Raw genomic sequence first — 54,663 nt, 5'->3', positions numbered from 1 at the left:
TCTCGCCGCGGTCAGCTTGCTGCGAATACCACTGACCAGTCCCTCAATCAGGTTGCGACCGAAATCGGTAAAATTGGCGGGTAACTCAATAGTGAAATAGCGCATGACCCCCGCGAACGCCTTATAGAACAGTCCCACCGGCGACCAGTTGATAATCAGCGCCGCGACGCCACCGATGCCGCCGGAAAACGCCTGTTTGATATCCGCACAGCGGGCTTTGAACCAGGCGCTAATGGGCCCCCAGTAGCGGTAAATCAGGAAAGCGCCGACAGCAATACCGGTGATCAGCAGCCCAATGGGATTAAGCATCAGTGCCCGGCCAATAAACAGCACGGCACGTCCCGCTATCATCAGGCCACGCACCAGTCCGCCGCCGAGCACTGCCCCCAGACGCAACGCGCCGCGTGAAAGTCTGCCCATAAGTCCGGCCAGACGGCGAAGGCTACCACCCCGGCTAAAAGCGGCAGACATCAGTAACCCGCCGCTGCGAACTGTCTGAAAGCCTTTCCAAAGCGAGATAAATGGGGTGGCAACCAGGTTTAACACCATTCGCACACCCAATAGCCCGATTTTAAAGGCCAGCAATCCCCCAACCACACCGGCAATGCTTTGCACAAGTTGAGGGTTAGCCTGAACCCAGCAGTTGATCTGCGTTATCAAGGGCACAACCGTATCGACAAATCCGACGACTTGCGGTGTGAGCTGCTCCCCTATACTGATCCCCAAATCACTGCTGGCGATCATCAATTGCTTCATTTTCTCAATCGGCGATGCCAGTCGCTTGGAATAGTCCTCTGCCTGCACGTCGGTGTTGGCGGTGCTCAAGGATTCAGCACGGATAGTGCGGTACTTCTCCATATTGGCCAGCATCGGACGGACAAAAGCCATCACCTGCATATCGGCGAACAGCTCACCCAGCCCAAAATTTTGCTGAAGTGCCAATAACGCCTTATCGCGTGCCTTATCGTCTTGCAGTGCCATCGCCGATTTAAATTGTGCCAGGGCTTGCGGACTTTTTCGCGCCAGATAGGTTTGCAGGGTATTCATCATCCCTTCAATCGGCGAAATGCCATACGCTTTTTGCTGCATTAACGACTTTTCAATATCGATATGCACATCGGCAAAGCGTTTTCTTGTTTCTGGGGCATACAGTTTTTCGAGAAAATTATTAAAATTGTTCGCTGCTTTATCTGAACTGCCCGCCCCAATTTTTGCCACCTGTAAGGCGGCCACCATCTCCGCAACGGCTTCCTTACCCTGCGCTACACTCGCCATTTGTGGGGCTAGCTCGGGTAACCACTTCACCTGATCAGCAATTTCAAACGATCCTGCTTTACCCCCATAGGTCATGATGTTCTGTACGGCAGCAAAATCTTTGGCTGCGATGCCTAATGATTGTTTGGTGGTAAAAGCGGCTTGCGCCCACAGTTCTGCCGGGGTTTTTGTGGCCGTCGCCGCGCGGGCAATACTTGGCAGGTAGGCGCGCAGATCATCCAGATTATCGATATTATTGCCAATCAGTGAACTGCTTGCTGCCTGTAAATCATCCTGAGTCTGGTTGTACTTCAGGCTCCAGGCACGAATATCCTTGCCCAGTGCGTCGCGGGTTTTCGTGTTAAAGCCCGCCGTGATCGCCATATCGATCATGTTGTCCTGAAAGGACATGTACTTTTTTACTGACGGCTGAACGGCACCATAGGCCGCCCGAGCCATGCCGTAGCTCTCCAGTCCCTGACCGTAGATCTTCATGCGATTATCACGCAAGGCGGTCGAGGTGGCGGTGGCGCGAGTCAGGCGTGCCTGCTGGCTTTCCAGTCGGGACAGGGTATGGCCAACGCGGGTCAGTTCACCGTTCAGGCGGCGGGCTGCATCTCCGCCAATGTCGCCGTATCGGCTAACCGCCCGGGTCAGCGATGCCTGACGCTGCTGTAGTTGGCTGGTCGCAGAACTCAGCCGTTCCAGTGCCCGTTGGGAATTCCCCATAACAGCCCGGAACGTGCCGTGCAGGGCGGCGGAGACGACAACACCAATTGAAAAACCACTCGCCATAAGGGTAAACTCACTAATAATGAATAAGGAGAGCAACCATGGAAACGCGTCTTAACCTCTATAACGGGCTGATCGGTATGGTGCTGGCGGCATGTTACTGTTATGGCCTGTACTGGGTAATAGAGCCCATGGTGGCCAGAAGCGAGTCATGGATAACCATTTTTATGATGTCCGGCATCGCTACAGCGGTGATTGGCCTGGGTTTAGCCCTTCTTGCGTTCTGTTTTGGCCCCTTTATCGCACTGGCTTTTTTCGCCGCTGAAGGTTTTTTTCGCTTTCTTTTTTGGACTATTCGCCGTATTCGCGCTTTATCTGCTCGCCCGCTTCCTTAAGGTAGCCCTCAAATTCTTCCACCGGCAGTCCGTCAATCTCACTGGGCTGCCAGCGAAACCACCTCGCCAGTAACGCCTCCGCCTTACGCAGTTGTCCCGGATTACTGTATCCAGCCCCGCAAAGCCGCGAAATCGGCCATGCAATGCCTGGTAATCCGCCAAATCCATCTTGTCCAAATCTTCCGGTAACAGCCCGGTCATGCTGGCAACCAGCAATTCATCTAAATCAGACGGATCCTGACTTTGCTTGCGTACCTGCTTCATGTCGCGCACGGTCAAACGACGCACGGTGACCTGCGTCAGCATCTCGCCATTGGCCAGCGGATAGGGAAAACGCAGAGGGTAAGTGTCGTGCATAATAAGCTCCTGGGTTGAGGGGATTTCTTGACCCTGGCAGTCTGGCATTCGGGTGGGTCAGGGGCTTTTAAATGCCATTAAGAAGACAGGGACGATAACGCCCCCTTGAAAACGGATGGCGCGCTAACCACCAATATTGGCCCGGTAGTCTGCCAGCATATCCACCCCGCCCACGCGAAAAATATTCGCCATGTAGTCCAGCTCCAGTAATTCTTCGCCATCCAGTACCTGCTTGATATAGGTGCAGGTAAAGGCGCTGCTTAAATCCGGATCCTCATGCTGCCTGAAGGTGCCCAGCGGGTTCTTTTTGAACATCACCGTCATATAGGTCACCATTGGCACTTCATTGAACCGACCCTGGCTGGCAAACTGCTGAACACTGCAGCGGCACTGCAGCTGATAGGTGCTAAACGGGTTGGCGACCAGCCGGGCGACATCGGCGTAGAAACTGTTCCACTTGATTTCTCCCTCCAGTTTGTCAAAACTGTAAGGCAACTCTATCCTGCCCACCAGGCCGAGCGCCTTGCGCTCCTGCATGATGGCCTGTATCTCCGGGCATTTCACCTCTTCGGCTCGCCCCAGCAGATTATTGCCATTAACGTAAATATTGGCATTGCTGATGGCGTTAAGCTGAATTTTACCGGTCATATTTCACCTCCTTCCAAGGTATCAACACCGATTGCCGTCAATGTCAGGTATCCCATTGACCCGGTAATCAACCCCTTCTCAATAAGATAATGCACACCGAAGTCCGGACCTGCCCCAAACCGTTGCGCCAGATCGGCGATAAACAGTCCTTCCCCTCGCGGGCGCGCCTTCCTTTCACGATAGAGTTCGCTCAGCAACAGACAACGACGCATCTTGTTCTCTTCTACCCTTATCATGACGCGCTTCCTTTCAGGTTAGCCAGAAACTCGGCGGTAATTTCGGTTTCATAGGTCAGGCGCTCCATCGGCGGGGGCGGAGTATAGGCATAGTTCAGCAACAGATGCCCGGCAGACAGCTCCTCTTCTTCATTACGCGCCTTGTCATACCAGCAGCGAAAGCCAAGCAGCGCACCATCGCCTGTCAGCTTGCGCCCGTAGGCATTGACCGACTCGCACAGGGCATCAATCAATGCCTGATTGATGGGCCTGTCCATATACTGCAGACTGAAAAAGCGCAGCGCCTCGTCGAGCATATCGCCGGTACGCCGCACGTTTTCAAAGTTCTTCATATGGGTGACGGCCGGAAACGCCGCCGTGCGGTTGCCCCACAGGCGCAGGCCGGTACCAAAACCGTTAAATACCGTGGTGATGCCGTTTTCATTAAGCTGGTTAACTTCACTTTGGGCATCCCCGAGCTTCGCCGACAGCGCCCGCTCCATGCCGACAATCCCGGCAATCTCCTGATTGGAGGACGACCACCAGAACCCTTTTTCCAGGTCGACTTTCGCCCGCAATCCCGCTGCACGTTGCGAGAGCGGCTCCAGGCGATTTTTGTTGCTGGCCTTGTCATACCAGGGCATGCGGATAGCACAGGCGCACCCGTTCGGAGGCAGTGTTGAAGTTGATGGTGCCAGACGATCCACGACCGGCGATAGCCTGCGCAAAGGTGGTGCCAATCGGCGCATCCACATAGGCGATGGCCTTGAGCTTGTCGGCATAGGCCGCCAGCTCGGCAGTGACCGAGGTCTGGGTACAATAGACTGGCGCAATCAAAATTTTGGCGTCATAGCCCAGCAGATTATAAACATCGTCGAGCACCTTGATGCCGCTCCGTCGTCCGGCGGTATCGATACTGCCCAGAATATCTGCCGCCGTGACCTGACCGGTATCCAGATGATCGTAGCTGGCGATACAGGCTTCGCCTGCCGGGATAGCGCCTTTGGCTTGCCGCGTTAACGTCCCGCTCACCGGCTCAAGCTGATAATCCGTCTCTCGCCGATACGTGGTTTTGCTGTCGGCGCTTTTCAATACCAGTGCGCTCACGTACCCATAGCGAAGGCGGGCACGTTGATGCTGTGCATCAAATTTCAGGTCGCTTTCATCCACATGCTGGGTGTGTCGTGTTGGATCCAGTACGTTGATAACCACCACGGTACCGGCCCCATGATCGTAAATCGCCCGCAGCGCCTGCGGTAGGGTAAAACCGGCGATTTCCGGGCCAAACTGGGCGGCGTCCTTTTCTGACAGGCATTGTATCGGTTGATTCACCGCGCCGGTTGGGGCAGTGCCTATCAGTCCTATCACCGATGATTTGACGGCGCGTACCGGACGGGGGCCGCGCTCGACCTCAATGGTCTCCGGGCCGTGTAAATAGTTAGCACTCATGTTTTTTCTCCCTCCGTGCCCGGGCTGTCTGTTTTCTGCTTGCCCGCCTTCTCTGTCGGCGAGGGGGTGGCGGCAGGCCGGGATTTCACAGGACGCGCCGCCGGTTCAAGGTAGACCGGTTGCGCATCCAGGCGCGTCAGATAGCCGAGACACACCAGTGTCTGGGTGTACTCATGATCTTCCGGCATTTTCACTTCCCTCCCCGGCCAGAGCAGGACTTCCTGCAGCACCTCGCCGGTACGCAGGGTGACGCCACTGGGTGGGCCGTCATAACGAAACAGGGCCATCTTTATTGCTCCTCAGGGTTTATCTGGGTTAACGGGGGGATGGTCTTCGGGGCTGTCGTTCTGGATAAAAACCGTCACGGTCTCAATGGTGAGCGCGTACTGCCACAGCCCCTCGCGCTGCCCCAAAAAGACCTCCTCGACCAGCCAGATATCACGCTGGCAGTCGGGTGGCCGCCAGCCGCCCAGACACTGGCGCACCTGGTCAAGCACCGCCACCGCGCCGTCTTTGCCGTTAAGCTGTCTCACCACCACCGTGGCGGTCAGTCTGACGGTCTGCGGCTGAATAACCACCCCGATATCCTGCGTCTGGCCAAAATTTGATTTGCCGTAGCTGACCAGCACCGCCCCGCGCGGATGATTCAGGCGAAACTGCTCAGGCCGTTCAGGGAAGAAATCCACATGCAGCCCTGGCAGCTGAAGGCGCAAGCGTTCAACCACCGCGCTCAGTAGGGTGCAGGTATCCATCAGTAGCGCTCCAGCAGGCCATCAGGGCCACCGAACTGCCGTTCCCGGCTGCGGACACGGTATTCCCCCGGCTCGGGCATATCCCGTTGCGTTGCCTGAATGCCCAGCGTCAGCTTGCCGTCGCGCAACGCCACCAGGGTTTTCTCTGTGGCGCGATAGCTTTCCTTCACCGCGTCCGGCAGGTCACCTTCAGGGCGGCGGCGATAGAGGGCATGGCACACCAGATTCAGCGCCAAATCCCTGAGGACAGTGGGTACCTGGGTCAGCGGCAGGGTATAGCGCCCGCGCAGATGGGCATCAATCAGCTCGACCGCATACCGGATGGCGTCATTCACCACAGTTTCATTAACGACATCCGGCAGCGCCTGGTCAATCGCCATGGTCATCCCGTCCTGCGTCAGCTCAATCAGCGTCTGACGGGGAATAACCGCCGCCACATCATCAGGTGTGCAGTAATCCATCAGATACCTCGCACCATGCGGATAAGCTGGCCTTCGGCAGTGGCGCTATCGAGCGCGACACCGACCGTGGAGGCCGGTAATGCGCCTTTTTCCAGAGCAGACTCCGGCATAACCCGACCCTGATCATCGGATTTCAGTAATTCGCCGACACTGATGGCACTACCGGCCTCGACCGCCATAATGCCCAGGACATTGACCGGCACGACATCGCCTTTTTTGCCCGCGATGTCAGCCACACCGAGTTCGGTACCGCTGCCTTTAAAAACCTTGCCGGAGATGCCGACCAGTCGGTGCTGGATTAACGTCTCGACGGCCACTATTGTGGTGGTCAGTACCACCTGTTGGGTCACCATGACTCAGGCTCCTTTGACGTTGGTGATAAGATAACCGGCATCACTGCCTACCACCGCCACCTTGTAGATATCGGTGTAACGCACGTTCACCACCTTGCCCCCGGCACTGTCAAACTTATCGGCCATCGGCATGCCCTGACGGCGGAAGGTGTAACCAAATGACGGCTCGTGCTCATCGGCGCTATCGCTACCGGCCTGCGGCCCGGACACGTAATGCAGCATCACGTTGTCCGCCCACAAATCAGAGACCGTCTTGCCATCCTGGGAGAGGGCACGCGGCTGGCCAATCAGCACGCTGTCGACCTGGAACAGGTCTTTAAGCATCTCTTCTGTGATTCGTTTACGTTCATTAGCCCCGATAGCGGCCTGCAGCGCGGGATGAAAGCGCAGCAGCGCCATCACCGACGCGCCGAGCGTTATCACATTCGGTCGCAGACCAATGTTGTTGCGCACCACCTCCATACCGGCCTCAATATCCTTGAGGGGATTACTGTCCTTGGCACCCCAGCCTGTGGCGGCGGTGAGTTTTTTGACGGCTTCTTTCGGATAAATTTTGCTGTCCTGCGCCAGCTCGGCCACATACCGCTCACGGCGCAGGGCAATCCCCTGTGTGGCACGTTTCGCCGCCTTGGCTTCTTCATTGAACATCGACTCGGCCTGTTCGCGGTAATCCACCGGTGCCGCCAAATCATGTTCATCCAGCACGATGTCCATCGCGTCCTGCTTTTCGCGGATCATGATATTGCTGTCGGCACCGACGGCGCGTTGCGTCTCATACACCGCAAACAGACCCTTGCCGAAGGTGGGTACTTTCGCCCCTTCCTTTTCCATCATCACCATCGGGAACAGCTGCTCACCGATAAACGCGGCATTTTTATAGCCACGGGCGACGGTGGTCAGTACCGGGTCAGCGATGCGCTTCCCCTTGAGATAATCAGACATACTCTCTCCTTACAGGCAGCGCTTGACCGCCGCTTCATAGCTGATGTTTTCAGACGTCGCCAGGGCCTGCGCTTTCTGGTGCAGGGCCAGCGCGACCGGGTCAGCATCGGCAAACTCCACCGACTGCCCTGACGGGGTACCGCGTGCCTTGGTCGCCACCTCGCTGAAACAAACCAGCGGCGGGGAGGTTTTCAGCACGTGTCGGAACGCCTCGCCCAGCGGCTGGGTAAGACTGCCCTCGCTGAAGGCCACTGGCTGGTCGCCGCGTTCAACCGCATCCAGCAGCGCCGCCACCACGTTTTTGGCGGCAGGGGCCAGACGCCCTTCGCTGACCAGACCGTCGGCAAAGGCGGCATTCATTTCATGACGCTGACGTTGTTCGGCCTGACTGTCGGCCTGGCGACGCGCCTCAAGCTGACGCTTCAGGTCAGCATTCTCCTGCGCCAGGCGCAGCGTTTCTTTCTCATCCACAGTGTTGTCCTCAGTGGTGGGGGGAATTGATGGTGTAGGGGATGCCGGGGCGGTAGTGGTGCTTTCAGTGAAAGCCGGACGCACGCTGTCGCTTTCCTGGCCTGCGTCGCGCAGCGCGTCGATTTGCCACGCAGGGAGCGCCGCATCGGTCGCTTCACGGCCAAATTTCTCAATCAAAAAGTCACGCAGCCGGGCGAACAGTGACGCACTGGTTGTACTGCTCCAGTCGGCAAACTCGACCACGCCTTCTTCCGCTTCACTGAACGCGGCAGGCTTGAGGCCCTTAATCGCGGGCGGCTGTGCGCCGAGAAAACCGATATGGCGCAAATACCAGTTACCGGGCTTCGGGTTGCCGGGCGCATCGGGGGAGTAGAAACAGGCAGAAATGTTCTTGTAGCGTTTTTGCGCCACCAGTTCGGCAAAGGCCGGGTCGACGTCCTGGGGTTCAGCCAGCACATCAGTACCCTGTGCCACCAAGCTTTTTACCCAGCCGTAGGCAGGGGCGTCGAGCGCAGGATGCCCGACCACGATAGGCGCATCGTACAGCGCCGGATCGTAAGCCTGCACCATCGCCGCGACCGCCGCTTCGCTAAACTGGATCCGGTTGCCGTGCATATCGGTATGCGTACCGGTTTTGAAAATATGGAGTGTGCTCATGTCCCCTCCGGTCAATAGACAGGGGGACAGTGTGGCGTGTGAAAACGGGGCAGGCTTTTAAAGGGGTTTAAGAATGTACGGATAACGGCGGGTCACCCACATCATGCCGTTAAAAGGCGACGACCGTCAACGCAGGTGATAAAAAGGGCGCAGGAAAGCCTTTATAAAGGTTTATAAAGGCCGTCAGGGCGTTCAGGGGTAAACTGACCCGCCTGAACGCCGTAAAACGCGCCACGGGCGTTAGCGGCGGGTGGCCCTTTCCAGATAGCGCAGCACCGACGCCAGCAGTTTTTGTTCGATACCGGGCTGAAGCGCGCCCTGCTCATCAACAGGCAGATACGGTCGCGCGGGCAGGGTGACGCGGCGTTGGCGTCCGGCCTTGCCGCCCAGTTGATGAATACGCGCATAATCGAGGTGGCTGCCCACCGTGGCATGATGGCGACTGTAGTCGGTGGTGACACTGCCGCGTAGCTGGCCGCTGGCCGACAAGGTCATGCCCTCTCTGGCCAGGGCGGCCACGGAAGGCTGCCAGGCCGGGTGCCCCTCATCCTCGAAGTTCAGGTCGGTTTCGGTCTTGAGGGTTTCTGCCAGGGCGCGCATCAGCGGCGTCATGTCCTGCCCGGCGAGGCTCAGGTCGCGTAGCGCCTTTGCCAGTTCGCGGGCATCAATCTGAATGTGCATCAGGTCTTTCATGATGGTCCTCGCCACTGTTGACGCGCCAGTGCAGCCAGCGGGCCGCCGTAGCGCGCGAAGTCAGGCTCGTAAGCACGACCGGGTGTACAGGAAAAGCCGACATCCGGGCTGAGGGTTTTACCGGACGGTAAATGAAAGGTGGTCACCGGCTTCATTTCCCCGGTTTTTTCAGAGACCAGTCTGAGCGCCGTCTCCAGTCGACCGGCTGCCGTCCTCACCGCCAGCCCGCGCTGACGCACGTCGTCGGCAGAGAGCGCAATGACGCTGCAGCGACAGCGCCAGCCGTTAGGGGGATAGAAGGTCTGCCAGAACGGATCCTCCGCCGGAAAAACCAAACCATGCAGCGCCAGATGGCTTTTGCGCGTGCGGTTATCGCGGATGGCCACGTACATCCAGTAAGGCCGATCATCGATATTGGCCTGCTGCTCGGCCCAGCGTCCTGCGCTGTAGAGCATAGAGAGATTGGTACGGTAAATCGTCTCCAGCCGCCATGCACTGCCCTGCTGAACGGTGACCGGCTCGCCCGTGACGGGGTCGGTGGTATCGGTTTTCCCCCACCATCCCCTGGCCTGCAGTATGGGGGTCAGTTCCTTTTTAAACCACGGCAGGGTCTTGCCTTCCGCCAGGGCGTTTTCCAGTGCCTGGCGGATATCCTCCAGAATATCGAGGCGCATCACTTTCGCCACGGTAAAGGCGTGTGCATGCGCTTCCTGCCACATCTCCTCCCAGTCCCAGGTGATGCGGTAGCCCTTGGCGCGGAGGTAGGCAATGGCGCGTGCAGGCGGCAGGCCAAAACAGACGGCAATGTCGTTACTGTTGAGCACTGAGCCTCCCGGCGATGTTCGCCACAAATAAAATCCGCGCCAGGTGCGCCTGCAGACGGTCAGCCGCCATACGCGGATACATTTCTGCCAGCATGCCCATTAATGCCTGGGGAGACTGGCCCTGCTCGACGGCGGCAAACAGCGGAGACAGTATCGGCTCCATGGCCTTATCCCGTTGCCCGCTGGTTATCAGACTCTCCAGCGCGTGCTCCAGTTCATCCTCTGCCAGCCCGGCGGCGTCGGACTGCGTTTCGGCAAAGGCCGCGTTCGTCAGGGGCGTCATGACCGCAGACTCGCGCAGGTCGCCCGGCTGCAGGTTGTACTCACGCATAAAGTATTGCGGGGTAAACAGCGTGGCGGCCTGCGACAGGCTCAAATCGCGTTTGGCCTGGGTCTCGTCAATGGTCTCTTGCGCCCACAGCTCCCATGAAGGCATTGGCACCTCACCGAAATTAAGCTCCACCATAAACCGCAGTACCTGATTGATGGCACTCATCACCATGGACGCATCGCCATCGCGGATATCGGCGGCGACTTCCAGTCCGGCCTGTGCCGAGGCGTGCGTGGTCTCTGCTTCGGTGGTCTGGTTTTGTCCCAGCAGGGCAATGACGATTTCAGAGCGGGCCAGTTCAATCAGATGGCGATAGATGTCGCTGGAGGCCCCCTTGCCCGCGGATTCAATAATTTCCACCGTGGAATCATTGGGGATCACCGCCACCGCGTCTTCTACCATCTTGTCGAGCGAATCGAGCAGCAGGTCGATTTCCGCATCGGCGGTGCCGCGTGGGTGTTTGCCAACCAGCCAGGGGCTGCCGTACTTCTCGGTAAAGCGCATCCAGAACGACCAGCCGGCTTTCTTGAACGTCACCGGCCAGAAGCACATTGACAGGTCGGGAAAGCCGTAGGGGTTATCAAAGGTGGCGTCTTGCGTCGCCACCACAAATTTGCGCGGCGGTAATAACTCGCCCGCCAGGCCGGACTGCGGGGCCTGAAAGCGCAGGCGATTCTCCGTATCAAAGGTAAACAACTCAGGCGGCTTGCCCACCACATCGGTCATCACCAGATGGCGCCCGTCTTTTGCCCAGCTCAGTTCGGCGGGTTGATAGCCAAAAAGGCCGCCTCCAGCAGTTCGCCGATGAGGCGGTTTATGTCCCACTGCGCCAGGGTCTGTTCAATAAAGCGCACCACAGGCGCAGGTGCCTGCCCCGGCTCCAGTCCGCGCTCCAGGCATTTGACCGCCGATTTACGCCGCCGGATACTGCTACCCACCAACGGCTCAGCGCGTAACTGGCGGTAGACGCTAATCGCCTGGCCTCTGGCGCGTAATATCGGGTCGGGATTGGGTAAATGGCCGAACAGTTGTCCCAGGCCCGCCGGACTGCGGGCGCGGGTAGCAATGTCACTGAACAACGCTTTTTATCGATAATCATCAATATCCCTCCAGCAACAATGAGGCCTGACGCGGGCAACAGGAGTAAGCGCGCACCGGGCCGTGGGGCTGGTCGGCGGCGCTGAGCGCTAAAAACAGCGCCCAGGCACGGTCAGCGTGCCCGGCGGCATCGCTCTCGGCCACAAAACGCGGTGCACCGGTCGGACTCATCACTTTTTTCAGTTTATGCAAATCGGCGCGTAACGCGCCATCGCCCTGTGGCAGTCGCAAGCGGCGGTCTTCAAATACCTCTTTACCGCGCGTGGCCAGCGTGAGTTTATTGCTGGCGGTAAACAGCACCCCCTCGACGCGATGGGTACCATGACGGCGTCTGGCATCCTCCACGGGCTTTTCGCCGAGACCAGTCTGGTCGATGCAGCAGCGCAGTACCCGGTAGTGGGCAAAGACCGCATCGAGCAGCGCATCCTGCTCGGCAAACGGGGCACGCTTGCGGGTAATGATGTCGCGTGTCCAGACCACATCGCCCACCTGTTCAATCACCCATATCACAAACAGGTCATGGCGCAGACCGATATCGACCCCGACAAAACAGGGACCGCCGTTATAGTGCTCAGGCTTGCCGGCCTGCGGGTGCTCTACGCCATCAATCAGGTCATAGGAAAGCCAGGCGGCGGCTTCATCCAGCCAGTGCAGTTCAAATTCCTGCGCCCAGGCGTCTTCATCATTGAGCGCCTGTTTGAGGGCGGCTACATCCCGTGGCAGGCCGTCTTTGACCGCCTGGTAAATGTCGACCCGATGGCGTGACCAGACGCTGTCCAGCGACGGGTCGGTCATCAGCTCATAAAACTTGTTGCCCTTGCCATTGGGGGTGGAGGTGACGCGCAGCCTGTAGCCGTTCGATATCACCGGAAACAGCGCGGCCCAGATTTTGCGGCTGTCAGCATGAAAGGCAAATTCATCGAGAAACACATTGGCGGCAAAGCCGCGCGCCGTATCGGGGTTGGCGGGAAGTGCGGTAATGCGTGAGCCGCCGGGCAGCACTGCCTCCAGCAGGGTGTAACGCTCGCTGCCCGAGCCTTTCACGCTGCCTTCGATTTCACGGATGGCCAGACCGTACGCCTGACAATGCTTTCTGACCCCTTCTTCCATCGCCTCTTTGGCCTGGCGTTCCCCGCGCGAGAGAATGACCCAGCGGGTGCGACCGCCACGGGCCTCGGTCTCAAAACAGTCATCAACCAGCTCCAGCGTGGTGGTAAAGGTTTTGCCGGTCTGGCGCGCAAACTGGCCGATTTTAAAGCGCGGCCGGTCAAGCAGCCAGCGCTGCTGGTAAGGGTAAAGCTCCAGTGCCGCGCTCACTGGATGATCCCGTAAATCTGTTGACGGACACGCTGCACGGTTTCCAGGCTGACGTGGCCGTCGTTGTTTTTGACTTCCAGCTCCAGCACATCCAGCTGGGCGGCAATTTTATCGCGCACCTCTGCCTGATAGCGTTTGAGACTGACCGACGAGCGGGTCAGGGTGGCAATGCTTTTGCCCACCCTGGCCAGGAGCGACGCACGCTCTGCGGGCGCCATCTCTTCATCACTGGCCTCACGCACGTCGATGAGCGCCGTCAGAATATCGGCCTGAATGGTGGCGATAATCGCCTCCGAGCGCTTGTCCTGGTCGTCTTCCGCCCCTTCGGTAATGACGCGTGCCATCTCGGTGGCTTCACGAATGGCGGCAAAGCGGCGCTGCACCTTCTGACCGTAGCGGGAAATCTGCGCCCGACCGATGCTGTACCCTTTATCCCGCAGCAGGGTCTCCAGCTCCCGGTAGCCACTGAAATTGCGCTCCGTCAGCGCCCGGTCGAGCCATTCACGCACCGATGGAGGCAATACATCGATATGACTGCGCGGTGCCATCGTCACTCTCTCCAGTATCTGGCGGGGCGGGCAATGCCGGGGATATCGTCGGTGACGTATTCCACCTGGTTCACCCCTTCCAGGGTCAGCGTCACCCACTGCTGGGTATCGAGCGGAGCCTGCTTATCGCTCGCGGCAGACGGAAAGGTTTTATCGGTCAGTTGCTGGCTTAACTGTTGCAACTGCTTCTCTTTTTCGGCCACCAGTTGCTGGCTGCGCTTGAGCGCCGCTTCATCTTTACGCAATGTTGCCCGCAATTCCCGTACCGACATGCGGTCAACCTCATCGAGCGTCAGGCCCGCGATGGTGCCGCCTTCGGCCAGTTCGGCGAGGTCTTCGTCGTCTTCGGTCATCAGTTCAAAGAGCTTAGCTTTACCTAAACTCGCTAACGTTAGCGAGTTTTTCTGTAACAATGGTGATGTATATTTCAAAGCTGCTTTCATTATCGAATTTGCAGTTCTATGAGCCATTCCTAGTTTTTCAGTAACTATCTTAGTAAACTCCCCATGCGGCTCATTCTCTTTAAGAATAATCAGTCGCTTCCCCGCCTCCAGCATGGCTTCGGCACTCTGTGCCATATAGAAGCGCGCCTCATGCACAATACGTTCTCTTTCATAGGGTAAGCCATCTCCGAAACGCGCCATCACCTCCTGTTGGGCGCTGTTTTCTGCCTTTTTTTCAGGGTATGCAATTGCCCCCCCCGCAATCGTGATATTGTCCGCCGTAGTTACAGACAGGCTGGTTGCCGCTTTTTTCTTTGCCATACAGGTCTCCTTCTAGGCCGATAACAGCCAGTGATTTTTAATGGTGATAAGAGATATACAAAAACAGACAAAAAAAGACTTTACATTATTTCGCATGTATTGGTATGTTTATTTTTAACTTTTTATGACGGAGGCAAAACAATGTCACTACAACACCCCGCCGACTTTAAGCGAAATTTTTATGACCGCGTCTATCAGGACTATCCGACGGTGGCGGCATGGGCACGCCAATCCGGCTTTAAACCTTATCAGGTATACATGCTGCTTGATGGCTCCTGCCAGGGCTGGCGCGGGGAAGCGCGCAAAATTAAACAGGCTATTGAACAGATAATGGGAAAACCCATGCCATCAGGTAAAAAGCGCTATAAAAAATAACATTCGCCCGTTTCACTGACGGTAACATAATTTCCATTAATGAAAAAGAGGCTCTCCGATGAAAAACACCTTATCGCTCCATGCTTCTTCACGCACACGGCGGGCGCTGCGTATTTTGAAAGCCATGAAGGGGCATTACCGCGAGGGTCTGTCCAATAAAGCCCTGGCGACGCTTATCAATGACTCACCCGCCAATATCAGTCGCACCCTGCCGTTTTTAATGGAAGAGGGCATGGTTGAACGGCGCCTCAACGGGAATTACGCCCTGAGTGAAGAACTGATACAGATTGCCCTGGCTTTTTTTGATGAAACCGAACGGGCGCAAATCAGGATGGCAGAACGACGGGGTCGCTGCGTAGCCTCACCGTCAAAACCGTAAGAGGAAAAAATCATGGGTAGAAAAGCGTTACCGATAACGGCTGAAATCACCCCCGAACAGCCCCTGTCGCCGGATTTAATGAACAATCTTAACGCCCTGGCTGAACATCAGCAGGCGATTATGGACAGGTACGGCGAAGGCCTGCCCTATGAAAGAGAACGTATTGTGCATGAGGCGCGCTTCTATATGGCACAGAGTGCCGAAGCCATGCTGGAGGCGGGGAAGCGACTGATTATTCTTAAAGAGAATGAGCCGCATGGGGAGTTTACTAAGATAGTTACTGAAAAACTAGGAATGGCTCATAGAACTGCAAATTCGATAATGAAAGCAGCTTTGAAATATACATCACCATTGTTACAGAAAAACTCGCTAACGTTAGCGAGTTTAGGTAAAGCTAAGCTCTTTGAACTGATGACCGAAGACGACGAAGACCTCGCCGAACTGGCCGAAGGCGGCACCATCGCGGGCCTGACGCTCGATGAGGTTGACCGCATGTCGGTGCGGGAACTTAGGGCAAAACTGCGTGAAACGGAAGAGTCACTTAAAGCCAGCCGCCGCCTGGCCAATGAGAAAGATCAAAAGTTCAATGAACTGAGCGAAAAACGCCTGCTCGATCAGCATCGCCCATTAGGGGAAGAGGGAATACGTCAGCTCCGTGAAGAGATTGGCCTGGTGGGCTTTGATGTTAAAGCCATATTAATGGGCCGCTTTCGGGAAGGGCTGGAAAAACTGAGTAGTCACAGTGGTGATATCACGTCCCACGCCGACTATTTAGCGGGCCTGCTTAATGATATTGAGTTTGAAATCAATGTGTTACGCAGTGATTTTACACTGCCCCATCACGCCCCGTCAGAGACCGTACCTGACTGGGTAAACGCCGATGCAGAGGCAGAAGACGCGGATTTTCAGTTACCTGAACATTTACGCGGTACCGGACAGGATAGCGGCGAGGAGGTGGAGTAATGAACCCCATCCTGACCGAACGCATACTGGCGATTGCCCAGGCTGCCGAAAAAGCCGGGCATGGCGGCAAAGACGCTGTTTATCAGACAGGTTGCCAGGCACTCGGCATTTCCAGAGCCACACTGCTGCGAAAAATTAAACAGGTGAGCTATAAACCGCCGCGCAGGCAGCGGGTGGATTGTGGCACCAGTGCCCTGACCCGTGAGGAAGCCCTGCAGATATCCGGCGTGATGATGGCCTCGCATCGCAAGAACGGCAAACGCCTTTACAGCCTGGAGCAGGCGGTTAATGACCTGCGGGCGAACAACCTGATTCATGCCGGGTATACTGATAACGAGACCGGCGAGTGGTACCCCCTGTCGGTGGATGCCATCAGCCGGGCGCTGTACCGTTACCGCCTGCACCCCAGCCAGTTAGGCGCGCCTGCCCCTTGCGTCCAGCTAAAAACCAACCATCCCAATCATGTCTGGCAACTGGATGCGTCGCTGTGTGTGCTTTATTACCTGAAAAACCCAGGCAAGCGGAGCACGACTCGTGACACCGGCCTGCACATGATGAGTGAGGCGGAATTTAACAAGAACAAGCCAAAAAATCTCGACCGCATTGTTAACGACCGCGTCTGGTCATTTGAGCTGACTGACCATACCAGCGGCTGGATTTACGCCGAGTACCGCTTCGGCGGCGAAACGACACAAAACTTTACCGATGTACTGATTAATGCCATGCAGGAGCGCGGTGGGGCCGACGTCCTGCATGGCGTGCCGCGCATCCTTTATACCGACCCCGGTTGCGCGCTGGTCTCGTCCACCCTGCGCAACCTGTGTCAAACCCTCGGTATTCAGCTTATCGCCCATAAAGCCGGCAATGCCCGCGCCACCGGCTCAGTGGAAAAGGCGCGTGACATTCTCGAGTGCCATTTTGAATCCGGTCTGCGGTTTGTGCAAGTCGATAATATTGATGAACTCAACCGCCTGGTCGGGTTATGGCGTAAAAAATACAACCGTACCGCCATCCACCGACGTACCGGCATGACCCGCACCGACTGCTGGCTGCGTATTACCCCTGGACAGTTAATCAAGGCACCGCCTGTTGACGTCTGCCGCGAACTGGCGGTGAGTCTGCCGGAAAACCGTAAGGTCAGCACTCACCTTCGCGTGTCGTTCAGGGGGAGTGAATACGATGTACGGCAAGTCCCCGGCATTTGCGTGGGCGACACTGTACAGATAGTGCGCAACCCCTGGCGCGACAGTAAAGCGCAGGTGGTCATGATGAATGAGAACGGACTGGAAGTCTTTTGCCGGATGCCGGAAGTGGCGAAAGACGACTACGGCTTTGACCTCAACAGCCCGACACCCGGCGAATCGTTCAGGGCATTACCCCACACCACGGCGCAACACCATCTGGCGGAAGTCGGGCAGACCCTGTATGGCAACCACCACACCGGGGGAAACCGCTGCCGCGCAAAAAGCCAGGGCGCTGCCACTGGGCGGTCGCTTTAACCCTTATCTTGATAATGAACGCGATACCCCACCGATTTACCTCCCCAGACAGGGGCAGGTCTCCACGGTTTGTGCCCCGCGTTTTGAAGAGCGATTAAACCCGGTCGTGGTGGTTCAACAGTTGCGTGCGCGTTTTCAGGCGGCGGGCAAGACCTGGCGCAGTGAATTTTACACCACGCTGACCCAGCGCTTCCCGGACGGCATCCCCGCCGACCAGGTCGACGCGCTGGGTGATGAACTGATGGCCCAGTCCACCGGGGTGGTGGTCCCCCTGGCCAGTCACGGTTAACGGGAGGCCATCATGCTGAAACTGAAAACCCTGTTACAACAACACAATCTGACACAGGCAGCACTGGCCCGGGCGCTTGACCTTTCCGGGGCGACACTGGCGCAGATAGTCAATCACCACCAGTGGCCGAAACAGGACACCGACGCGCTAAAACACCGTATCCGGGCCTGGTTACGTGACCAGGGTATCGCGACGGACGACTGCTTTGACGGGGTTACGTCCGGCGGCAGGGAAAAGCACACACCACCCAGCAACGAGGAGGACACCATGTTACTCAAAAAACAGGTATTACTGCCTGCCACCAAAAAGCATTTTGGGCTGTTTCGCGCCCCGTTTGATGACAACGCGGTACAGGGTCATGAAGATGTGTTTTTAACCCCTGAAAGCCGTTATGTGCGCGAGGCGTTGTACCAGACCGCCCGCTATGGCGGCTTTATCGCGGTTATCGGGGAATCCGGTTCGGGTAAAAGTACCCTGCGTCGTGACCTGACTGACCGCATTTATCGGGAAAACGCCCCGGTGGTGGTGATTGAACCCTACGTGCTGGCGATGGAAGACAACGACCATCAGGGCAAGACCCTCAAAGCCGCCAGTCTCGCCGAGGCTATTGTCCACACCCTGGCCCCACTGGAAAAACTCAAACGCTCACCCGAAGCCCGCTTCCGTCAGTTACACCGACTATTAAAAGAGAGCAGCCGTGCCGGGTACAGCCATGTGCTGGTGACTGAAGAAGCCCATTGCCTGCCCATCCCGACCTTAAAGCACCTCAAACGCTTCTTTGAGCTGGAAGACGGTTTTAAAAAACTGCTGTCCATCGTCCTGCTGGGACAACCCGAGCTGGGCGACAAGTTATCCGAGCGCCTGTTAGCGGTCAGGGAAGTGGTACAGCGCTGCGAGGTCATTGACCTGCCGCCGCTGGATGAACACCTGAGCGACTTTCTTGATTTCAGGTTTAAACGCGTCGGTGGCGACATGAACAACGTTCTCGGCCCGGACGCGATACCGGCACTGCGTCAACGCCTGAGCTGGCTGCGCCCGAAAAAAGACACGCCGGTCAGCCTGCTTTACCCGCTCGCTGTCGGCAATCTGGTGACCGACGCCATGAACCTGGCCGCCGAGAACGCCATCCCGGTTATCGACGCCAATATTATTCACAGTGTGCATTAAAGGAGGCTTTTATGCTGAACCCCGCCGTGACCATTAAAAACCCGTCAGCGATGACCTACCAGGCCATCCAGCAGCAGTTCAGGCAATGCCTGTCGGTGATGGACAAACTCAGCCAGGAGGGCTTTACCGTCAGTCAGTTTACCGTTGATGGCTATAGCCGTCCGACCATTATCCTGCGGCATGACCGACGGTGTGATGCCTTACATCAAAAGGGCCATGCCGTTCGCTATGCCCTGGGTACTGACCGTCAGGGCCGCTGGGAAAAATACCAGTTCCTGCAAGATAACTGCCGAATCACCTGGGAGGTACGTTAATCATGAAAACACGCCCTGTCCGTATTACCGCACGACAATCGGTTTATCTGGCAAAAACCGTGGATATTACCGAACAGGACTATGAAACCTATTTATCGATTTGCGAAAACTGCCGTGATTTTAATGAACAAGACCAGCGTCTTGGTGAAATAGCGGCCCGATACCACATGAATTTATTTGAGCATATTCAACACACTGACGCCCCTGAAGACATTATTTTCGAGCGCGTTTAATTCCCGACGTTGTTAATTAAAAGGTAAAAAAGATGGCAAAGAAAATAACGCGGCTTAAAGCCGCGGCGGGTGCCTGCACCCCGCAAACTCGTGAGCAGGTGATAAGCGATATTAAAAATCTGGGCGATATCCAGCGGGAAATGACCCGACTGGAGACGCAGATTAATGATGAAATTGCACGATTAACGCATCAGCATGCGGCTGATATTGAAGCCATGAAGGCCCGCATCACCCTGTTGCAAAAAGGTATCCAGACCTGGTGCGAGGCCAACCGGGAGGAGCTTACCCAAAACGGCAAAACCAAAACCGCCAACCTGATAACCGGCGAGGTGTCATGGCGTAACCGCCCGCCATCCGTTTCGCTAAAAGGAATGGACGATATCCTGCAGGCGCTGGAAGAAAACGGGCAACACCACTGCATTATTCGCAAGGCACAGGTGGATAAAAATGCCCTGCTAAAAAATCAGGATACCATCAGGCCCCTTAATATTCGCGGCATTACCTTTCATCACCAGCTTGAGGATTTCATTATTACGCCCTTCGGGCAGGAGGTGACCTCATGAGCTATCAGAAAATAAAACCTCTGCGCCGCCAGATTGAAAGGCACATAAACCGCGCCATGCATCACCTGCGGGCAGACCATTCTGCCGCCGCGTATTGTGAATTTCAACATGCCTTCGGGATACTGGCCGGACTCATCGTCGACTCAGATAAGGAAAACCCGTTATGAGCATTACCTGCATCAGCTGCCATCAGGCAACCCGTCACCTGAATCCTGCCCAGGCCCGGATTATCCAGCAACCGGAAAGCGGCGAGTGGGGAATTGACCTGCTGCTGGCCTGCCCACACTGCGGACAGCCTTATAGCGCCTGGATACTTAACTGGGATGTCGTGCCACTAAAAGGTATCACGACAAATTCGCCATCAACGCCACACACTCACAATAAACCCGCCGGTTAACGGGGAGGACATCGCCATGTGGATATTAATTTTGGCCATGTACGCCAGTCCTTATAGCGATAATGTTTTTTCCTCCCTGCATACACAGGATTTTGACACGGCAACCGCCTGTCAGCAGGCCGCCAGACTGTTTGCGAAAAAATTTGAAACCTTCAGGGATATTGATGCCAGGGCGATTTGCGTGAAGAAGTCATAGCGGAAAAGCGGCATGTAAACCATTCAATTGTATAATAACGCCATTCATTTTATAATCCTTCAAACCCCGAAGGATTATTTTTTGCTCACCGCATAAGGAAACCTGACCCCGACCACAACGATAAAGGACGTCACCGATGACCCGACAAAAGTACCTGCAGTTAATCCATATTGCCGCCCACCAGCTCAAACTGGATGACGCGACTTACCGCCAGATGCTGCACAGGCTGACGGGGAAAACATCGGCAAAAGCCCTGAATCCCGGTCAACTGGCGCAGGTGTTAAACGCCCTGAAGACACAAGGCTTCCGTATCCAGCCCCATCAAGCCAATACAAAAAAGCAGACCGACCGTCCGCAACTCCAGAAAATGCAGGCCCTGTGGCAGGCAATGGCCCAGGAGGGCATTGTCCGTGATGCGTCAGCAACAGCCCTGGCCCACTTTGTTAAACGGGAAACCGGCTGTGATTCGCCTTACTGGCTGGACAGCCAACAGGCCAGCCAGGTTATCGAGAAACTCAAGCAGTGGCAAAAGCGCGTGGCGAGGGCAGCATCATGCTAGAGAATACCTTTCGTAGCAAAGGGCCGGAGTTACTGGTTGAGCTGGCCGAACACACCGCCCAGACTGTCAGGCAGATTATCGATGTTGACCCTGCTGTCGCCAGCCAGATAGGTGATGCCGTCGCCAGTCAGATGATGGCGGTCTGGGGCGGGCAAAATGTCTATTTTCCAATGGGGTTGATGTGGAAAATTAATCAGCGTGACCGGGAGATATTTGCTGACTTCAACGGCCATAACCACCACGCGCTGGCGCGTAAATACAAAGTCTCGTTACAGTGGATTTATTCGGTAGTCAAACGGGTTAAAAAAGAAGAACTGGCCCGCATCCAGGGCAATCTGTTTGAAGATGAAGATAAGCCGCCTCGATGACTGTTTCTTGTTTCACACAGTGAAACTTAATTACCGTAACCTGTCCCAGATAGATCCAGTTTGTCCCAGGTAGATCCACATTTATCGCACGTTTCCCTTTTAAATATCTCACGTCCTATCACCAGCAACAGATCGGCATCGTCGTCGTTCTGGCCAATCACGTAGATCGCCTAGCGGCCCGGCAGATTTACGGTAATGATATTCTCTTCGACCGCATCCAGCACTTCGTCGTGCTGCTCCTGAAAGTGGTACAGGGTGTTCATCTTCTCTCCTTAAAAACGGTGCGTTACTGTATAAACTTACGCCTCTTAATATCGACAAGACGCGTCTTAATAACAGGGGGAATAATCTGTTTTTTCTGTCAGCACTGTGACAGTGCTGTGTGACGTTGCCATGAAGGTGGCAGCGGCGCGCACCGCTGCCGGTTAAATCAGAAAAAGCCGAGTGGTTGCGTGCTGTAGCTGACCAGCAAATTTTTGGTCTGCTGATAGTGATCGAGCATCATTTTGTGGGTTTCACGGCCAATACCGGATTTTTTATAGCCACCAAACGCGGCGTGCGCCGGATAGAGGTGATAGCAGTTGGTCCAGACGCGACCGGCTTTAATCGCGCGACCTACGCGGTAAGCACGGTTGATATCACGCGTCCACACGCCCGCACCGAGCCCGTAAATCGAATCGTTGGCGATGGCAATCGCTTCCGCTTCGTCTTTAAAGGTCAGCACGCCGACCACCGGTCCGAAAATCTCCTCCGGGAAGACGCGCATGCTGTTATCACCTTTCAGCAGCGTCGGCTGAATGTAGTAACCGCTGGCAAACGCCTCACCGATTTTCTCCACCCCGCCGCCGTGCAACACCTGCGCGCCCTCCTGCTGAGCAATCTCCAAGTATGAGAGAATTTTGTCGAATTGCTGCTGCGACGCCTGCGCGCCGATCATGGTCGCGGTATCGAGCGGAGCCACGTTTAATCGTCTGGATGCGCTTCATCACCGCCGCCATAAACTGCTCAAAAATCGACTCCTGCACCAGCGCGCGTGACGGACAGGTACAGACTTCGCCCTGATTGAGGAAGCCCAGCACCACACCTTCTGCCGCTTTTTCGATGAAACTCTCCTCCGCCTGCATGATGTCTTCGAAGAAAATGTTGGGCGACTTGCCGCCCAGCTCGACGGTGGACGGGATCAGGCTTTTTGCCGCCAGTTCAAGAATGTGGCCGCCGGTGACGGTCGATCCGGTAAAGGCCATTTTGGCGATACCCGGATGCGAAGCCAGCGCCTCGCCGGCCTCTTTGCCGTAGCCGTGCACCACGTTAATCACGCCCGGAGGCACCAGGTCTTTAATCAGCTCCATCAACAGGGTAATGGAGAGCGGCGTCTGTTCGGCGGGCTTCAGCACCACGCAGTTACCGGCACCGAGCGCCGGCGCCAGTTTCCACGCCGCCATCAGCAGCGGGAAGTTCCACGGAATAATTTGTCCGACGCCCCCAAGCGGTTCATGGAAGTGGTAGGCGGCGGTGAACTCGTCGATCTCTGCAGCGGTGCCTTCCTGGGCGCGCACGCAGCCGGCGAAGTAGCGGAAGTGGTCAACCGCCAGCGGTAAATCAGCAGCCAGGGTTTCACGCACCGGCTTACTGTTATCCTAGGTTTCATTGACCGCGATGGCTTCCAGATTGGCTTCCAGCCGGTCGGCAATTTTCAGCAGCAGCAGTGAACGCGCCTGCGGCGAGGTTTTGCCCCATGCGTCCGCAGCGGCCTGTGCGGCGGCCACGGCGTTGTCGATATCCTGTTTATCCGAGCGCGGGAATTCGCCGATGGTCGAACCGTTGATCGGCGTGGTGTTAACAAAATAGTTACCGTTCACCGGCGGAACAAATTCGCCGTTGATGAAGTTGCCATAACGCGATTGCAGATGGATGAGAGAACCGGTTTCTCCCGGAGCAGCGTAACGCATGGTGTTTCTCCTTGCGGGACAGAGTGGCGATTAACAACATTTAAACTTGTTATTAACATTGAGCGAACAATGCCAGCCTGTCAGATCGCTCAGCGGGAAACTGTGACCGCATCGAAGGAAAATAGGGCATTAAGAAGCTGCCCTGCCGTCACGCCATAACCTGCGCCTGTCGCAGACAGATAATTCCGAGTTTGGCCATAAGCGTGATGAAAAGCGGAACATGTGCGATTTGTGCGGTCAATATGAAGCAGACCCGTGAACAGGAGAACAAGATGCTGGCTTCAGCCCTGATGGTAATGCGCGCCAAAGCGAACTTCGTTCAGCAATTTATCCGCAATCCGCGCAAAATGGGCAGCATCACGCCCTCTTCAGCCGCCCTGTGTCGCGCCATGTGTGAAACGGTCAACTGGGAGCACAGCCTGCGCATTGCCGAGCTGGGTGCCGGCGACGGTGCGCTCGCTCCAGTCGGCGTGATCGGTCACCATCGCCCACGAGCCGCTGAAAATCGCACCGCTGATGCCAGAGAAAGCCGGCAGCATCTTCCCCGAGATGCGGCCGCACAATGACATAATCATCCGGCTGTAGCGCCAAGGCTTCAATAAACCACTGCGGTTGTTCACCAATTTTTGCCACCACCTGCGGCGGCGGCGTTTCGAGTTGAATCAGAGCAAGGGGTAAGGCGCGGATCTGTGTCATGCCGAATACGGTCCTCAAATGATCGTGTTTCGGCCATCCACTCTGACAGTAAATTTGTCCCCTGTCCTGGATTTTTCGGCATAAGCTAATGCCATTACGAAAAAAAGCGTCGCCCGCGTGCGCCAACCGATCGCCTTCGTGCCATCATTAGACGGTGACAACTTCGATAAAACAAAGGACAGCAGCGTGGCGGTGCGGCATTTTTTTCTGGTTCTGATAGTGGTGTGCATCTGGGCTTTTAATAACGTGGCGATAAAGTGGGGATTGCTGGAGCTTCCGCCGCTGTTTCTGACCTGGATGCGCTTTGTGGTGGTGGCTATCGTGCTGGTGCCGTTTTGCCGCATCACGCGCGCCCAGCTGCCGTGGCTGCTGACGCTGGCGTTTACCTTTGGCTTCATGCACTTTTCGCTGCTGTTTGTCGGCATGCGCTATACCGATGCCGGCACCGGCGCCATTGTGGTCCAGCTGGGCACGCCGATTGGCATGCTGCTGGCGATGCTGGTGCTGAAGGAGAAACTGCGGCTGGTGCAGCTGTGCGGTATCGCCATCTCGCTGGCCGGGGTGGTGATGCTCTCCCGCAGCCCGACAATTCCGGCGTGGTGGGTGCTATGTATTCTGCTGTGCAGCGCCACCGGCTGGGCGGTGAGCAATATGATTGTGAAAAAGTCACCGCCGATTAAACCGCTGACGCTCACCGGCTGGATCTCCTTCCTTGCGGTGCCGATTGTCGGCGCGGCCTCATGGCTGACTGAATCGCAGCAGTTTACCGCGCTGAGTCACGCCGGCTGGCGCGCCTAGTTTGGCATCCTGTACAGCGCCCTCGCCTCGTCAATTGTCGCCTACACACTGTGGTATGCGCTGCTGAAAAAATATAACGTCAACCTGATCATGCCCTACTCGCTGCTGACGCCGGTGCTGGCGGTACTGATGGGCGTGCTGGTGCTGGGCGACAGCATGAACAGCTTCAAAATTCTTGGTGCCTCGCTGGTGGTGCTGGGGACGGCAATTGCGGTGATTAACCTGCGTAACCTGCGCATGCATGCCCGCTTTCCGCGCCTGCGCCGCCGTTAGTCCCTTCTGCTATGCTTGAAGCTCGCGAGTTTTCCGGAGGTTTAGCATGGATTCTCAACGCGCTGCCGCATTGTGGCAGCAACTGTGGCAGGGATTGCGGGGTGCGGAACATGCGCCGACGATCGACTTTCTTCAGACCGACAGCTTCCCCTCGGCTTTTGCCGTTAGCGAACTCGCCGCCACCAGCATCGGCCTCGCCAGCCAAGCGCTGAGCGATCTGCTGGGGCGTCCGGCCCCGGTCAGCGTCAACGTCCGCCTAGCCTCGCGCTGGTTTCAGCACAGCCTGACGCCGCTGAACCGTCCGCCAGCCGCCCAGTGGGATGCGCTGGCCGGTGACTATCCCTGCGAGGATGGCTGGATCCGCCTGCACACCAACGCACCGCATCATCGCGCCGCCATGGCACGCGTGCTGGGCGAGCACGCCAATCGGTCATCGCTGGCGGCGGTGGTGGCACGCTGGCAGGGACATGCGCTGGAGCAGGCCGTGGTCGACGCCGGCGGCTGTGCAGCTTGGATGCACAGCGCACAGCAGTGGCAGCAGCACGCGCAGGGGCTGGCACGGGCCGTGGCGCAACCGGCGCGGTTTTGACAGCCTGGTGCAGATGGCCTGCGGCATCGCCGAACAGAGTATGTGCTGGCAGGCAGGCGTTAAACCGACGCCGCTGCCGGTGCAGGCGCTGGATCACGCCACCGGCTATATGATGGCGGCCGCAGTGCTGGAAGGATTGCGCCAGCGCCGCGTTAACGGCACTGACTGGCAGGCGCGTTTGTCGCTGGCGCGCACCGCGCTGTTGCTTCAGCAGCACGGCGCGGCGCCACAAGGCGAACAGCGCGGCATTACGCCGCAGCCACACGATGCGCTGAGCGCGCTGGAGATCAATCGCTGGGGGATTGGCGAGCGCCTGCGCGCCGCGGCTTATCTGCCCGGCACACCGATGCTGTGCGCGGCACCGGCGCAACCGCCCGGCAGCAGCCATCCCTGCTGGTAACGACTCAGGCGTCGTCGCCCTCTTCACGCAGTTCGTCATACATCGCCTGAATTGCCTCACGACTCAGCGCCGCCAGCGTGCGATAAAACGCAGTGGTGGCGTGGGCTTCCACTTTACCGAGGAAGGCGCCGCACCACGGCAGCAGGTAGTCATCGAACAGCGCCAGCTGGGCCGCTGACTCATCTTCCGCAGACTGATCTTCCAACCAGGATGCCGCCAGTAGCAGCACGCCGAAGTGATCGGCCGGCGACTCGCTCAGCGGCATACCGCGCGAGGTTAAAAACGCCCGCACCTCGGCTTCCTGCGGTCCGTTCGGCCACTGTGAGGCGTACGGCGGCACGCTGCAGTCGCTGCCGACGAACAGCGCGTTGTAATCCGCCGCCAGCGCCTGCGGATCGCTATTCTGCTGCAGCCGGGTCAGCAGTTCATCCTGCTCCAGCGGCCACTGATCTTTCAGTTTGCCTTCGCGCAACAGGGTGAACAGCGGCACCAGCAGCGGGTCCTGCGGCTGGCGATTAAACAGCGAGCCGATGACGCGGCAGAGAATGGAAAACTCATTCATGCAACAGAATTCCTTGAGGCAAAAAAGTTAAAAGTCGGCAAATTCCGCAATGTGTTTGCCGGTGCGCTGTTCGAGAAAGTCGAGCAGGCGACGCGGCGTGACATTTAACACGCGATCCTGCGGAAAATCCACTTCGCGCGTAATATGCAGGCAGTGTTCGAAATCGCCGAGGGTAAACGCGGTGTGCGAATCGGAGCCAAACGCCAGCCGGCCACCAGCGTCACGCACCGCTTCCGCAATCGCGCGGCAGTTAGGTTCACTGCCCGGACGCGAATGGGTGAACGACGAGTTGTTGATCTCCAGCGCCACATCGTAGTGCGCGGCGGCTTCCGCGATGGCGCGAATATCCACCGGGAATTTCGGGTTACCCGGATGGCTGATGATGTGCACCAGTCCGCTGGCCATGGTGGCGATCATCGCTTCGGTGTGGTGAGCCTTGTCACGCGGCGCATAGACCGGCTCATGGAAGCCGGCAACGATCAGATCCAGCGCATCCAGCATCGGTCCGCTGCAATCAATCTCACCCTGCTGATTTTTGATGTTGGCTTCAATGCCGCGCAGCACGCCGACGCCGTCAATCACGCGCGGCCAGATGCGCATATTAACAAAATACTAGTAGTGCGGCGCATCGGCCATGTCCGGACCGTGATCGGTAATGGCGAACAGCTTCAGGCCGTTCTGTTTCGCCTGAGCGACGTAATCGTGCAGCGTGCTGTAAGCATGGGTGCTGGCCACGGTGTGCATATGTAAATCGACGGGATACATCCTCTTCTCCTCTGCTGAATTAATAGCCGCGCTGACGATCGACCAGACCGCGCGGCTGTTGGCCCTGCTCCAGTGCCGTGATGGCACCGGCGATATAGTCCATCGCCTCATGCGGCAAGGTGGTGGCGGCATTATGGGGGGTAATAATGACATGCGGATGAGACCACAGCGGACTCGCGGCCGGCAGCGGTTCCACCTTGGAATACATCCAGCGCTGCGGCGGCCAGCTGACCGCTCTCCAGCGCCGCCAGCAGATCGGCCTCCACCACGTGCGCACCGCGCGCGAGGTGGAGGAAACAGGCGCCGCGCGGTAGCGCGCTGAGAAAGGCGCCATCGATCAGATTGCTGGTTTCCGGCGTGGCGGGCAGCAAATCAATTAATACCTGACTGTCAGCGAGAAAATCCGCCAGCTGGTCGCGGCCGTGAAAGGTGGTGACCCCCGCCATCTGCTTCGGCGAGCGGCTCCAGCAGCGCAGCGGGAAGCCCCACTGGCGCAGGCTCTCCAGCACGCTGCGGCCGAGCACGCCCGCCCCCAGCACGCCAATGCTAAAATTAGCACGTTCGCGGTCCGGCAGCGGCTGCCATAGCGCCTGTCGCTGCTGCTGGTGATAGTCGGCGAAGCGGCGGAACCAGCCAAGCACGCACCAGTTCGCATACTCCTGCATCTGGCGTGCCATGCCGGTGTCTTCCAGCCGGTAGAGCGGCACCGCATCAGCCAGCATCTCAGGGTGCGTGCGCAGCTGCCGCAAAATTTCGTCCACGCCGGCCCCCATGGCGAATACGCCACGCAGCGCCCGTCCCGCCAGCATCTCCACCGGCGGCGATCGCACAATGGCGTAGTCGGCGGGCGCACTGTCGCCCGGCTGCCAGTGGCGGATGCGCACCTCCGGCAGTCGCTGGCACATGCCGTCCAGCCACGGCTGCGGATTCAGTGACGAGTGATACCAGATGATCTCCATACTGCTCTCCTTTTTTTCTTTCAGCCTCAGTCAAATAGCGGCGCAGGGCAAGTAAAAACCCGCGCGGCACCGCAATTTTCCGGCAATTAATCGCGAAGGCTTCACATTTCCGCCGCTGCAAAAGGCTAAGCGGCGCGTTAACGTCTAAAGTTGTTCGGGTGGTCAATGCGTTAGCGCACCACCTTTTCGGACAAGGAGAAAAACCGATGATAAAAAATGTAGTGTTTACGCCTGCGCGTCTTACCCTGTTGCTCAGCGCGGCGCTGCTGAGCGCGTCTGCTGTGCATGCTGAGGATAACAGCCGCATGCTCAGCGCCCAACCGCAGCCGCCGGATGTGCGACTCGGCCCGCTATTCAGTGCCGTGCAGCAGGCCAGATTTTATCCGGACCAGAAAACCTTTGCCGATGCGGTCCCCAAATATGACCCGGCGTCGATTCTCGCCGACTGGCAGATGCAGAAAGGTCAGCGTAATTTCGATCTCATGCGCTTCGTGGATACCAACTTCACCCTGCCCAAAGCCCAGGATAAATACGTGCCGCCCGCTGGCCAGAGCCTGCGCGCGCACATCAATGGCCTGTGGCCGGTGCTGACGCGCAGCACGCCAACGGCCAGCCAGTACGATTCGCTGCTGCCACTGCCGAAACCGTACGTGGTGCCAGGCGGGCGTTTCCGCGAAGTCTATTACTGGGACAGCTACTTCACCATGCTCGGGCTGGCAGAGAGCGGCCACTGGGATCGGGTGCAGGATATGGTGGACAACTTCGCCAGCGAGCTGGACAAATACGGCCACATCCCTAACGGTAACCGCAGCTACTATCTCAGCCGCTCGCAGCCGCCGTTCTTCAGCCTGATGGTGGATTTGCTGGCCAGCCACAAGGGAGACGATGTCTACCGCCAGTATCTGCCACAGCTGCAAAAAGAGTATGACTACTGGATGGCGGACAGCGACAAGGTGGCTGCTGGCCAGGCGAGCAAGCGCGTGGTGAAGCTGAGCGACGGCACCCTGCTCAATCGCTACTGGGATGACCATGACGTGCCGCGCACCGAATCCTGGCTGGACGATGTCAACACCGCGAAAAAAGCGCCTGAGCGTAATAAACAGCAGGTGTACCGCGATCTGCGCGCGGGTGCCGCCTCGGGCTGGGACTTCAGCTCACGCTGGTTCACCGATGCGCACAATCTGGCCTCGATTCGCACCACACAGTTGGCCCCGGTTGACCTCAACAGCCTGCTGTTCCACCTGGAGCAAACGCTGGCGAAAACCGCGAAGCTGGCAAAGCAGAATGACAAAGCGCAGCAGTTTGCGGCGGATGCGGAGAAGCGCCAGGCGGCGATCAATCGTTACCTGTGGGATGACAAACAGGGCTGGTATGCCGACTACGATTTTCAGAAAAAGCAGGTGCACAATCAGCTGACCGCCGCCACGCTGTTCCCGCTGTATATGCAGCTGGCGGGCGACAAACAGGCGGAACGCACCGCCGCCGCAGTGGAAAAACAGCTGCTGAAACCGGGCGGGCTGGTCACCACTACGGTAAACAACGGTCAGCAGTGGGATGCGCCTAACGGCTGGGCCCCGCTGCAGTGGGTAGCGGTCGAAGGTCTGGAGCACTATAAGCAGAACCAGCTGGCGCAGCAGATCGGTCAGCGCTTCCTGCAAAATGTGCAGCAAACTTACGATCGCGAGCACAAGCTGGTCGAGAAGTATGTGGTCGACGGCGCCCAGCTGGGCGGTGGTGGCGGCGGCGAGTATCCGCTGCAGGACGGCTTTGGCTGGACCAACGGCGTAACGCTGAAGCTGCTGGATAAGTATTGTCCGAAAAATAAAACCTGTAACAGCACGCGCGACATCCCATCAATGCCGACGCTAAACGCGGCGAAATAACCCTGACGTCAGGTGCGCCGCCGTGCGCACCTGCTTCTCAAGCCCGATGCCACAGCCAGGCGATGACCACGCCCGGCGCTTCGGCATCACCCCTGCGTATCACACTTTTCCATTACTTATCTTTTACATCTTGAAACACCCCTTAATTAAAAGATAATAATTCTCAATATTAAAATGACTCTTTTTCTCACCATAAACCGCCGCGCTGGTGTGGTGCGGCTTTTGTTCTCAGCCAAAGGAATCATTATGACCGCGCTGTTCCCCCTCAACCGTGGCCGGCTGCTTCTGCGCGCTGGCGCTGGCGTTTCCGGCACTCGGCGTTGCCGAACCCTCTCTGGTGGTCACCGCACAGCCGCAGAAGAGCGCCACCTCGCCCACGGCGGGCTATCTCGCCACCCATAGCGGCGCCACGAAAAGCGCTCGTCCACTCGTCACCACGCCGCAGTCCATTTCCGTGGTGACGCGTCAGCAGATTGAAGATCAGGGCGCGCAGGATCTGAACCAGGCGCTGGGCTATACCCCGGGGGTTTTCACCAACTTTGGTGGCGCGGCCACGCGTTACGACACCATCTCGCTGCGCGGTTTCCACGGCGGTGACGTCGACAACACCTTCCTTGACGGTCTGCGCGTGATGAGCGACGGCGGCAGCTTCAACATCCTGCAGGTGGATAACTGGTTCCTTGACCGCATCGACGTAATTAAAGGCCCCTCTTCTGCCCTTTATGGTCAGACGGTGCAGGGCGGGCTGTTGAACATGGTCACGAAGCGGCCGCAGTTTGCTTCACAGGGCCATTTACGCTTCGCTATCGGCAGCAATGCCAGTAACAGCACCGCCTTTGATTACACCGACGCGATTAACGATCAATGGGCGTACCGCCTGACCGGCATCACGCGCAACAGCAATACCCAGTACGACCACACGCGTGAAGAGAAATACGCGCTGTCACCTCAGCTGCTGTGGCAGCCGGATGAAGACACCAGCCTGCTGCTGCGTGCTTATCTGCAAAAAGATCCCTCAGGCGGCTATCACGGCTCGGTGCCGGCGGAAGGCACACTCTACAGCCACAATGGCCGCTGGCTGAGCGACGGCTTCTATGAGGGCGACAGCGCGCTGGATCAGTTCAAACGTCATGAGCAGATTTACGGCTACGACTTTTCGCACCGCTTTGATGAGGTATGGTCGGTGCACAGCACCGGCAGCTACAGCCATTCCAACGTGGCGCTCGACCAAGTGTACCAGATTGGCTGGAACAGCGACAATCCGGACCTGCTCAATCGCTACTACTCCGGTGAGCGCTCTTCGCTCAGCGCATGGGCGACTGATAACCAGCTGCAGGCGGAGTTTGCCAGCGGTGCGCTGCAGCATCGCGTCACGCTCGGCGCGGAGTATCACCGCTACAAAAATGATCTGAGCAACGCCAGCGGCGCGGCCTCACCGCTGAATGCCTAGAGCAGCGAGGCCATCGGCAGCCAGCCGGATTACCTCTGGACAGCGCAGACGCGCCGCTACTATCAGAGCGGCCTCTATCTGCAGGATGAGATGGCGTGACAGCGCTGGCATCTGGATCTGTCTGGTCGCTATGACCGCATCGTGTCAGAGAATGGCAACCGTCGTCGTCAGGACGATCACGTCAGCGGCCGCGCCGCGCTGCTGTACGCCTTTGATAACGGCGTGTCGCCGTACGTCAGCTGGAGCCAGGCGATTACCCCGGCTTCGCTGACCGATCCCGACGGGAATCAGCTGAAACCGACCACTTCGGAACAGTATGAAGCCGGGGTGAAATACCAGCCGAACGGCACGCGCGATCTCTACAGCGTGGCCCTGTACGATCCGATGTGGCCAACCGTAACGTGCAGGACGGCACCTACACGCCGTCCGGCAAAGTGCATGCGCAGGGCATTGAACTGGAGGCGCGCAGCCAGCTGACCGAACGGTTCAGCACCGTCGCCGGTTATACACTTAACCATCTGCGCTTTAAGGATTCCGTGGACGGCAACGATGGCCATACGCCTTACATCACGCCAAATAGCATGGCGTCGCTGTTGGGGCATTATCAGTTTGATTACGGCCTGAGCGCGGGTGCCGGGGTGCGCTACATTGGCCGGCAGTGGGCCGATAACGAAAACACCACCCGTTTGCCGTCGGTGACACTGTTTGACGCCTCGCTGCGCGCCGATCTGGGCGCGTGGCAGTCGAATCTGAAAGGTGCCTGGCTGCAGCTGAATGCCCGCAATCTGACGGATAAAAAGTATCTGGCAGCCTGCTACGGCACCGGTTACTGCTATCGCGGCGCGGAGCGGACGCTGACCGCCACCGTCGGCTACGATTTCTGACGGCATAAAAAAATCCGCAGCCCCGGACGGGACTGCGGATCTTATTGAATCGCGAGGTAGCGTCAGCTACGGACTTTACGGTAGATCCACAGCACCACAATGGCACCGATCACCGCGACCACAAAGCTGCCAAAGTTGAAGCCGTCAACCCGGCCAAAGCCGAACAGGGTACTGATCCAGCCGCCCACCACCGCACCGACAATCCCGAGTACCACGGTCAAAATAAATCCGCCGCCATCTTTACCTAGCATGATCCATTTAGCGATAATCCCGGCAATCAGACCAAAAATAATCCATGAAAGAATACCCATTTGCTGCTCCTTACGTTATGAATCAAGGTGTTCATCGCGCTAAGTATAGCCGGGAATTTTTTCTCTACTACATCAACATCATGATGAATTCGTTCACGCCGGCTAAAGCTTTTACCGCCCCGGTCGATAACCGACGAAGAGCAGTGGCACTCGTAAAATAGCAATCGGACAGGTGGAGCAGGACGTGAAAGACGCCGATAAAGAACAATATCTCAAGCGCGGTACGCTAGCGGTTCTGAACGTGATGAAGGATTTGTTGCGTTATCAAACCCTGCTGATGGTCAATTTCTCCCGTGGTCAGTTCATCAGCCGGCTGCTGGCCGCGGATGAGGATCGGGTGATTTTTGATCTCGGCAGCAACGCGCTGGACAATGATTTGGCATTGCAGGGCGGTGAAGTGAATATTGCAGCCGAAACCCACGGTGCCAAAGTGGAGTTTGGGCTGCAGGGATTAACCCGCATCGATTATGACGGCCTGCCCGCCTTTGCTGCCGCGCTGCCCGACCTGGTGTGGCAGATTCAGCGCCGGGAATTCTTTCGCGTCAACGCGCCGCTCGAACCGGTATTTTACTGCCACAGCCAGTGGCCGGACGGCAGCACAGCGCGCTTTCGCCTGCAGGATCTGTCGCTCGGCGGCGTCGGCGTGCTGCTGGATGAGGCGCTGCCGGAAGGTCTTACCGTGGCGATACCTTCAAAAAGCTGCGCGTTGAGCTGGGCGAATATGGCCAGTTCGAAGTGACCGCACAACTGCTGCACATCGGCAAGCGCAGCACCGTGACCAGCAAGAACGAAACCCGCATCACGCCGCGGCTCAGCTTCCGTTTTACCGCCATCGAACCGGTGCAGGAGCGTCAGCTGCAGCAGGTCATTTTTGCGCTGGAACGGCTGGCGCGCGACAAAGCCAATCGCTTCCAGTAATTCGCCGGCGTCCCGCGCGGCGCCAGCGTAGTCGATGCTTTCTCCTTGCACGTTCTTTTCACCGGCTCCCAGCAAGGAGATTCTCCCCAATGGAAAACTGGCTTTCTGCCCATCGTTTACAACTTATCTTTCTCAATCAAAACTTCTGGATTAATAGCGCCATCATCGTGTTTGGCACGCTGATTGTTTACTGGCTGCTGCGCACCGTCATCCGCTTTGTCTCTAACCGTATCGCCCACTACAGCGAACAGCGCCACGTGCGCTTCACCGGCATTGTGGTGGAAATTCTGCGCAGCACCAGTCAACTGCTGCTGCTGATTTTCTCGCTGCTGATCACGCTGAAATTTGTCGATCTGCCGGAAAGCTGGAGCGTCGCCATCGCCCACGGCTGGTTCCTGGCGCTGATTCTGCAGCTCACGCTGTGGATCGACGGCGGCATTCGCCTGTGACTGCACTCGTTGCTGCACGATCCGCTGCACGTGCGCAATCCGGTCACCACAGTGATCCTCGGTATTCTGCTGCGTGTCGTGGTGTGGGTAATGATGCTGCTGGCGATCCTCTCCAATATGGGGATCAATATCACCGCGCTGGTGGCCAGCCTCGGCGTCGGCGGTATCGCCATCGCGCTGGCGATTCAGACGGTGCTGAGCGATGTGTTCGCTTCGCTGGCGATTGGCTTCGATAAGCCCTTTGAGCACGGCGACTTTATTGTGTTCGGCGACATCGCTGGCTCAATTGAGCACATTGGCCTGAAAACCACCCGGCTGCGCAGTCTCGGCGGCGAACAGATTGTCTGCTCCAACACTATTTTGCTGCAGCAAACCATCCACAATTACAAACGTATGCAGCAGCGGCGCATCGTGTTTAAGTTCGGGATTAATTACGGCACGCCGGCGGAGAAAGTGCGGCAGATTGGCGGCATGGTGCAACGCATCATTGAAAGCGTGCCGGACACGCGTTTCGATCGCGCCCATTTTCTGTCGTTTGACGAATCGCAGCTGACGTTTGAAGTGGTCTATTTCGTGCTGAGCGCCGATTACAACAAATACATGGACATTCAGCAGGAGATTAACCTTCAACTGATGGCGCAGCTGGAGCAGAAACAGATTCGTTTCGCCTTCCCGATGCGCCGCGTGGAGTTCACTGGCGGCGTGCTGCCGCGCATTAATCTCAGCGATGCCTCGAATGAGGCTGCGGCGCAGAGCGCCCAGCGCTGAGCACAGCAGCCCGGGCGGCTCGCACCGTCCGTTGCCTTAGCCGATGGTTGCGATAGGCGGTGGTGACTTTCCACAGGTAGCGCGGCGCCTAGGCGGCCGGATGCTTGTTCTGCACGTGCTGGTAGAACTCATCCGGCGTCATGGCGTTGATCATTGCAATGGCGCGATCGCGGTCGCGCGAGAAGGTGCGCAGCAGCGCACCGGCGCCGTTGGCATAGGAAACAATGGTGGCATAGCGCAGCGTCAGCGGATCGCGAATGCCCGCCAGCGCGGAATCCTGCAGAATCCGGATGTAGGCCGCGCCGATATCAATATTTTTCGCCGGGTCGCGCAGTTCGGAGTTACTCGGCTGGCCGTGGCGTCCCTGTGCGCGATACACCTCACGCCCGGCGGTGGCAGCTTTGATCTGCATCAGCCCGACCGCGTTAGAACGGCTTACCACGGTTGGGTTGCCCCCGGATTCGACACTAATAATAGCGCTGATCAGCTTCTCATCAACGCCATAATGACTGGCGGCATCTTCGGTAAACAGTGACCATGCATCATTCACTTTCGACGGCGGCGCCTAGGTTAATGGCGTATTCTTCTCCGGCGTCACCGGTTTTTCCGGCTCGCTGGCACAGCCAGCAGCAAAGCAGACAACATAAACAGGCGAATTTTCATTGATTTTCGGTTCCGCTATAAGATTGGCGCAAGCTATCATAACCATGACGGTAAAAGGTAAAATTACCGTTTATCCTAAATACGTAAAAAACCTTGTGCTACCGTGACTTCGGTAACGCATTTCGTCATCATCGGCAGGCCAACAGACAGCAGGATGGAAGTTATGCTCGCCCCTCGTTCAATACGCCTCATCGCCCCTTCCGGTTATTGCCACAATCAGGACGCCGTCCGGCGCGCGGTACAGCGCCTGCAGGCGGAGGGACATCAACTGCAAAACCCTGAAGCCATTACGCGCCGCTGGCAGCGTTTTGCCGGCGATGACACGCAGCGCCTGCAGGATGTGAATGCACTGGCGTCGCTGGCGTCCCTGCCGGATATCGTACTGGCGGTGCGCGGCGGCTATGGTGCCTCACGCCTGCTCGATCACCTCGACTATGTGGCGCTGCAGCGTCGCCTGCTTAATCAGCCTGTCGCGCTGTGCGGCCACAGTGATTTCACCGCTATTCAGCTGGCGCTGCTGGCGCAAACCGGGCTGATCACCTTCAGCGGACCGATGCTGGCCGGCAATTTTGGCGCGGAGGCTTTATCTGAATTTACCGTCACCCACTTTTGGCAGGCGCTAACATCTCCTACAGTCAATCTGGCGTGGCACAGCGCCAGTCCGGATCGCGGCCGCTGGCAGGGCACGCTGTGGGGCGGCAATCTGGCGATGATCTGCTCCCTGATTGGCACGCCGTGGCTGCCGCAGATTGAAGACAGCATTCTGGTGATCGAGGATGTGAATGAGCATCCGTTCCGCATTGAGCGTATGCTGATTCAGCTGCAGCAGAGCGGTATTCTGGCGCGCCAGCGAGCCATTGTAACCGGCAGCTTCACCAGCACCGCCCTGTCCGATTACGACAACGGCTTTGATTTCGCCACGGTGTGGCGGCGGTTGCGTGACGAGTACCAGATTGCGGTAATCAGCGATCTGCCGTTTGGCCATGATGCCGATACCGTGACGCTGCCGCTCGGCGCCAGCGCCACGCTTGAGATTGACCAGGGCGCCGCGCGGTTAGCCTTTACCGGCCATCCGACGTTGCGCTGAAGTGTTGCCGCAGGAGACCGCTATTGAAGCCGCTGTACGAAGACTTGTGGATCTCCACGCCGGAATTTCCCGCCGAAGAGACGGCAAATGATTTAATGATGCACGGGTTTATGCTGCGCCATCCGCGCGGCAACCTGTTGATTGGCCGCGTTGAGCAGTTGCTTGATCATGAAGTGCTCGCGGACGCGGGCGGCGTGATTCGCCACTATTTTACCCACTGGCACGAAGCCGCGCCGGGTGCGCGGGCCATTCAGCAGCGCTTCAATAGTGCGCTGTATTGCCACAGCCGCTCGCTCGGCCCGGTGAGCCTGGTGATTGAGCCAGACGAAACCTTCACGCATCAGGACGTGCACTTTGGCGACTTTCACCTGCTGCCCACGCCGGGCCACACGCCGGGCAGCTGCAGCTACCTGTATCACTCACCGCTCGGCCAGACCTACCTGTTTGTCGGCGACACCCTGACGCGGGATTACCATCGCTGGATTAGCGTGCTGGTGCCGGACAGTAATCCTGCGGAGCTGCAGCAGTCGCTGGAGCTGTACCGCTCGCTGCGTCCGGATGTGGTGCTGATGAGCACACCACGCGTGGACATCTCTCTTGGGCGAAGGTCGATTTACAGAGCTGGCTGGCCGCGATTGATGAAGCGGAACAGTCGCCGCTGGATCTGCGCCAGCAGCCACTGCTGTGATTACAGCGTCTTGCTCAGATAGTGACGCTGATGTTCGCGCGGATAGTGATCAAGGCTAAAACGTAGCGTATAGCCAAGCTTTTTATAAAACGGCCGCGCCTAAAAGCTGGCGGTATCCACCTGCGCGTAACGGCAGCCTGAATCAGCTGGCTGCCGGCGCCCTGCCCGCGTAACCCATCGCTGACCCACAGCATATCAATGCGTAACCAGTTGCCATAGGTTGAGCCCGTCAGTCCCGCCAGCTTTTTCCCGGCGCCGTCTTTAATGAACACACCGATGGCTTTCATCTCATTGATGTCAATAAAGCGGCTGTTGAAGGCGTTCAGGCCGAGGCGCATTTCATCCAGATCCTGATGAGTGACGCTATCCGTAACGCTTAATTGCATGGTCTGCTCCTTGTGGCGGTATTATGAAGAGGGGTGCTGGCGGTCGTCGTAGCGCTCCAGCGACAGAATATCGGCATCGCGTTTTTCCGTGCGGTTGCAGGGCAACAGCTTATTGCTGTCGGCGTAGACGAAAAAGGTTTCGCCGCTGTTTTTATTCACGATCATCTGATCGCCATTGCGGAAACGGGTAATGGCGACCTTATCGCCGTCCTGCAGACGCGTGCACTGCTGCCCGGCGGCAATCTGGAAATGCCGGGTTGGCCACATCAGCGTGCTGAGCCCGTAGGCAGCACGCGATACCGTCATGGTGGGGCGGCCCGGGCAGGTAATCTGGAATTCGCTTTCGCTCCACGCGGGGGCAATCTGGCAGACCATCAGGAGCGCGGCAAGGGTTATCGCCTTCATGGGGGGTCTCCACTGAGGTTAGATCATGATTTTACAGGAATTTAATTGGCCAGAGGGTAACATACAACCGCCGCCGGTGCGGTAATCTGCGACCGCAGGTCAGCCACTGCGGGCAGGAAGAAAGCATCCAACTTACTGATTTTTTAGGTTTTTATGCGATCGGGATATCGTTGTAACGAGTTAAGTAAAATGCGCTAAGATCGCGTCAGGAGGATGTTATGCGAGACGAACAGGCATTATTCGCGCGGCTGGCGCAATCGCCGTTTCGCCGCCGCTTCCATTTAGGGGCGAAAGAGCGACAGTACTGTATTGAGAAAGGCCCGGCGGTGATCGACCAACACGCGGCCGATTTTATTCAGCAAAGACTGGCCGCAGCCGAACCAAAGAATGATGGCAAACAGACGCCAATGCGCGGCCATCCGGTATTTATCGCCCAGCACGCCACGGCAACCTGCTGTCGCGGCTGTCTGGCAAAATGGCATGGCATTGCTGCGCATCAGCCGTTAACGGCAGAGCAGCAGCAATATATGGTGCGGGTGATTCACCGCTGGCTGGTGGGTGAAATAAATGGTTAAGACCGGGATGGGATGGGACTACTCTGCCGCGACCTGCGCGGCCACCAGCATCAGCGCCAGTCCGGCATCGTCTGGATCGAAACGCTGCATAACTTCATGAATCGCCGTCACGCAGTTTATCACCTGCTGTTTTTTGTCGGCGTCTAACTTATCAATCGCGTGCTGAAGAATCATTAAACTAGCTTCTTCTTCTCTCATGGATTTACCCTTGTTTTGCTTACCTGGTGCGCAACGCTGGCAAGAATAACGTTTATCTGCTAGCAAAGTCACCCCTTTACATGCTTACCGCTTAACGATTAAACAAATGGCAAATGGGCAGTGGCGTCAGACATGCTATGATCGAATCAGTGGCGCGCATCGTCAGGCCAGCATAAATCAGGGAATGCACCAGGAACAGGACCATGTTAAGACTCAGTTTTCTACTCACACTTATCCTGCTGGCTGGCTGCAGCTACACGCCGAAAGGCGTCGATTGCCCCGGCGAGGTCGCAACGCTCTATGGTCAGTCGCTGGGCCACACCGAAGGGCGCATTTTCGATTTGGTGAATTCGTTTTCGGTGGCGCGCGATGGCGTAACGCTGAGCAGCGGCGCACTGCACTCCACCGACCGTTTCCGCTATGTCCCTTCTGCCGTGACGCCGGAAGGCTTTTATGCACAGCGGCTCAGCGACAAGCAGTTCCGCCTGATCAACCCGGCGCGTAACACCATGATTACCTGGACGTGTCCATAAGCCGTGCGTGGCGCGCGCAGATGGTTTATTGTCAGCGTTTGTCATGCTGCGGACCTGCATTATGGAAAAGAGTCTGGACAATAACGGTTATATCGATTTCCCCTTTCCGGCCACCCGAGACGCGGATGGCTCTGTCAACCCGTGCGGTTTTGACCTGACGCTGGAAACCGATCGCATTGATGAGATCGCCGCCGGTAAACATTCTGAAAATTTGCGTCGTCTGCTGGAAGAGGTCAATCTGCAGGATGGCCTGTTTATGACGCTGGCCTGTGACTGGCAGCAGCGCGCAGACGGCGTGTGCGGCTTTCTCGATGTGGCGTTCCGCCCCACGCTGGCCTGTAGCAGCGAAGAGACACAGAGCCTCGATCAGGTCTTTGAGATGTATCTGCGCCGCCAGGAGCAGCAGCACAGCATGCCGCGCGACGCGCTGGTCAACTATGCGCGCGCGGTGCTGGACTGGAGGTGGTCGCCGCTGCAGCAGCGCCATCGCCGCTATGAGAAGGTCACCATTCGCTATTACTGCCAGCAGGCGGAAGATGCCGAATGGTGTTTTGATCATCTGCGTCACTTCCTGGTGAGCTGGTACCCGGCGTATCGCGGCCAGCAGTGAGGGCGTCCGCGTGACGCCCTGCGCTTACGGCTGTACCAGACGAATCGCGTGCTCGAGCATACGCTGTTCATCGCGTTCGTCCTGGGCGCGATCGTGGCGCGTACGCTGCAGCAAACGGGCAATTTCTTCCCGTTTGGTTTCATGATCGCACTCGGAAAGGACAATCACCGCATCGCCAATCACCCGGCAAACTTCATCGTAATCGTCTTCATTCAGGATATCGCATTTCATTTCTCCTCCGTTCAGTGAGCGCTGCGTGAGGTTCGCGCAGCTTACCGTAGTCCTTACCAAGTAAGGACAGCGATGCCGATTCCTGCAAACCACTGTTACATCCTGAAAAGCCACCAGGTTGCCGGTCTGCACTTCTCTGTCTACGCTGAAAGAGACATTCACCACTCTCAGGGAGTCAATATGACCGATAAAGCGGAAGCAAAATTGAATGAAGCGGCGGGTGCCGTACAGGAAAAATTTGGCGAGTTCACCGGTTCACGCCGCTATCAGGCACGCGGTGCCGCGCGACGCTATCCGGCGCAGGCCAGTTATGCAGTGCAGGATGCAGCAGACTGCGTGGTGAGATCGGTACGCGACAACCCGGCGACCGGACTGGCCGTTGCCGCCAGCATCGGCGTGATTGTCGGTTTCCTGCTGGGCCGTAGATAATCCCCGGCGATCGGGGCCCATACGGCCCCGATACTCAATACCGCTGCGGCATGCCGTCCCGTCGTTCCTGAATATGTTCATCCGGCGTCTCGGCGACATCTGCCGTACTGCTGTGCCCGGCCAGGTGGCGCCCATGCTGCCCCGCCATCACCACAGGCCCCACCGGTAATTGTGCACTGGCCGCCAGTGATAGCAGCAATAAAAACCATCCCGTCAGTAACGTTCTTCCCATCCTGCCCGCCTTACACGCTGATTAGTGAGCGCTCAGCTTGCCGGATGTCATGCAAATTAGCGTCAGCGCGACGCAAAGCTATGTCGGCAGTTGTGAATAATCAGGCCTGTGCGCGCCGCGCTTTGTAACGCGCCACCATGGTCATTAATGCCTGATAAATCAAACCGGCATACAGGCTCATGACAATCATCATGCCCAGCGTTTTGCCCTGTGCCTGCCAGGAAACAAACCACATGAAAATGCCCCACAGCAGGGAAAAAATCAGCCAGCCTTTTACAAACTTGATCACACCTTGCATAGCACCTCCGGATTGATGAAGGCTGAAGATAGCGGTTCAGCTAGCAAATGGCACGCGCGCCGATGCCAAGATGTTAACTGTTTCAAAGTCTTACGCAAACCGCTATCGCGGCGGGAAAAAGACGTGGAAAACAGCACGCAGAATGCGGCATCAACGAGTGCCTGTCACGGCCGTCCCGGTTAGTTTGGCCATGACCAGCCGATGTGATGGCAGAGACCGCCTTGCATCAGTGTGTATTGTGTGTATAATTTCACCGACAGGAAGTCCGATGAAGAGCGCGACGCTGATTAAACTGCTGCAAAAAAATGGCTGGAAGCTGGAGCGCATACGCGGCAGTCATCATCAGTTTTCGCACCCGGATTTTGCTCATCTGATCACCGTGCCGCATCCGCAAAAGGATATGAAGAAAGGCACGCTGATGCAGATTCTGAAAGACGCTAGGCTGGATTGATCCATGCTGGTTTTATTCCGCTTGCTCAGAGGTGACATTATGCTGTTTCCCGCTTTGGTAGAGATTGACGCTGACGGCTCGGCCAGTGGTTATTTCCCGGATGTCACTGGTTGTTATTTTGCCGGTGATACGCCCGAGCAAACGCTGCAGGATGCGCAATCTGCGCTGCATGCCCACTTTGAACTGATGGCGGAGAAAGGCTTATTGATTCCGGAGCCGGCGCAGCACTGGCAGCAGGAATTTAGCCAGCCCGGCGTGTGGATCTACGTTGATATTGACGTCACCCGCTATCTGGGCAAATCCGAGCGCATCAACATCACTATGCCGCATCTGCTGATTGAGAAGATCGATAAGATGGTCAGTAATAATGCGCGCTACAGCAGCCGCAGCCATTTTCTTGCCGAGGCGGCGCGCAAAGCGCTGGTCTCTTAGTAATACTATTGCGCACGCGTCGCTTATCGTCCGTGGCCGCTTTATGTTTGAATTCCCGCCTCAACCGGCCGGCATGTGGTTAAAATGAATTACTTACGCGACATACAAACGTTTATTGAAGGCAACACGGTGCTCTCCGCCACCTTCAGCCTGCTGCTGTTACTGGTTGCCGGCATAGTCACCCATCTGATCTGCAAGTTCTTCGTAGTAAAAGTGGTGCGCCGCGTGTTCTTTAGCACGCATAAAAACCAGGTGCCGCTGGATAAAGACGTCCAGCTCTCAGAAAAGCTGTCGAATTTTATTCCGGTGATCACCGTCTATTACCTGCTGCAGTTTATGCCGGACCTGCCCGAGCATCTGCTGATCGCGGTGAAAACCATTTGCGGCATTCTGTTTTTTGTTTATCTGTCGCTGTTCTTTAACGAAGTGCTGGAGATCGTTAATAACTCCTATTCGCGTAAGTCGAAGCGTAAGAACCACTCGATAAAAGGCTATATCCAGATCGGTAAGATCTTGGTGCACATCATTTCCGCCATTATGATTCTGGCTATCATGTCGAACAAATCGCCGGTGATCATTATCTCCAGTCTGGGGGCGGTCGCGGCGGTATTGATGTTAGTGTTTCAGCACAGCCTGCTGTCGCTGGTGACCAATATTCAGGTGTAATCGAACGATGTGCTGCAGCTTGGCGACTGGATTGAAATGCCGGATAACGGCATCAGTGGTGAAGTGATTGATATCGCTCTGCATACCATTACCATCCGCAACTGGGACAATACGCTGTCGCGGATCCCGACCAAAAATTTCCTGACCGAAACCTACACCAACTGGCAGGCGATGTTCTCCTCCGGCGCGCGTCGCATCATGCGCAGCTTTCACCTCGACCAGACCTCCATTCGCTTTCTCGATCAGCAAATGGTGCAGCAGATGAGCCAGATTCGCGGCGTCAGTGAGCAGCTTTCAATCTTGATGGATGGCCGCGATAGCAGCGTGGTCGGTGACCGCTGGTTTGCGGAAAACGGCATTACCAACCTCACGGTGTTCCGTCACTATCTCACCGCCTGGCTGGCGCAGCGCGACGATATTAAAAAAGATATGTATATCGTGGTGCGCGCCATGAAACCCTCACCGGAGGGATTGCCGGTAGAGGTTTATTGCTTTACCTCCTCGGTGCTGTGGGTCGATTACGAGAATTCCCAGTCGGCGATATTTGAATTCATCTACGCCATCGTCGGTCAGTTTTCGCTGCGGATTTACCAGCATCCGGCCGGCAATGATTTCTGGCGTTTGTCGCAGGCGCGCGATAGCCAGAAGCCTCCGGCGGAATAAAGCCACTCATCGCACGGTCGTCATGCATGGCAAACCGGAGGTGACATGAAGTCCTTCCCCCTGCCAGCACAAAAAAAGGGAGCCCAGAGGCTCCCTTTCATATTGCATTTGCTCTGGGCAAATTACATATTCGCGATGATCGCGTCACCAAACTCTGAACATTTCAGCAGCTTAGCGCCGTCCATCAGACGCTCAAAGTCGTAGGTCACGGTTTTGGCAGCGATTGCGCCTTCCATGCCTTTAACAATCAGGTCTGCGGCTTCGAACCACTCCAGGTGACGCAGCATCATTTCCGCAGACAGGATCACGGAACCTGGGTTCACTTTATCCTGGCCCGCATACTTCGGTGCAGTACCGTGGGTAGCTTCGAACAGTGCGCACTCGTCACCGATGTTCGCACCCGGTGCGATACCAATGCCGCCTACCTGTGCCGCTAGGGCATCAGAAATGTAGTCACCGTTCAGGTTCATACAGGCGATAACGTCATACTCGGCTGGACGCAGCAGGATCTGCTGCAGGAAGGCGTCGGCGATCACATCTTTAACGATGATCTCTTTACCGGTGTTCGGGTTTTTGAACTTCATCCACGGACCGCCATCGATCAGCTCGCCGCCGAACTCTTCTTTCACCAGCTGGTAGCCCCAGTCTTTGAAAGAACCTTCGGTGAACTTCATGATGTTGCCTTTGTGCACCAGCGTCAGTGAATCACGGTCATTAGTGATGGTGTATTCAACCGCGGCACGCACCAAACGTTTCGTGCCCTCTTCTGAACACGGCTTCACGCCAATACCACACTGCTGCGGGAAGCGAATTTTCTTCACGCCCATCTCTTCACGCAGGAATTTGATCACTTTGTCCGCTTCCGGCGTACCGGCTTTCCACTCGATACCAGCATAGATATCTTCGGAGTTTTCGCGGAAGATCACCATGTCGGTATCTTCAGGACGTTTAACCGGGCTTGGCGTGCCTTTGTAGTAACGTACCGGACGCAGACACACGTACAGGTCCAGTTCCTGGCGCAGCGCCACGTTCAGGGAACGAATACCGCCACCTACCGGGGTAGTCAGTGGGCCTTTAATGGCCACGCGGTACTCTTTGATTAAATCGAGGGTTTCCTGCGGCAGCCAGACATCCTGGCCATAGAGTTCGACGGATTTTTCGCCGGTGTAAATTTCCATCCAGGAAATTTTTCGCTCGCCGTTGTAGGCTTTCTTCACAGCGGCATCAACCACTTTCAGCATCACCGGGGAAACGTCAACCCCAATACCGTCACCTTCAATGTAGGGGATGATCGGGTTATTCGGGACATTCAGTTTGCCCTGATCCAGGGTGATTTTTTGACCTTCCGCCGGAACAACTACTTTGCTTTCCATTAACCTCTCCTTCGAGCGATTTTTTGTTAATGATTTGTAAGATGCGCATCAATACTACTCTACTTGAATATTTCCGCCACGCCAATCACCGCAGTTTCGCGCCATAATGCGCCGATTGTTACCAACTGCAAAGCCCATGCGAAAAACTTCTCAACGAATTCACCAGCATAAGCGCCCTGCTGCCCCAGCGCGCCAGCCCGCGCGACGTGACACACGGTCAAAAGGTCCGCGTCGCGTCATACTCTTTAACAAACCTTTCGATGTTCTGCCGCAGTTCAGCGATGAGGCTGGCCGCCGCACGCTGAAAGATTTTGTGCCGGTGAGCGAGGTGTATGCCGCAGGCCGTCTCGACCGCGACAGCGAAGGGTTGATGATTCTGACCAACGATGGCGCACTGCAGGCGCAGCTGACGCAGCCAGGCAAGCGCACCGGCAAAATCTATTACGTTCAGGTGGAAGGCGTGCCGCAGGAATCAGATTTATCCCGCCTGCGCAGAGGCATCCCCCTCAACGATGGTCCGACGCTGCCGGCGGGCGCAGAAGTGGTGCCCGAACCCGCGTGGCTGTGGCCGCGCACCCCGCCGATTCGCGAGCGCAAAGCCATCCCCACCTGCTGGCTGAAAATCACGCTGTATGAAGGGCGCAATCGCCAGGTCCGAAGGATGACGGCGCACATTGGCTTTCCAACGTTACGCCTGATCCGTTTTGCCATGGGTGATTACCAGCTGCAGGATTTGGCACCGGGCGAATGGCGCGACATCAGCGACCAGACGTAAGTTATACATTTCGATAACGTCAGGTTAACTATTTTGGAGGAACGATGTTTAAACCTCATGTAACCGTCGCCTGTATGGTGCACGCGCAGGGCAAATTACTGGTGGTGGAAGAGCGCGTCGACGGCCGCGTTACCTGGAATCAGCCGGCCGGCCATCTTTAGGCCGATGAAACGCTGCTGGAAGCAGCGCAACGTGAGCTGTACGAAGAGACCGGCATCAGCGCTCAGCCCGACTATTTTCTCGGCGTGCAGCAGTGGATCGCCCCGGACCATACACCTTTTGTGCGTTTTCTGTTTGGCCTCGATCTGCCTGCCACCGTGACCACCACGCCACACGACAGCGATATTGACTGCTGCTGGTGGCTGTCGCCCGCGCAGATTCTCAGCGCAGAGACGCTGCGTTCGCCGCTGGTGGCCGAAAGCGTGCGGCTGTAGCAGCAAGGGGGCCCGCTATCCGCTGCAGCTGATAGCCCCTTATCAGTGGCCGTTTCATTAGGGTGCGCACAACGCTTCCGCGTGATAGAATGCGCCGCCTGTTTTTATCGTAATCAAGAGTGCGTCATGTTTGACAACAGCCAGAAAAAAGTGATCGTCGGGATGTCCGGCGGCGTCGATTCTTCCGTTTCCGCTTGGTTACTGCAGCAGCAGGGCTATCAGGTTGAAGGCCTGTTCATGAAGAACTGGGAGGAAGACGATGGTGAGGAGTATTGCACCGCCGCTGACGATCTGGCTGACGCACAGGCCGTGTGTGACAAGCTCGGCATCAAGCTGCACAAAATCAATTTCGCCGCTGAGTACTGGGACAACGTGTTCGAGCACTTTCTGGAAGAGTACAAGGCCGGACGCACGCCAAACCCGGATATTCTGTGTAACAAAGAGATCAAGTTCAAAGCGTTTCTCGAATTCGCCGCAGACGATCTCGGCGCAGACTACATTGCCACCGGCCACTATGTGCGCCGTGCCGATGTCGACGGCACCAGTCAGCTGCTGCGCGGTCTCGACGGCAACAAAGATCAGAGCTATTTCCTCTACACGCTCAGCCACCAGCAGATTGCACAGAGCCTGTTCCCGGTCGGCAAACTTGAGAAGCCTGAGGTGCGCCGCATCGCCGAGCAGCTCGATCTGATTACGGCGAAGAAAAAAGACTCCACTGGTATTTGCTTTATCGGCGAGCGTAAATTCCGCGACTTCCTTGGTCGTTACCTGCCGGCCCAGCCGGGCGTCATCGAAACCGTTGACGGTGAAGTGGTCGGTGAACACCAGGGGCTGATGTATCACACCCTGGGTCAGCGTAAAGGGCTCGGCATCGGCGGACGCAAAGAGAGCAGTGACGATCCGTGGTATGTGGTCGACAAAGATGTCGCGCGCAATACGCTGATTGTCGCACAGGGCGGCGATCATCCGCGCCTGATGTCGGTGGGCCTGATAGCACAGCAGCTGCACTGGGTCGATCGCCAGCCAGTGACCGCTGCGCTGCGCTGCACGGTGAAAACCCGCTATCGTCAGAGCGACATTCCCTGCGAGATCATTCCGCACGGCGACGATCGCATTGAAGTGCGTTTCGATGAGCCGGTCGCGGCCGTCACCCCGGGTCAGTCCGCGGTATTTTACCTCGGTGACGTGTGCCTTGGTGGCGGTATTATTGAACAGCGCCTGCCGCTGGCAGGGGCCTGAGTCGGCACTGCCGACGCGTCTACAGGAGTGAAGCGTGGCTAAAAACTATTATGAGATAACGCTGGCGCTGGCCGGCGTTTGCCAGGCAGCCCATTTGGTGCAGCAGCTGGCACACCAAGGGCACTGCAACAACGCGGCGCTGCAGATGTCGCTGCGCAGCCTGCTGGATTTGAACCCAGGCTCAACGCTAGCGGTGTTTGGCAATGATGAAGCCAACCTGCGCCCCGGGCTGGAAGCGCTGATGGCGGTGCTGAACAGCGGCAGCTGGCAGGGCGCCAGCGCCGACCTAACGCGTTACACCCTGAGCCTGATGATACTGGAGCGTAAACTGCATGGTAACAAAACCGCGCTAAACACGCTGGCGCAGCGCATCAGCCAGCTTGATCGTCAGCTGGCGCATTACGAACTGGAATCAGACACCATCACCAGCGCCATGGCAGGCATTTACGTCGATGTGATCAGCCCGCTCGGCCCGCGCATTCAGGTGACCGGCTCACCGCAGGTGCTGCAGAATTCGCAGGTGCAGAGTAAAGTTCGCAGCTGCGCTGCTGGCCGGTATCCGCGCGGCGGTGCTGTGGCAGCAGGTCGGCGGCGGTCGTCTGCAGCTGATGTTTGCGCGCCAGCGTCTGCTGCGCGAAGCGAAAACCCTTTTATCCCGGCTGGGTCCGGCGTATTAAGCGCCGCCCTGCCCTATATTGTTAACGATTCAGGAGTTGCACTGATGGAATTATCCTCTCTGACCGCCGTCTCACCTGTCGATGGTCGTTACGGCGATAAAGTCAGCCCGCTGCGTGCGATTTTCAGCGAGTTCGGTTTGCTGAAATTCCGCGTTGAGGTTGAAGTTCGCTGGTTACAGAAACTGGCCGCGACCGCAGAGATCAAGGAAGTTCCTGCATTTGATGCCGACGCAAACGCTTTCCTTGATGCGATTGTCGCCGGTTTCAGCGAAGAAGATGCGTCGCGCATCAAAACCATTGAGCACACCACCAACCATGACGTGAAAGCAGTCGAGTACTTTCTGAAAGAGAAAGTGGCAAACGTGCCGGCGCTGCACGCGGTGTCTGAGTTTATCCATTTCGCCTGCACCTCCGAAGATATCAATAACCTGTCACACGCGCTGATGCTGGAAACCGCACGCCGCGACGTGATCGTGCCGTTCTGGAACCAGATCATCACCGCCGTGAAGGGCCTGGCGCAGGAGTATCGCAACATTCCGCTGCTGTCGCGCACCCACGGCCAGCCAGCTACGCCGTCCACCATGGGCAAAGAGATGGCCAACGTGGCCTACCGCATGGAACGCCAGCTGCGTCAGCTGAGCAAGGTTGAAGTGCTGGGCAAAATCAACGGCGCGGTGGGCAACTACAATGCGCACATCGCCGCGTATCCGGAAGTGGACTGGCATCAGCTGAGCGAGCAGTTTGTGACCTCGCTGGGCATCAGCTGGAACCCGTACACCACGCAGATCGAGCCGCATGACTACATCGCCGAGCTGTTTGACTGCATCGCGCGCTTCAATACCATCCTGATTGATTTTGACCGCGACATCTGGGGTTACATCGCCCTGAACCATTTCAAACAGAAAACCATTGCTGGCGAAATTGGCTCTTCAACCATGCCGCACAAGGTTAACCCTATCGACTTCGAAAACTCCGAAGGGAATCTGGGGCTGGCCAATGTGGTGATGCAGCACCTGGCCAGCAAACTGCCGGTGTCACGCTGGCAGCGCGATCTGACCGATTCTACCGTGCTGCGCAACCTCGGCGTCGGCGTCGGCTATGCATTGATCGCCTATCAGGCCACGCTAAAAGGTATCTCCAAGCTGGAAGTGAATCGCGATCGCCTGCTGGACGAGCTGGATCACAACTGGGAAGTACTGGCTGAGCCGATCCAGACCGTGATGCGTCGCTACGGCATTGAAAAGCCGTACGAGAAGCTGAAAGAGCTGACGCGCGGCAAGCGCGTGGACGCGGCCGGTATGCAGGCGTTTATCGACAGCCTTGAGCTGCCGGAAGCAGAGAAAGTGCGCCTGAAGCAGATGACGCCCGCTAACTACCTCGGCCGCGCGATTCAGATGGTTGACGACCTGAAGTAATTCCTTGCTCTGAAAACTCAGGCTATGGCAAGTTTGTGTTACCTCAGTCACGCACGTCACGTGGTGGCTGAGGTTCCCCTGCTATTGCATCACAGCGGAGTGTTAATCTGCGGTTTAGCTGGCGTAGCGTATACTTTTCGCCATCATCAACTGAGTTGAAGGTAAGGAAATTCTATGCGTGTTCTGGTTGTGGAAGATAATGCCCTGCTGCGCCATCACCTCGCAGTCCAGTTACGTGACATGGGTCATCAGGTGGATGCCGCCGAAGACGCCAAAGAAGCCGACTATTTCCTGCAGGAACACATTCCCGATATCGCGCTGGTCGATCTCGGCCTGCCCGATGAAGACGGCATGTCGCTGATTCGCCGCTGGCGTGGCGATGCCATTCGTCAGCCGATTCTGGTGCTGACCGCGCGCGAAGGCTGGCAGGCGAAAGTTGAAGCGCTGGAAGCCGGTGCCGATGACTACGTGACCAAACCGTTCCATATTGAAGAGGTCGCCGCCCGCTTACAGGCGCTGATGCGCCGCAACAGCGGACACGCCTCGCAAATTATCTCCATGCCGCCGTTTCAGGTCGACCTGTCGCGCCGCGAGCTTACGGTGAACGACGCGCCGGTCAAGCTGACCGCGTTTGAGTACACCATTGTTGAAACGCTGATCCGCAATGCCGGTAAAGTGGTCAGCAAAGACTCGCTGATGCTGCAGCTGTATCCCGATGCGGAACTGCGCGAAAGCCACACCATTGATGTACTGATGGGCCGGCTGCGCAAAAAAATTCTCGCGCTGCACCCGACCGAAGTGATCAACACCGTGCGTGGCCAGGGATACCGCTTTGATCTCTGATTTATGAAGCTGCTCCGCCATCAGCGCCCTTTCTCCTTACGCGCGCGTTTTCTGCTGGCGACGGCGGCGATCGTGCTGTTTCTGTCGCTGTCGTATGGCATGGTGGCGGTCATTGGCTACGTCGTCAGCTTTGATAAAAATACCTATCGCGTGATGCGCGGCGAGAGCAATCTGTTCTTCACACTCGCGCAGTGGAAAGACAACAAGCTCACCATCGCCCAGCCGGAACGCATGACGCTCAATTTCCCGACGCTGGTGTTCATCTATGACGAGCGCGGTAAGCTGCTGTGGCAGCAGCGCGACATGCCGGAAATTCGCAAAAACATTCGCCGCGACTGGCTGATGAAGCCAGACTTTTACGAGATCGATACCAGCAATCGCACCAGTATGGCGGCGATGGGTAATAATCCGCAGGCACAGCAGCGGCTGCACGCGCTGGACAGTGACAGCAATGACACCTTCACCCACTCGGTGGCAGTGAACCGCTACGACGCGACCACCAATTTGCCGGCGCTGACCATTGTGGTGGTGGACTCGATCCCGCAGGAGCTGCAGCACTCAGACGTGGTGTGGTCGTGGTTTAGCTATGTGCTGGCAGCCAATCTGCTGCTGGTAATTCCGCTGCTGTGGCTGGCGGCACACTGGAGCCTGCGTCCGATTGGCCACCTGACTTCGCAGGTGCGCGAGCTGGAAACAGGCCACCGGGAAAATCTCGACGACAACCCGCCGCAGGAGCTGCGCAGTCTGGTGCGCAACCTCAATCTTTTGCTCACCAACGAACGGCAGCGCTACACGCGCTATCGCACCACGCTATCGGACCTGACGCATAGCCTGAAAACGCCGCTGGCGGTGCTGCAAAGCACGCTGCGCTCGCTGCGCGGTGGCAAAGAGCTGACCATCGAACAGGCTGAGCCGGTAATGCTCGAGCAGATCAGCCGTATTTCGCAGCAGATTGGCTACTACCTGCATCGCGCCAGCATGGAGGCGGATCACAACCCGCTGCAGCGCGATCTACATTCGGTCTCGGCCCTGCTGGATAGCCTGTGTTCCGCGCTCAATAAGGTGTATCAGCGCAAGGGCGTTGAAATCACGCTGGATATTTCGCCGGAGCTGACCTTTATCGGCGATCAAAATGACTTTATGGAAGTGCTGGGCAACGTGCTGGATAACGCCTGTAAATACTGCCTCGAATTTATTGAGGTCAGCGCGCGCCAGACGGAAAACGCGCTGCATCTGTTCATTGACGACGACGGTCCCGGCATTCCCGAAAGCAAGCGCGATCTGATCTTTGTGCGCGGCCAGCGTGCCGACACGCTGCGTCCCGGTCAGGGGCTGGGACTGGCGGTAGTGCGTGATATTCTCGAGCAGTATGCCGGTCAGGTGATCGCCAGTACCAGTCCGCTCGGCGGCGCACGCATGGAGGTGATTTTTCAGCGGCAGGAAGTTGAACATCACCGCGAGTAGAACCGGGCGCGGGCTGTTATACTTGGCAGCAATTATGGCCCTAACCGGAATCCTCGCATGGACTATCAGCTCGACATCAACTGGCCCGACTTTATTCAGCGCTACTGGCAAAAACGCCCGGTGGTGCTGAAACGGGGTTTCAAAAACTTCATCGATCCGATTTCTCCAGATGAGCTGGCCGGTCTGGCAATGGAAAACGAGGTGGACAGCCGCCTCGTCAGCCACAATAACAGCAAGTGGCAGGTCAGCCATGGTCCGTTTGAAAGCTACGATCACTTGGGTGAAAGCAACTGGTCGCTGCTGGTACAGGCGGTGAACCACTGGCATGAACCTTCTGCTGCGCTGATGCGCCCGTTCCGCTTTCTGCCCGACTGGCGTATCGACGACCTGATGATCTTGTTCGCTACACCGGGCGGCGGCGTTGGCCCGCACTTTGATCAATACGACGTGTTTATTATTCAGGGCACTGGCCGCCGTCGCTGGCGCGTGGGCGAAAAAGTGCCGATGAAACAGCACTGCCCGCATCCGGACCTGCTGCAGGTTGAACCGTTCGACGCCATCATCGATGAAGAGCTGGAACCGGGCGACATTCTGTATATTCCACCGGGTTTCCCGCATGAAGGCTATTCGCTGGAGAACGCGCTCAACTATTCAGTCGGCTTCCGGGCACCTAACGGACGCGAGCTGATTAGCGGCTTTGCGGACTACATGCTGGCGCATGAGCTGGGCAGCTACCGCTTCAGCGATCCGGATGTGCCGGCGCGCGATTGCCCGTCGCAGATTCTGCCGTCGGAAGTAGAAGGGATCCGCAAGGTGATGCTGGATGTGATTAATCAGCCGGAGCAGTTTAACCAGTGGTTTGGCGAATTCATTTCCCAGTCGCGTCACGAGCTGGATGTGGCTCCGCCGGAACCGCCGTATCAGCCGGATGAGATCTATGACGCGCTGCAGCAGGGTGATGCGCTGACGCGCCTTGGCGGCCTGCGCGTGCTGACGCTGGGCGACGCGGTGTACGTCAACGGTGAACGCGTCGAGTGCGCGCATCCGTCGGTAGTGGCTGCGCTGGCACACAAGCACGTATTGACGCTGGAAGATTTCGGCGATGCGCTGCACGATCCTTCGCTGCTGGCTCAGCTGACGGCACTGGTGAACAGCGGGTACTGGTTTTTTGCTGATTGAGTCTGGCAGGTCCTCTGCGCCGGTTTCCCTCACCCCGGCCCTCTCCCGCCCGCGGGAGAGGGAGAAAACCGCGTGTCGCTTGCGGTAAAGCGCAGGCAATAAGATGCGTAAAAAAAGAGGCGCACAAACAGGAGTTAAGGCAATAAACAAAGCCTGATACCCGCTCGATCGGTCCCCTCTCCCGCTGGCGGGAGAGGGTTAGGGTGAGGGCAAGCCCCTCTCCAGCCCTACTTCTTCTCCGCCGCGAGCGCGGCTAGGCGCACAATCACCTTAACCGACTTCGCCATCACATTCAGCGACGCAAACTCATGTTTACCGTGGTAATTGTAGCCGCCGGTAAACAGATTCGGACACGGCAGCCCTTTCCATGACAGCGCCGATCCGTCGGTGCCGCCGCGAATTGGCTTCACGTTTGGCTCAATACCGCAGTCGCGCATCGCCTGCAGCGCCAGCTCAATGATGTGCGGATGCGGTTCCACCTTCTCCCGCATATTGCGATAGCTGTCGCTGATCTCCACCTTAATGGAGCACTCAGCCTGCAGGCCTTTACTGACGCGGCGGCCAATCTCCTGCAGCAGCTGCTTACGCTGTTCGTAGCTGTCGGCATCAAAATCACGAATCAGGTACATCAGCTCGGCATGCTCCACCGATCCCTTAATGGTGTGCAGGTGGAAAAAGCCTTCATAGCCGTCGGTAAACTGCGGCTTCTCTTTGGCGGGCAGTTCGGCGTGGAAACGCATCGCCAGGTCCAGCGCGTTCACCATCACGTTTTTCGCACTGCCGGGATGCACGTTATTGCCAGTGATTTTGACGAGCGCCGTCGCGGCATTAAAGTTTTCGAACTCAAACTCGCCGAGATCGCTACCGTCAACGGTATAAGCCCAGTCAGCCGCAAACCCCTCAACGTCGAAGTGCGACGTGCCGCGACCTATCTCTTCATCCGGGGTAAAGGCCAGGCGAATGCCGCCGTGCGGCACATTCCCTTTGGCCAGCTCGGCCATCGCCGTCATGATCTCAGCGATACCGGCTTTATCATCAGCGCCCAGCAGCGTTTTACCGTCGGTGGTGATCAGCGTATGCCCTGTCAGCTTGTGCAGCACCGGGAACATCACCGGTGAGAGCACTTCATCCCCGTTGCCCAGCGCGATGTCACCGCCACGATAGTTTTCAATGATCTGCGGATTGACATTCTTCGCGGTGAAATCCGGCGAGGTATCCATGTGGGAAATAAAACCGATCACCGGCGTCGGCCAGTCCACGTTTGCCGGCAGGGTGCCCATCACACAGCAATGATCGCTTAAGGTTACGTCCACAAAACCCAGCGCAATAAGCTCTTCCTGTAACTGACGCGCCAGTGTCCACTGCCCTTCGCTGCTCGGCACCTGCCGCGCCTGAGGTTTTGCCTGTGTTTCTACTGCCACATAACTGAGAAAACGCTCAAGTAATTGATCCATCTGTCATCCCTCTAAAGAACCTGCATTATTATCATGGGGCCTGATT

At 57.2% G+C, this 54,663-nt stretch carries 50 protein-coding genes and 19 pseudogenes (1 of these 69 cut by a window edge); 37 read left to right on the top strand and 32 right to left on the bottom strand.

The features are described 5' to 3' along the window. Nucleotides 1-2,049, bottom strand: the 5' portion of a protein-coding gene (locus AC6I8M_RS05830) for a phage tail tape measure protein (RefSeq protein ID WP_041387466.1). It extends 450 nt beyond the left edge of the window; only the first 2,049 of its 2,499 coding nucleotides appear in the window; the start codon lies at nt 2,047-2,049; the stop codon falls past the left edge of the window. Nucleotides 2,050-2,087: 38 nt separating this feature from the next. Here AC6I8M_RS05830 and AC6I8M_RS05825 point away from each other — a divergent pair, with 38 nt between their 5' ends. Further along, the gene (locus AC6I8M_RS05825; protein WP_010615535.1) at nt 2,088-2,381 is read left to right on the top strand and encodes a hypothetical protein; all 294 of its coding nucleotides are present in this window, start codon (nt 2,088-2,090) and stop codon (nt 2,379-2,381) included. Here AC6I8M_RS05825 and AC6I8M_RS05820 read toward each other — a convergent pair. From AC6I8M_RS05820 to AC6I8M_RS05745, 16 genes and pseudogenes are all read right to left on the bottom strand, one after another. After that, a complete protein-coding gene (locus AC6I8M_RS05820) occupies nt 2,358-2,738 on the bottom strand; it encodes a phage tail assembly protein (protein WP_498013699.1) in 381 nt (126 codons plus the stop codon). The genes AC6I8M_RS05825 and AC6I8M_RS05820 overlap by 24 nt on opposite strands. A gap of 123 nt (nt 2,739-2,861) precedes the next feature. Further along, complete coding sequence (locus AC6I8M_RS05815) at nt 2,862-3,386, bottom strand: phage major tail tube protein (RefSeq protein WP_498013698.1); 525 nt, start codon at nt 3,384-3,386, stop codon at nt 2,862-2,864. Beyond that, the gene (locus tag AC6I8M_RS05810; protein WP_010615538.1) at nt 3,383-3,622 is read right to left on the bottom strand and encodes a hypothetical protein; all 240 of its coding nucleotides are present in this window, start codon (nt 3,620-3,622) and stop codon (nt 3,383-3,385) included. The genes AC6I8M_RS05815 and AC6I8M_RS05810 overlap by 4 nt, the downstream gene beginning before the upstream one ends. Then, nucleotides 3,619-5,050: pseudogene (locus AC6I8M_RS05805) on the bottom strand (phage tail sheath subtilisin-like domain-containing protein). The gene AC6I8M_RS05810 and the pseudogene AC6I8M_RS05805 overlap by 4 nt, the downstream one beginning before the upstream one ends. Continuing rightward, nucleotides 5,047-5,337, bottom strand: coding sequence for a hypothetical protein (locus AC6I8M_RS05800; RefSeq protein ID WP_010615539.1), 291 nt, complete (start codon nt 5,335-5,337; stop codon nt 5,047-5,049). The pseudogene AC6I8M_RS05805 and the gene AC6I8M_RS05800 overlap by 4 nt, the downstream one beginning before the upstream one ends. Nucleotides 5,338-5,349: 12 nt before the next feature. Further along, complete coding sequence (locus AC6I8M_RS05795; RefSeq protein ID WP_010615540.1) at nt 5,350-5,802, bottom strand: Gp37 family protein; 453 nt, start codon at nt 5,800-5,802, stop codon at nt 5,350-5,352. Beyond that, nucleotides 5,802-6,263, bottom strand: coding sequence for a gp436 family protein (locus tag AC6I8M_RS05790; protein WP_010615541.1), 462 nt, complete (start codon nt 6,261-6,263; stop codon nt 5,802-5,804). The genes AC6I8M_RS05795 and AC6I8M_RS05790 overlap by 1 nt, the downstream gene beginning before the upstream one ends. After that, nucleotides 6,263-6,616 carry a capsid cement protein gene (locus AC6I8M_RS05785; protein ID WP_010615542.1) on the bottom strand — a complete coding sequence of 118 codons (354 nt, stop codon included), beginning with the start codon at nt 6,614-6,616 and terminating at the stop codon, nt 6,263-6,265. Before AC6I8M_RS05785 ends, AC6I8M_RS05790 begins: the two co-directional genes overlap by 1 nt. 3 nt (nt 6,617-6,619) lie before the next feature. After that, nucleotides 6,620-7,558: a hypothetical protein gene (locus tag AC6I8M_RS05780; protein ID WP_010615543.1), complete on the bottom strand. Its 939-nt coding sequence runs from the start codon at nt 7,556-7,558 to the stop codon at nt 6,620-6,622. A 9-nt stretch (nt 7,559-7,567) separates the two neighbouring features. Further along, a complete protein-coding gene (locus tag AC6I8M_RS05775) occupies nt 7,568-8,686 on the bottom strand; it encodes a peptidase (protein ID WP_010615544.1) in 1,119 nt (372 codons plus the stop codon). Nucleotides 8,687-8,926: 240 nt separating this feature from the next. Then, nucleotides 8,927-9,394, bottom strand: a complete 468-nt coding sequence (locus AC6I8M_RS05770; protein ID WP_318285232.1) for a phage virion morphogenesis protein — start codon at nt 9,392-9,394, stop codon at nt 8,927-8,929. After that, nucleotides 9,376-10,203 (bottom strand): phage head morphogenesis protein, encoded by an 828-nt coding sequence (locus tag AC6I8M_RS05765; protein WP_010615546.1) that lies wholly within the window; start codon nt 10,201-10,203, stop codon nt 9,376-9,378. Before AC6I8M_RS05765 ends, AC6I8M_RS05770 begins: the two co-directional genes overlap by 19 nt. Beyond that, nucleotides 10,190-11,619, bottom strand: a pseudogene (locus tag AC6I8M_RS05760) (DUF935 domain-containing protein); the annotation flags it as partial. The pseudogene AC6I8M_RS05760 and the gene AC6I8M_RS05765, both read right to left, overlap by 14 nt. 13 nt (nt 11,620-11,632) lie before the next feature. Further along, entirely contained in the window at nt 11,633-12,949 is a 1,317-nt protein-coding gene (locus AC6I8M_RS05755) for a phage terminase large subunit family protein (RefSeq protein WP_498013464.1), read from the bottom strand. After that, nucleotides 12,946-13,497 carry a DUF3486 family protein gene (locus AC6I8M_RS05750; protein ID WP_022547924.1) on the bottom strand — a complete coding sequence of 184 codons (552 nt, stop codon included), beginning with the start codon at nt 13,495-13,497 and terminating at the stop codon, nt 12,946-12,948. The genes AC6I8M_RS05755 and AC6I8M_RS05750 overlap by 4 nt, the downstream gene beginning before the upstream one ends. Before the next feature lie 2 nt (nt 13,498-13,499). Continuing rightward, nucleotides 13,500-14,261 (bottom strand): DUF3102 domain-containing protein, encoded by a 762-nt coding sequence (locus AC6I8M_RS05745; protein WP_498013697.1) that lies wholly within the window; start codon nt 14,259-14,261, stop codon nt 13,500-13,502. Nucleotides 14,262-14,291: 30 nt separating this feature from the next. Between AC6I8M_RS05745 and AC6I8M_RS05740 the strand changes: the two genes are divergently transcribed. From AC6I8M_RS05740 to AC6I8M_RS05685, 12 genes and pseudogenes are all read left to right on the top strand, one after another. Next, nucleotides 14,292-14,636 (top strand): helix-turn-helix domain-containing protein, encoded by a 345-nt coding sequence (locus AC6I8M_RS05740; protein ID WP_498013378.1) that lies wholly within the window; start codon nt 14,292-14,294, stop codon nt 14,634-14,636. A gap of 58 nt (nt 14,637-14,694) precedes the next feature. After that, the gene (locus tag AC6I8M_RS05735) at nt 14,695-15,015 is read left to right on the top strand and encodes a helix-turn-helix domain-containing protein (RefSeq protein ID WP_022547321.1); all 321 of its coding nucleotides are present in this window, start codon (nt 14,695-14,697) and stop codon (nt 15,013-15,015) included. Nucleotides 15,016-15,027: 12 nt separating this feature from the next. Beyond that, a complete protein-coding gene (locus AC6I8M_RS05730; RefSeq protein ID WP_498013377.1) occupies nt 15,028-15,978 on the top strand; it encodes a DUF3102 domain-containing protein in 951 nt (316 codons plus the stop codon). Then, nucleotides 15,978-17,766 (top strand): annotated as a pseudogene (locus tag AC6I8M_RS05725) (integrase catalytic domain-containing protein). The gene AC6I8M_RS05730 and the pseudogene AC6I8M_RS05725 overlap by 1 nt, the downstream one beginning before the upstream one ends. Nucleotides 17,767-17,778: 12 nt before the next feature. Further along, nucleotides 17,779-18,933, top strand: coding sequence for an AAA family ATPase (locus AC6I8M_RS05720; RefSeq protein ID WP_498013376.1), 1,155 nt, complete (start codon nt 17,779-17,781; stop codon nt 18,931-18,933). Nucleotides 18,934-18,944: 11 nt separating this feature from the next. After that, entirely contained in the window at nt 18,945-19,247 is a 303-nt protein-coding gene (locus AC6I8M_RS05715; RefSeq protein ID WP_010617117.1) for an HI_1482 family protein, read from the top strand. Nucleotides 19,248-19,249: 2 nt separating this feature from the next. Next, nucleotides 19,250-19,480, top strand: coding sequence for a hypothetical protein (locus AC6I8M_RS05710; protein ID WP_010617118.1), 231 nt, complete (start codon nt 19,250-19,252; stop codon nt 19,478-19,480). A 32-nt stretch (nt 19,481-19,512) separates the two neighbouring features. After that, nucleotides 19,513-20,043: a host-nuclease inhibitor Gam family protein gene (locus tag AC6I8M_RS05705; RefSeq protein ID WP_010617119.1), complete on the top strand. Its 531-nt coding sequence runs from the start codon at nt 19,513-19,515 to the stop codon at nt 20,041-20,043. Continuing rightward, nucleotides 20,040-20,210, top strand: coding sequence for a hypothetical protein (locus AC6I8M_RS05700; protein WP_010617120.1), 171 nt, complete (start codon nt 20,040-20,042; stop codon nt 20,208-20,210). The genes AC6I8M_RS05705 and AC6I8M_RS05700 overlap by 4 nt, the downstream gene beginning before the upstream one ends. 246 nt (nt 20,211-20,456) lie before the next feature. Further along, complete coding sequence (locus AC6I8M_RS05695; RefSeq protein WP_022547326.1) at nt 20,457-20,636, top strand: hypothetical protein; 180 nt, start codon at nt 20,457-20,459, stop codon at nt 20,634-20,636. 136 nt (nt 20,637-20,772) lie between these two features. Further along, entirely contained in the window at nt 20,773-21,195 is a 423-nt protein-coding gene (locus AC6I8M_RS05690) for a gp16 family protein (protein ID WP_498013375.1), read from the top strand. Beyond that, nucleotides 21,189-21,563 carry a Mor transcription activator family protein gene (locus AC6I8M_RS05685; protein WP_498013374.1) on the top strand — a complete coding sequence of 125 codons (375 nt, stop codon included), beginning with the start codon at nt 21,189-21,191 and terminating at the stop codon, nt 21,561-21,563. Before AC6I8M_RS05690 ends, AC6I8M_RS05685 begins: the two co-directional genes overlap by 7 nt. Nucleotides 21,564-21,993: 430 nt before the next feature. On the opposite strand, the pseudogene AC6I8M_RS05680 reads toward AC6I8M_RS05685, so the two are convergent. Next, a pseudogene (locus AC6I8M_RS05680) lies at nt 21,994-23,512 on the bottom strand (aldehyde dehydrogenase family protein). 272 nt (nt 23,513-23,784) lie between these two features. On the opposite strand from AC6I8M_RS05680, the pseudogene AC6I8M_RS05675 reads away from it, so the two are divergent. Then, a pseudogene (locus tag AC6I8M_RS05675) lies at nt 23,785-23,970 on the top strand (methyltransferase); the annotation flags it as partial. On the opposite strand, the pseudogene AC6I8M_RS05670 reads toward AC6I8M_RS05675, so the two are convergent. Next, nucleotides 23,956-24,208, bottom strand: a pseudogene (locus AC6I8M_RS05670) (glutamine amidotransferase); the annotation flags it as partial. The pseudogenes AC6I8M_RS05675 and AC6I8M_RS05670 sit on opposite strands and share 15 nt — an antisense overlap. 186 nt (nt 24,209-24,394) lie before the next feature. Here AC6I8M_RS05670 and AC6I8M_RS05665 point away from each other — a divergent pair. Beyond that, nucleotides 24,395-25,279, top strand: a pseudogene (locus AC6I8M_RS05665) (DMT family transporter). 46 nt (nt 25,280-25,325) lie between these two features. After that, a pseudogene (locus AC6I8M_RS05660) lies at nt 25,326-26,268 on the top strand (CoA transferase). 4 nt (nt 26,269-26,272) lie between these two features. Here AC6I8M_RS05660 and AC6I8M_RS05655 read toward each other — a convergent pair. The 3 genes and pseudogenes from AC6I8M_RS05655 to ghrA all read right to left on the bottom strand — a co-directional run bounded on the left by AC6I8M_RS05655 (nt 26,273) and on the right by ghrA (nt 28,554). Beyond that, nucleotides 26,273-26,830 (bottom strand): TorD/DmsD family molecular chaperone, encoded by a 558-nt coding sequence (locus AC6I8M_RS05655; RefSeq protein WP_010617194.1) that lies wholly within the window; start codon nt 26,828-26,830, stop codon nt 26,273-26,275. Nucleotides 26,831-26,857: 27 nt separating this feature from the next. Next, nucleotides 26,858-27,595 (bottom strand): annotated as a pseudogene (locus AC6I8M_RS05650) (phosphatase). Nucleotides 27,596-27,614: 19 nt separating this feature from the next. Beyond that, a pseudogene (gene ghrA, locus AC6I8M_RS05645) lies at nt 27,615-28,554 on the bottom strand (glyoxylate/hydroxypyruvate reductase GhrA). Between the two features lie 206 nt (nt 28,555-28,760). Between ghrA and treA the strand changes: the two are divergent. Both treA and AC6I8M_RS05635 read left to right on the top strand, forming a co-directional pair. Further along, on the top strand, nt 28,761-30,437 hold the full coding sequence (gene treA, locus AC6I8M_RS05640; protein ID WP_010617197.1) for an alpha,alpha-trehalase TreA: 1,677 nt from the start codon (nt 28,761-28,763) through the stop codon (nt 30,435-30,437). A 246-nt stretch (nt 30,438-30,683) separates the two neighbouring features. Then, nucleotides 30,684-32,771 (top strand): annotated as a pseudogene (locus tag AC6I8M_RS05635) (TonB-dependent siderophore receptor). Nucleotides 32,772-32,833: 62 nt separating this feature from the next. Here the strand turns inward: AC6I8M_RS05635 and AC6I8M_RS05630 are convergent. Further along, nucleotides 32,834-33,082, bottom strand: coding sequence for a GlsB/YeaQ/YmgE family stress response membrane protein (locus tag AC6I8M_RS05630; protein ID WP_010617198.1), 249 nt, complete (start codon nt 33,080-33,082; stop codon nt 32,834-32,836). 184 nt (nt 33,083-33,266) lie between these two features. Here AC6I8M_RS05630 and AC6I8M_RS05625 point away from each other — a divergent pair. Both AC6I8M_RS05625 and AC6I8M_RS05620 read left to right on the top strand, forming a co-directional pair. Beyond that, nucleotides 33,267-34,000: pseudogene (locus AC6I8M_RS05625) on the top strand (flagellar brake protein). 89 nt (nt 34,001-34,089) lie between these two features. Then, a pseudogene (locus AC6I8M_RS05620) lies at nt 34,090-35,217 on the top strand (mechanosensitive ion channel family protein). An 88-nt stretch (nt 35,218-35,305) separates the two neighbouring features. On the opposite strand, the pseudogene AC6I8M_RS05615 reads toward AC6I8M_RS05620, so the two are convergent. After that, a pseudogene (locus AC6I8M_RS05615) lies at nt 35,306-35,880 on the bottom strand (transglycosylase SLT domain-containing protein). A gap of 163 nt (nt 35,881-36,043) precedes the next feature. Here AC6I8M_RS05615 and ldcA point away from each other — a divergent pair. Further along, nucleotides 36,044-36,967 (top strand): muramoyltetrapeptide carboxypeptidase, encoded by a 924-nt coding sequence (gene ldcA, locus AC6I8M_RS05610; protein WP_010617200.1) that lies wholly within the window; start codon nt 36,044-36,046, stop codon nt 36,965-36,967. Between the two features lie 23 nt (nt 36,968-36,990). Further along, nucleotides 36,991-37,655, top strand: a pseudogene (locus AC6I8M_RS05605) (MBL fold metallo-hydrolase). Here the strand turns inward: AC6I8M_RS05605 and AC6I8M_RS05600 are convergent. Further along, a pseudogene (locus tag AC6I8M_RS05600) lies at nt 37,656-38,041 on the bottom strand (GNAT family N-acetyltransferase). It abuts the pseudogene before it with no gap. Between the two features lie 21 nt (nt 38,042-38,062). Then, nucleotides 38,063-38,446: a hypothetical protein gene (locus AC6I8M_RS05595; protein ID WP_010617203.1), complete on the bottom strand. Its 384-nt coding sequence runs from the start codon at nt 38,444-38,446 to the stop codon at nt 38,063-38,065. Nucleotides 38,447-38,664: 218 nt separating this feature from the next. On the opposite strand from AC6I8M_RS05595, the gene AC6I8M_RS05590 reads away from it, so the two are divergent. Continuing rightward, entirely contained in the window at nt 38,665-39,021 is a 357-nt protein-coding gene (locus AC6I8M_RS05590; protein ID WP_010617204.1) for a DUF4186 domain-containing protein, read from the top strand. A gap of 18 nt (nt 39,022-39,039) precedes the next feature. Here the strand turns inward: AC6I8M_RS05590 and AC6I8M_RS05585 are convergent, their stop codons facing one another. Beyond that, nucleotides 39,040-39,219, bottom strand: a complete 180-nt coding sequence (locus AC6I8M_RS05585; protein ID WP_041387268.1) for a hypothetical protein — start codon at nt 39,217-39,219, stop codon at nt 39,040-39,042. Nucleotides 39,220-39,422: 203 nt separating this feature from the next. On the opposite strand from AC6I8M_RS05585, the gene AC6I8M_RS05580 reads away from it, so the two are divergent. Both AC6I8M_RS05580 and AC6I8M_RS05575 read left to right on the top strand, forming a co-directional pair. After that, nucleotides 39,423-39,752 (top strand): hypothetical protein, encoded by a 330-nt coding sequence (locus AC6I8M_RS05580; protein WP_010617206.1) that lies wholly within the window; start codon nt 39,423-39,425, stop codon nt 39,750-39,752. A gap of 61 nt (nt 39,753-39,813) precedes the next feature. Next, the gene (locus AC6I8M_RS05575; protein WP_022548757.1) at nt 39,814-40,362 is read left to right on the top strand and encodes a hypothetical protein; all 549 of its coding nucleotides are present in this window, start codon (nt 39,814-39,816) and stop codon (nt 40,360-40,362) included. A gap of 24 nt (nt 40,363-40,386) precedes the next feature. Here the strand turns inward: AC6I8M_RS05575 and AC6I8M_RS05570 are convergent, their stop codons facing one another. Next, nucleotides 40,387-40,593, bottom strand: a complete 207-nt coding sequence (locus AC6I8M_RS05570; RefSeq protein WP_010617208.1) for a DUF2767 family protein — start codon at nt 40,591-40,593, stop codon at nt 40,387-40,389. Nucleotides 40,594-40,773: 180 nt separating this feature from the next. Between AC6I8M_RS05570 and AC6I8M_RS05565 the strand changes: the two genes are divergently transcribed. Further along, nucleotides 40,774-41,022, top strand: a complete 249-nt coding sequence (locus tag AC6I8M_RS05565) for a DUF883 family protein (protein WP_010617209.1) — start codon at nt 40,774-40,776, stop codon at nt 41,020-41,022. Between the two features lie 34 nt (nt 41,023-41,056). Here the strand turns inward: AC6I8M_RS05565 and AC6I8M_RS05560 are convergent, their stop codons facing one another. Together AC6I8M_RS05560 and AC6I8M_RS05555 are read right to left on the bottom strand one after the other, a co-directional pair. Next, nucleotides 41,057-41,254: a hypothetical protein gene (locus tag AC6I8M_RS05560; RefSeq protein ID WP_010617210.1), complete on the bottom strand. Its 198-nt coding sequence runs from the start codon at nt 41,252-41,254 to the stop codon at nt 41,057-41,059. 100 nt (nt 41,255-41,354) lie between these two features. Then, complete coding sequence (locus tag AC6I8M_RS05555) at nt 41,355-41,552, bottom strand: DUF6404 family protein (RefSeq protein WP_010617211.1); 198 nt, start codon at nt 41,550-41,552, stop codon at nt 41,355-41,357. Nucleotides 41,553-41,820: 268 nt separating this feature from the next. On the opposite strand from AC6I8M_RS05555, the gene AC6I8M_RS05550 reads away from it, so the two are divergent. From AC6I8M_RS05550 to AC6I8M_RS05540, 3 genes and pseudogenes are all read left to right on the top strand, one after another. After that, the gene (locus tag AC6I8M_RS05550; RefSeq protein WP_010617212.1) at nt 41,821-42,003 is read left to right on the top strand and encodes a type II toxin-antitoxin system HicA family toxin; all 183 of its coding nucleotides are present in this window, start codon (nt 41,821-41,823) and stop codon (nt 42,001-42,003) included. Between the two features lie 39 nt (nt 42,004-42,042). Continuing rightward, nucleotides 42,043-42,435, top strand: coding sequence for a type II toxin-antitoxin system HicB family antitoxin (locus tag AC6I8M_RS05545; RefSeq protein WP_022548759.1), 393 nt, complete (start codon nt 42,043-42,045; stop codon nt 42,433-42,435). An 84-nt stretch (nt 42,436-42,519) separates the two neighbouring features. Then, a pseudogene (locus tag AC6I8M_RS05540) lies at nt 42,520-43,764 on the top strand (mechanosensitive ion channel family protein). Nucleotides 43,765-43,886: 122 nt separating this feature from the next. Here AC6I8M_RS05540 and icd read toward each other — a convergent pair. After that, nucleotides 43,887-45,137, bottom strand: coding sequence for an NADP-dependent isocitrate dehydrogenase (icd, locus tag AC6I8M_RS05535; protein WP_010617214.1), 1,251 nt, complete (start codon nt 45,135-45,137; stop codon nt 43,887-43,889). A gap of 136 nt (nt 45,138-45,273) precedes the next feature. Between icd and rluE the strand changes: the two genes are divergently transcribed. From rluE to AC6I8M_RS05495, 8 genes and pseudogenes are all read left to right on the top strand, one after another. Further along, nucleotides 45,274-45,912 carry a 23S rRNA pseudouridine(2457) synthase RluE gene (gene rluE / locus AC6I8M_RS05530; protein ID WP_318285166.1) on the top strand — a complete coding sequence of 213 codons (639 nt, stop codon included), beginning with the start codon at nt 45,274-45,276 and terminating at the stop codon, nt 45,910-45,912. A gap of 44 nt (nt 45,913-45,956) precedes the next feature. Next, nucleotides 45,957-46,407 (top strand): annotated as a pseudogene (locus AC6I8M_RS05525) (NUDIX domain-containing protein). 65 nt (nt 46,408-46,472) lie between these two features. Next, the gene (gene mnmA / locus AC6I8M_RS05520) at nt 46,473-47,585 is read left to right on the top strand and encodes a tRNA 2-thiouridine(34) synthase MnmA (RefSeq protein ID WP_498013696.1); all 1,113 of its coding nucleotides are present in this window, start codon (nt 46,473-46,475) and stop codon (nt 47,583-47,585) included. A 34-nt stretch (nt 47,586-47,619) separates the two neighbouring features. Beyond that, nucleotides 47,620-48,262, top strand: a pseudogene (gene hflD, locus AC6I8M_RS05515) (high frequency lysogenization protein HflD). A 44-nt stretch (nt 48,263-48,306) separates the two neighbouring features. Beyond that, nucleotides 48,307-49,677, top strand: a complete 1,371-nt coding sequence (gene purB, locus AC6I8M_RS05510) for an adenylosuccinate lyase (RefSeq protein WP_010617221.1) — start codon at nt 48,307-48,309, stop codon at nt 49,675-49,677. A 174-nt stretch (nt 49,678-49,851) separates the two neighbouring features. Then, entirely contained in the window at nt 49,852-50,520 is a 669-nt protein-coding gene (gene phoP, locus AC6I8M_RS05505; protein WP_010617222.1) for a two-component system response regulator PhoP, read from the top strand. A 3-nt stretch (nt 50,521-50,523) separates the two neighbouring features. After that, nucleotides 50,524-51,984, top strand: a complete 1,461-nt coding sequence (gene phoQ, locus AC6I8M_RS05500; protein ID WP_010617223.1) for a two-component system sensor histidine kinase PhoQ — start codon at nt 50,524-50,526, stop codon at nt 51,982-51,984. 57 nt (nt 51,985-52,041) lie between these two features. Further along, nucleotides 52,042-53,163 (top strand): ribosomal protein uL16 3-hydroxylase, encoded by a 1,122-nt coding sequence (locus AC6I8M_RS05495; protein ID WP_058948846.1) that lies wholly within the window; start codon nt 52,042-52,044, stop codon nt 53,161-53,163. Nucleotides 53,164-53,390: 227 nt separating this feature from the next. Here the strand turns inward: AC6I8M_RS05495 and pepT are convergent, their stop codons facing one another. Next, nucleotides 53,391-54,617: a peptidase T gene (gene pepT / locus AC6I8M_RS05490; RefSeq protein ID WP_498013695.1), complete on the bottom strand. Its 1,227-nt coding sequence runs from the start codon at nt 54,615-54,617 to the stop codon at nt 53,391-53,393. Nucleotides 54,618-54,663 lie beyond the last annotated feature (46 nt).

It is taken from the genome of Type-A symbiont of Plautia stali (assembly GCF_059731155.1).
The sequence above is the reverse complement of the archived record's forward strand: the minus strand, read 5'-3'. Positions and strand labels throughout refer to the sequence as shown.

Excerpts from the sequence above, each read along its gene's own strand:
- AC6I8M_RS05825 (WP_010615535.1), top strand. The coding sequence starts at position 2,088 with ATGGAAACGCGTCTTAACCTCTATAACGGGCTGATCGGTATGGTGCTG.
- AC6I8M_RS05820 (WP_498013699.1), bottom strand. The coding sequence starts at position 2,738 with ATGCACGACACTTACCCTCTGCGTTTTCCCTATCCGCTGGCCAATGGC.
- AC6I8M_RS05815 (WP_498013698.1), bottom strand. The coding sequence starts at position 3,386 with ATGACCGGTAAAATTCAGCTTAACGCCATCAGCAATGCCAATATTTAC.
- AC6I8M_RS05810 (WP_010615538.1), bottom strand. The coding sequence starts at position 3,622 with ATGATAAGGGTAGAAGAGAACAAGATGCGTCGTTGTCTGTTGCTGAGC.
- AC6I8M_RS05800 (WP_010615539.1), bottom strand. The coding sequence starts at position 5,337 with ATGGCCCTGTTTCGTTATGACGGCCCACCCAGTGGCGTCACCCTGCGT.
- AC6I8M_RS05795 (WP_010615540.1), bottom strand. The coding sequence starts at position 5,802 with ATGGATACCTGCACCCTACTGAGCGCGGTGGTTGAACGCTTGCGCCTT.
- AC6I8M_RS05790 (WP_010615541.1), bottom strand. The coding sequence starts at position 6,263 with ATGGATTACTGCACACCTGATGATGTGGCGGCGGTTATTCCCCGTCAG.
- AC6I8M_RS05785 (WP_010615542.1), bottom strand. The coding sequence starts at position 6,616 with ATGGTGACCCAACAGGTGGTACTGACCACCACAATAGTGGCCGTCGAG.
- AC6I8M_RS05780 (WP_010615543.1), bottom strand. The coding sequence starts at position 7,558 with ATGTCTGATTATCTCAAGGGGAAGCGCATCGCTGACCCGGTACTGACC.
- AC6I8M_RS05775 (WP_010615544.1), bottom strand. The coding sequence starts at position 8,686 with ATGAGCACACTCCATATTTTCAAAACCGGTACGCATACCGATATGCAC.
- AC6I8M_RS05750 (WP_022547924.1), bottom strand. The coding sequence starts at position 13,497 with ATGGCACCGCGCAGTCATATCGATGTATTGCCTCCATCGGTGCGTGAA.
- AC6I8M_RS05745 (WP_498013697.1), bottom strand. The coding sequence starts at position 14,261 with ATGGCAAAGAAAAAAGCGGCAACCAGCCTGTCTGTAACTACGGCGGAC.
- AC6I8M_RS05735 (WP_022547321.1), top strand. The coding sequence starts at position 14,695 with ATGAAAAACACCTTATCGCTCCATGCTTCTTCACGCACACGGCGGGCG.
- AC6I8M_RS05730 (WP_498013377.1), top strand. The coding sequence starts at position 15,028 with ATGGGTAGAAAAGCGTTACCGATAACGGCTGAAATCACCCCCGAACAG.
- AC6I8M_RS05720 (WP_498013376.1), top strand. The coding sequence starts at position 17,779 with ATGCTGAAACTGAAAACCCTGTTACAACAACACAATCTGACACAGGCA.
- AC6I8M_RS05715 (WP_010617117.1), top strand. The coding sequence starts at position 18,945 with ATGCTGAACCCCGCCGTGACCATTAAAAACCCGTCAGCGATGACCTAC.
- AC6I8M_RS05710 (WP_010617118.1), top strand. The coding sequence starts at position 19,250 with ATGAAAACACGCCCTGTCCGTATTACCGCACGACAATCGGTTTATCTG.
- AC6I8M_RS05705 (WP_010617119.1), top strand. The coding sequence starts at position 19,513 with ATGGCAAAGAAAATAACGCGGCTTAAAGCCGCGGCGGGTGCCTGCACC.
- AC6I8M_RS05700 (WP_010617120.1), top strand. The coding sequence starts at position 20,040 with ATGAGCTATCAGAAAATAAAACCTCTGCGCCGCCAGATTGAAAGGCAC.
- AC6I8M_RS05695 (WP_022547326.1), top strand. The coding sequence starts at position 20,457 with ATGTGGATATTAATTTTGGCCATGTACGCCAGTCCTTATAGCGATAAT.
- AC6I8M_RS05690 (WP_498013375.1), top strand. The coding sequence starts at position 20,773 with ATGACCCGACAAAAGTACCTGCAGTTAATCCATATTGCCGCCCACCAG.
- AC6I8M_RS05685 (WP_498013374.1), top strand. The coding sequence starts at position 21,189 with ATGCTAGAGAATACCTTTCGTAGCAAAGGGCCGGAGTTACTGGTTGAG.
- AC6I8M_RS05655 (WP_010617194.1), bottom strand. The coding sequence starts at position 26,830 with ATGAATGAGTTTTCCATTCTCTGCCGCGTCATCGGCTCGCTGTTTAAT.
- treA (WP_010617197.1), top strand. The coding sequence starts at position 28,761 with ATGATAAAAAATGTAGTGTTTACGCCTGCGCGTCTTACCCTGTTGCTC.
- AC6I8M_RS05630 (WP_010617198.1), bottom strand. The coding sequence starts at position 33,082 with ATGGGTATTCTTTCATGGATTATTTTTGGTCTGATTGCCGGGATTATC.
- ldcA (WP_010617200.1), top strand. The coding sequence starts at position 36,044 with ATGCTCGCCCCTCGTTCAATACGCCTCATCGCCCCTTCCGGTTATTGC.
- AC6I8M_RS05595 (WP_010617203.1), bottom strand. The coding sequence starts at position 38,446 with ATGAAGGCGATAACCCTTGCCGCGCTCCTGATGGTCTGCCAGATTGCC.
- AC6I8M_RS05590 (WP_010617204.1), top strand. The coding sequence starts at position 38,665 with ATGCGAGACGAACAGGCATTATTCGCGCGGCTGGCGCAATCGCCGTTT.
- AC6I8M_RS05585 (WP_041387268.1), bottom strand. The coding sequence starts at position 39,219 with ATGAGAGAAGAAGAAGCTAGTTTAATGATTCTTCAGCACGCGATTGAT.
- AC6I8M_RS05580 (WP_010617206.1), top strand. The coding sequence starts at position 39,423 with ATGTTAAGACTCAGTTTTCTACTCACACTTATCCTGCTGGCTGGCTGC.
- AC6I8M_RS05575 (WP_022548757.1), top strand. The coding sequence starts at position 39,814 with ATGGAAAAGAGTCTGGACAATAACGGTTATATCGATTTCCCCTTTCCG.
- AC6I8M_RS05570 (WP_010617208.1), bottom strand. The coding sequence starts at position 40,593 with ATGAAATGCGATATCCTGAATGAAGACGATTACGATGAAGTTTGCCGG.
- AC6I8M_RS05565 (WP_010617209.1), top strand. The coding sequence starts at position 40,774 with ATGACCGATAAAGCGGAAGCAAAATTGAATGAAGCGGCGGGTGCCGTA.
- AC6I8M_RS05560 (WP_010617210.1), bottom strand. The coding sequence starts at position 41,254 with ATGGGAAGAACGTTACTGACGGGATGGTTTTTATTGCTGCTATCACTG.
- AC6I8M_RS05555 (WP_010617211.1), bottom strand. The coding sequence starts at position 41,552 with ATGCAAGGTGTGATCAAGTTTGTAAAAGGCTGGCTGATTTTTTCCCTG.
- AC6I8M_RS05550 (WP_010617212.1), top strand. The coding sequence starts at position 41,821 with ATGAAGAGCGCGACGCTGATTAAACTGCTGCAAAAAAATGGCTGGAAG.
- AC6I8M_RS05545 (WP_022548759.1), top strand. The coding sequence starts at position 42,043 with ATGCTGTTTCCCGCTTTGGTAGAGATTGACGCTGACGGCTCGGCCAGT.
- icd (WP_010617214.1), bottom strand. The coding sequence starts at position 45,137 with ATGGAAAGCAAAGTAGTTGTTCCGGCGGAAGGTCAAAAAATCACCCTG.
- rluE (WP_318285166.1), top strand. The coding sequence starts at position 45,274 with ATGCGAAAAACTTCTCAACGAATTCACCAGCATAAGCGCCCTGCTGCC.
- mnmA (WP_498013696.1), top strand. The coding sequence starts at position 46,473 with ATGTTTGACAACAGCCAGAAAAAAGTGATCGTCGGGATGTCCGGCGGC.
- purB (WP_010617221.1), top strand. The coding sequence starts at position 48,307 with ATGGAATTATCCTCTCTGACCGCCGTCTCACCTGTCGATGGTCGTTAC.
- phoP (WP_010617222.1), top strand. The coding sequence starts at position 49,852 with ATGCGTGTTCTGGTTGTGGAAGATAATGCCCTGCTGCGCCATCACCTC.
- phoQ (WP_010617223.1), top strand. The coding sequence starts at position 50,524 with ATGAAGCTGCTCCGCCATCAGCGCCCTTTCTCCTTACGCGCGCGTTTT.
- AC6I8M_RS05495 (WP_058948846.1), top strand. The coding sequence starts at position 52,042 with ATGGACTATCAGCTCGACATCAACTGGCCCGACTTTATTCAGCGCTAC.
- pepT (WP_498013695.1), bottom strand. The coding sequence starts at position 54,617 with ATGGATCAATTACTTGAGCGTTTTCTCAGTTATGTGGCAGTAGAAACA.